59 protein-coding genes, 1 tRNA gene, 1 rRNA gene and 1 pseudogene (1 of these 62 running past the window's edge) are annotated in these 47,637 nt (G+C 42.0%); 5 read left to right on the top strand and 57 right to left on the bottom strand.

Translation table 11 applies throughout. From position 1 onward, the window contains the following. From DW205_RS09540 to DW205_RS09390, 32 genes are all read right to left on the bottom strand, one after another. On the bottom strand, positions 1-5,591 hold a 5,591-nt coding region (locus DW205_RS09540; protein ID WP_147326763.1), incomplete at its 3' end, for a CotH kinase family protein. Positions 5,592-5,605: 14 nt separating this feature from the next. Beyond that, the gene (locus tag DW205_RS09535) at positions 5,606-5,887 is read right to left on the bottom strand and encodes a hypothetical protein (protein ID WP_005862408.1); all 282 of its coding nucleotides are present in this window, start codon (positions 5,885-5,887) and stop codon (positions 5,606-5,608) included. After that, positions 5,865-6,161 carry a hypothetical protein gene (locus DW205_RS09530; RefSeq protein WP_005862411.1) on the bottom strand — a complete coding sequence of 99 codons (297 nt, stop codon included), beginning with the start codon at positions 6,159-6,161 and terminating at the stop codon, positions 5,865-5,867. Before DW205_RS09530 ends, DW205_RS09535 begins: the two co-directional genes overlap by 23 nt. A 23-nt stretch (positions 6,162-6,184) precedes the next feature. Next, positions 6,185-10,588 carry a hypothetical protein gene (locus DW205_RS09525; protein WP_005862413.1) on the bottom strand — a complete coding sequence of 1,468 codons (4,404 nt, stop codon included), beginning with the start codon at positions 10,586-10,588 and terminating at the stop codon, positions 6,185-6,187. 79 nt (positions 10,589-10,667) lie between these two features. Next, entirely contained in the window at positions 10,668-11,087 is a 420-nt protein-coding gene (locus DW205_RS09520) for a hypothetical protein (RefSeq protein ID WP_005862414.1), read from the bottom strand. Between the two features lie 3 nt (positions 11,088-11,090). Beyond that, complete coding sequence (locus DW205_RS09515) at positions 11,091-15,800, bottom strand: tape measure protein (protein ID WP_005862417.1); 4,710 nt, start codon at positions 15,798-15,800, stop codon at positions 11,091-11,093. A gap of 206 nt (positions 15,801-16,006) precedes the next feature. Then, positions 16,007-16,390 carry a hypothetical protein gene (locus DW205_RS09510; RefSeq protein ID WP_005862420.1) on the bottom strand — a complete coding sequence of 128 codons (384 nt, stop codon included), beginning with the start codon at positions 16,388-16,390 and terminating at the stop codon, positions 16,007-16,009. Between the two features lie 70 nt (positions 16,391-16,460). Continuing rightward, the gene (locus DW205_RS09505) at positions 16,461-17,000 is read right to left on the bottom strand and encodes a hypothetical protein (protein ID WP_005862422.1); all 540 of its coding nucleotides are present in this window, start codon (positions 16,998-17,000) and stop codon (positions 16,461-16,463) included. 6 nt (positions 17,001-17,006) lie between these two features. Further along, the gene (locus DW205_RS09500; protein ID WP_005862423.1) at positions 17,007-17,399 is read right to left on the bottom strand and encodes a hypothetical protein; all 393 of its coding nucleotides are present in this window, start codon (positions 17,397-17,399) and stop codon (positions 17,007-17,009) included. Further along, positions 17,396-17,698, bottom strand: coding sequence for a hypothetical protein (locus DW205_RS09495; RefSeq protein WP_005862425.1), 303 nt, complete (start codon positions 17,696-17,698; stop codon positions 17,396-17,398). The genes DW205_RS09500 and DW205_RS09495 overlap by 4 nt, the downstream gene beginning before the upstream one ends. Next, positions 17,686-18,015 (bottom strand): hypothetical protein, encoded by a 330-nt coding sequence (locus DW205_RS09490; protein ID WP_005862427.1) that lies wholly within the window; start codon positions 18,013-18,015, stop codon positions 17,686-17,688. The genes DW205_RS09495 and DW205_RS09490 overlap by 13 nt, the downstream gene beginning before the upstream one ends. Beyond that, on the bottom strand, positions 18,015-18,329 hold the full coding sequence (locus DW205_RS09485) for a DUF6706 family protein (protein ID WP_005862429.1): 315 nt from the start codon (positions 18,327-18,329) through the stop codon (positions 18,015-18,017). The genes DW205_RS09490 and DW205_RS09485 overlap by 1 nt, the downstream gene beginning before the upstream one ends. Further along, on the bottom strand, positions 18,326-18,673 hold the full coding sequence (locus DW205_RS09480; RefSeq protein WP_005862432.1) for a hypothetical protein: 348 nt from the start codon (positions 18,671-18,673) through the stop codon (positions 18,326-18,328). The genes DW205_RS09485 and DW205_RS09480 overlap by 4 nt, the downstream gene beginning before the upstream one ends. A 10-nt stretch (positions 18,674-18,683) precedes the next feature. Continuing rightward, a complete protein-coding gene (locus tag DW205_RS09475; protein ID WP_005862433.1) occupies positions 18,684-19,805 on the bottom strand; it encodes a hypothetical protein in 1,122 nt (373 codons plus the stop codon). 11 nt (positions 19,806-19,816) lie between these two features. Continuing rightward, positions 19,817-20,404: a head fiber protein gene (locus DW205_RS09470; protein WP_005862435.1), complete on the bottom strand. Its 588-nt coding sequence runs from the start codon at positions 20,402-20,404 to the stop codon at positions 19,817-19,819. Positions 20,405-20,406: 2 nt separating this feature from the next. Beyond that, entirely contained in the window at positions 20,407-21,045 is a 639-nt protein-coding gene (locus DW205_RS09465; protein ID WP_005862437.1) for a hypothetical protein, read from the bottom strand. Between the two features lie 237 nt (positions 21,046-21,282). Beyond that, complete coding sequence (locus tag DW205_RS09460) at positions 21,283-22,224, bottom strand: hypothetical protein (RefSeq protein WP_005862439.1); 942 nt, start codon at positions 22,222-22,224, stop codon at positions 21,283-21,285. A 2-nt stretch (positions 22,225-22,226) separates the two neighbouring features. Next, on the bottom strand, positions 22,227-22,619 hold the full coding sequence (locus tag DW205_RS09455; protein ID WP_005862441.1) for a type II toxin-antitoxin system HicB family antitoxin: 393 nt from the start codon (positions 22,617-22,619) through the stop codon (positions 22,227-22,229). A 34-nt stretch (positions 22,620-22,653) separates the two neighbouring features. Then, the gene (locus tag DW205_RS09450; protein WP_004288889.1) at positions 22,654-22,842 is read right to left on the bottom strand and encodes a type II toxin-antitoxin system HicA family toxin; all 189 of its coding nucleotides are present in this window, start codon (positions 22,840-22,842) and stop codon (positions 22,654-22,656) included. A gap of 166 nt (positions 22,843-23,008) precedes the next feature. Continuing rightward, positions 23,009-24,502 (bottom strand): phage portal protein, encoded by a 1,494-nt coding sequence (locus DW205_RS09445; RefSeq protein ID WP_005862443.1) that lies wholly within the window; start codon positions 24,500-24,502, stop codon positions 23,009-23,011. 11 nt (positions 24,503-24,513) lie between these two features. Then, complete coding sequence (locus DW205_RS09440; RefSeq protein ID WP_005862445.1) at positions 24,514-25,782, bottom strand: PBSX family phage terminase large subunit; 1,269 nt, start codon at positions 25,780-25,782, stop codon at positions 24,514-24,516. Next, complete coding sequence (locus DW205_RS09435; RefSeq protein WP_005862447.1) at positions 25,779-26,294, bottom strand: hypothetical protein; 516 nt, start codon at positions 26,292-26,294, stop codon at positions 25,779-25,781. Before DW205_RS09435 ends, DW205_RS09440 begins: the two co-directional genes overlap by 4 nt. Positions 26,295-26,553: 259 nt before the next feature. Then, entirely contained in the window at positions 26,554-27,294 is a 741-nt protein-coding gene (locus DW205_RS09430) for a ParB N-terminal domain-containing protein (protein WP_005862449.1), read from the bottom strand. After that, entirely contained in the window at positions 27,281-27,955 is a 675-nt protein-coding gene (locus tag DW205_RS09425; protein WP_005862451.1) for a phosphoadenosine phosphosulfate reductase family protein, read from the bottom strand. The genes DW205_RS09430 and DW205_RS09425 overlap by 14 nt, the downstream gene beginning before the upstream one ends. Positions 27,956-28,153: 198 nt before the next feature. Beyond that, on the bottom strand, positions 28,154-28,543 hold the full coding sequence (locus DW205_RS09420; RefSeq protein WP_005862452.1) for an ASCH domain-containing protein: 390 nt from the start codon (positions 28,541-28,543) through the stop codon (positions 28,154-28,156). Between the two features lie 31 nt (positions 28,544-28,574). Next, a tRNA-Val gene (locus tag DW205_RS09415) sits at positions 28,575-28,647 on the bottom strand. A gap of 71 nt (positions 28,648-28,718) precedes the next feature. After that, positions 28,719-28,925, bottom strand: a complete 207-nt coding sequence (locus tag DW205_RS09410) for a DUF3873 family protein (RefSeq protein WP_005862454.1) — start codon at positions 28,923-28,925, stop codon at positions 28,719-28,721. Beyond that, the gene (locus tag DW205_RS09405) at positions 28,922-29,509 is read right to left on the bottom strand and encodes a hypothetical protein (protein ID WP_232299915.1); all 588 of its coding nucleotides are present in this window, start codon (positions 29,507-29,509) and stop codon (positions 28,922-28,924) included. Before DW205_RS09405 ends, DW205_RS09410 begins: the two co-directional genes overlap by 4 nt. Before the next feature lie 2 nt (positions 29,510-29,511). Continuing rightward, positions 29,512-29,706, bottom strand: a complete 195-nt coding sequence (locus tag DW205_RS09400; protein ID WP_005862458.1) for a hypothetical protein — start codon at positions 29,704-29,706, stop codon at positions 29,512-29,514. Positions 29,707-29,712: 6 nt separating this feature from the next. Next, complete coding sequence (locus tag DW205_RS09395) at positions 29,713-29,979, bottom strand: hypothetical protein (protein WP_008778363.1); 267 nt, start codon at positions 29,977-29,979, stop codon at positions 29,713-29,715. 36 nt (positions 29,980-30,015) lie between these two features. Then, positions 30,016-30,162, bottom strand: a complete 147-nt coding sequence (locus tag DW205_RS22120; RefSeq protein ID WP_005862462.1) for a hypothetical protein — start codon at positions 30,160-30,162, stop codon at positions 30,016-30,018. Positions 30,163-30,198: 36 nt separating this feature from the next. Then, positions 30,199-30,453: a hypothetical protein gene (locus DW205_RS09390; protein ID WP_005862464.1), complete on the bottom strand. Its 255-nt coding sequence runs from the start codon at positions 30,451-30,453 to the stop codon at positions 30,199-30,201. Positions 30,454-30,650: 197 nt separating this feature from the next. On the opposite strand from DW205_RS09390, the gene DW205_RS09385 reads away from it, so the two are divergent. Next, positions 30,651-30,902, top strand: coding sequence for a helix-turn-helix domain-containing protein (locus DW205_RS09385; protein ID WP_005862466.1), 252 nt, complete (start codon positions 30,651-30,653; stop codon positions 30,900-30,902). A 7-nt stretch (positions 30,903-30,909) separates the two neighbouring features. On the opposite strand, the gene DW205_RS09380 is transcribed toward DW205_RS09385, so the two are convergent. From DW205_RS09380 to DW205_RS22035, 6 genes are all read right to left on the bottom strand, one after another. Next, positions 30,910-31,326: a hypothetical protein gene (locus DW205_RS09380; protein WP_005862468.1), complete on the bottom strand. Its 417-nt coding sequence runs from the start codon at positions 31,324-31,326 to the stop codon at positions 30,910-30,912. 197 nt (positions 31,327-31,523) lie between these two features. Next, positions 31,524-31,862 (bottom strand): hypothetical protein, encoded by a 339-nt coding sequence (locus tag DW205_RS09375; protein ID WP_005862471.1) that lies wholly within the window; start codon positions 31,860-31,862, stop codon positions 31,524-31,526. A 14-nt stretch (positions 31,863-31,876) separates the two neighbouring features. Continuing rightward, on the bottom strand, positions 31,877-32,593 hold the full coding sequence (locus DW205_RS09370; RefSeq protein ID WP_005862473.1) for a hypothetical protein: 717 nt from the start codon (positions 32,591-32,593) through the stop codon (positions 31,877-31,879). A gap of 6 nt (positions 32,594-32,599) precedes the next feature. Continuing rightward, the gene (locus tag DW205_RS09365; RefSeq protein ID WP_034530500.1) at positions 32,600-32,785 is read right to left on the bottom strand and encodes a hypothetical protein; all 186 of its coding nucleotides are present in this window, start codon (positions 32,783-32,785) and stop codon (positions 32,600-32,602) included. Positions 32,786-32,833: 48 nt separating this feature from the next. Beyond that, entirely contained in the window at positions 32,834-33,061 is a 228-nt protein-coding gene (locus DW205_RS09360; RefSeq protein WP_005862475.1) for a DUF551 domain-containing protein, read from the bottom strand. Positions 33,062-33,077: 16 nt separating this feature from the next. Further along, positions 33,078-33,299 carry a hypothetical protein gene (locus DW205_RS22035; protein WP_005862477.1) on the bottom strand — a complete coding sequence of 74 codons (222 nt, stop codon included), beginning with the start codon at positions 33,297-33,299 and terminating at the stop codon, positions 33,078-33,080. A gap of 87 nt (positions 33,300-33,386) precedes the next feature. Between DW205_RS22035 and DW205_RS09355 the strand changes: the two genes are divergently transcribed. After that, complete coding sequence (locus tag DW205_RS09355; RefSeq protein WP_005862479.1) at positions 33,387-33,977, top strand: BglII/BstYI family type II restriction endonuclease; 591 nt, start codon at positions 33,387-33,389, stop codon at positions 33,975-33,977. A gap of 57 nt (positions 33,978-34,034) precedes the next feature. Here the strand turns inward: DW205_RS09355 and DW205_RS09350 are convergent, their stop codons facing one another. The 6 genes from DW205_RS09350 to DW205_RS09325 all read right to left on the bottom strand — a co-directional run bounded on the left by DW205_RS09350 (position 34,035) and on the right by DW205_RS09325 (position 38,839). Next, complete coding sequence (locus DW205_RS09350; RefSeq protein ID WP_005862481.1) at positions 34,035-35,231, bottom strand: DNA adenine methylase; 1,197 nt, start codon at positions 35,229-35,231, stop codon at positions 34,035-34,037. Between the two features lie 312 nt (positions 35,232-35,543). Continuing rightward, on the bottom strand, positions 35,544-36,101 hold the full coding sequence (locus tag DW205_RS09345; protein ID WP_005862483.1) for a DUF6633 family protein: 558 nt from the start codon (positions 36,099-36,101) through the stop codon (positions 35,544-35,546). After that, a complete protein-coding gene (locus DW205_RS09340) occupies positions 36,058-36,993 on the bottom strand; it encodes a hypothetical protein (protein ID WP_005862485.1) in 936 nt (311 codons plus the stop codon). Before DW205_RS09340 ends, DW205_RS09345 begins: the two co-directional genes overlap by 44 nt. A gap of 1 nt (position 36,994) precedes the next feature. After that, a complete protein-coding gene (locus DW205_RS09335; RefSeq protein ID WP_232299916.1) occupies positions 36,995-37,147 on the bottom strand; it encodes a hypothetical protein in 153 nt (50 codons plus the stop codon). Between the two features lie 46 nt (positions 37,148-37,193). After that, positions 37,194-38,366 (bottom strand): DEAD/DEAH box helicase, encoded by a 1,173-nt coding sequence (locus DW205_RS09330; protein ID WP_005862489.1) that lies wholly within the window; start codon positions 38,364-38,366, stop codon positions 37,194-37,196. After that, positions 38,363-38,839, bottom strand: coding sequence for a recombination protein NinG (locus tag DW205_RS09325; protein WP_005862491.1), 477 nt, complete (start codon positions 38,837-38,839; stop codon positions 38,363-38,365). The genes DW205_RS09330 and DW205_RS09325 overlap by 4 nt, the downstream gene beginning before the upstream one ends. Positions 38,840-38,875: 36 nt before the next feature. Between DW205_RS09325 and rrf the strand changes: the two genes are divergently transcribed. After that, a 5S ribosomal RNA gene (gene rrf, locus DW205_RS09320) occupies positions 38,876-38,986 on the top strand. A 933-nt stretch (positions 38,987-39,919) separates the two neighbouring features. Here the strand turns inward: rrf and DW205_RS22830 are convergent. The 13 genes and pseudogenes from DW205_RS22830 to DW205_RS09255 form a co-directional block, all read right to left on the bottom strand. Then, positions 39,920-40,037, bottom strand: a pseudogene (locus DW205_RS22830) (RNA polymerase subunit sigma); the annotation flags it as partial. 65 nt (positions 40,038-40,102) lie between these two features. Continuing rightward, positions 40,103-40,672, bottom strand: coding sequence for an NUMOD4 domain-containing protein (locus DW205_RS09310; protein ID WP_005862495.1), 570 nt, complete (start codon positions 40,670-40,672; stop codon positions 40,103-40,105). Next, positions 40,672-41,085, bottom strand: a complete 414-nt coding sequence (locus tag DW205_RS09305; protein WP_227201700.1) for a hypothetical protein — start codon at positions 41,083-41,085, stop codon at positions 40,672-40,674. The genes DW205_RS09310 and DW205_RS09305 overlap by 1 nt, the downstream gene beginning before the upstream one ends. 30 nt (positions 41,086-41,115) lie before the next feature. Continuing rightward, a complete protein-coding gene (locus DW205_RS09300; protein WP_005862498.1) occupies positions 41,116-41,580 on the bottom strand; it encodes a DUF3127 domain-containing protein in 465 nt (154 codons plus the stop codon). Continuing rightward, positions 41,580-42,338 carry a hypothetical protein gene (locus tag DW205_RS09295; RefSeq protein WP_005862500.1) on the bottom strand — a complete coding sequence of 253 codons (759 nt, stop codon included), beginning with the start codon at positions 42,336-42,338 and terminating at the stop codon, positions 41,580-41,582. Before DW205_RS09295 ends, DW205_RS09300 begins: the two co-directional genes overlap by 1 nt. Next, positions 42,325-43,260, bottom strand: coding sequence for an ATP-binding protein (locus DW205_RS09290; protein ID WP_005862502.1), 936 nt, complete (start codon positions 43,258-43,260; stop codon positions 42,325-42,327). Before DW205_RS09290 ends, DW205_RS09295 begins: the two co-directional genes overlap by 14 nt. A 25-nt stretch (positions 43,261-43,285) precedes the next feature. Further along, entirely contained in the window at positions 43,286-43,675 is a 390-nt protein-coding gene (locus DW205_RS09285; RefSeq protein ID WP_005862504.1) for a hypothetical protein, read from the bottom strand. 3 nt (positions 43,676-43,678) lie between these two features. Continuing rightward, entirely contained in the window at positions 43,679-44,065 is a 387-nt protein-coding gene (locus tag DW205_RS09280) for a hypothetical protein (RefSeq protein ID WP_005862506.1), read from the bottom strand. Beyond that, on the bottom strand, positions 44,044-44,541 hold the full coding sequence (locus DW205_RS09275) for an RNase H family protein (protein WP_005862508.1): 498 nt from the start codon (positions 44,539-44,541) through the stop codon (positions 44,044-44,046). Before DW205_RS09275 ends, DW205_RS09280 begins: the two co-directional genes overlap by 22 nt. Before the next feature lie 18 nt (positions 44,542-44,559). Continuing rightward, a complete protein-coding gene (locus DW205_RS09270) occupies positions 44,560-44,787 on the bottom strand; it encodes a hypothetical protein (protein ID WP_005862510.1) in 228 nt (75 codons plus the stop codon). A gap of 145 nt (positions 44,788-44,932) precedes the next feature. After that, positions 44,933-45,124 carry a hypothetical protein gene (locus DW205_RS09265; RefSeq protein WP_005862512.1) on the bottom strand — a complete coding sequence of 64 codons (192 nt, stop codon included), beginning with the start codon at positions 45,122-45,124 and terminating at the stop codon, positions 44,933-44,935. A gap of 467 nt (positions 45,125-45,591) precedes the next feature. After that, complete coding sequence (locus tag DW205_RS09260; RefSeq protein WP_005862517.1) at positions 45,592-45,909, bottom strand: SH3 beta-barrel fold-containing protein; 318 nt, start codon at positions 45,907-45,909, stop codon at positions 45,592-45,594. A 19-nt stretch (positions 45,910-45,928) separates the two neighbouring features. After that, complete coding sequence (locus tag DW205_RS09255) at positions 45,929-46,144, bottom strand: hypothetical protein (protein WP_005862519.1); 216 nt, start codon at positions 46,142-46,144, stop codon at positions 45,929-45,931. Positions 46,145-46,336: 192 nt separating this feature from the next. Between DW205_RS09255 and DW205_RS09250 the strand changes: the two genes are divergently transcribed. Next, positions 46,337-46,891, top strand: coding sequence for a hypothetical protein (locus tag DW205_RS09250; RefSeq protein WP_121963077.1), 555 nt, complete (start codon positions 46,337-46,339; stop codon positions 46,889-46,891). Between the two features lie 294 nt (positions 46,892-47,185). Next, positions 47,186-47,637 carry the 5' portion of a S24 family peptidase gene (locus DW205_RS09245; protein WP_005862523.1) on the top strand. The gene runs 190 nt beyond the window's last position, so the window shows 452 of its 642 coding nt (coding positions 1-452); its start codon is at positions 47,186-47,188; its stop codon lies beyond the right edge, outside the window.

The raw sequence follows: 47,637 nt of genomic DNA, 5'->3' as shown, positions 1-47,637 counted from the left end.
CCATACAGCAAGTAGATGCAATTCGTAACCTTCACCCACGACGCAAGCGGGGTCAAGTCCACGGAGGTTAACTTGGAGCAGTATCGCAGCAAGTAGTCGCAACTCGTAACGTTCACCCACGACGCAAGCGGGGTCAAGTCAACCGAGGTGAGGCTGGTGCATCCTTGCAGCAAGTAGTCGCAACTCGTAACATTCACCCACGACGCAAGCGAGGTCAAGTCAACCGAGGTGAGGCTGGTGCATTCATACAGCAAGGAGGAAGCATTAGTTCTATTCGTATCATTCTTAAACACATCCTTGCCAAAGTGAATCAACTTGGAGCATCCTCTAAAAGTAATATTATAAACCTTACTCCCACCAATGCTCCAATACGCCACCAAACAAGAGGTAGAGGCCATGCAGGAAGTGACATCCCCGCAGTTCCTTACCTCCACTTGATACAACCCGTTATCCCCATAGGTGTGTGGATAAGACTTGGATCCAGTACCCGAGGCGTTTTCCGTCATGCCGTCACCCCAGTCTATTACGTAATTCGCCGTAGGGGAGTTGACGCTTATCGAGCAGGAGGGCCCCGTTAGCATCATCTGTATGTTGCCGTTCTCCTCTGGATTCATGGCTATGGGGTTGATGTTCATCTTTACGTTCACGCTCATGGCGGACGTGCCAACATTCACCGTTCCCTTGGCATCGTAATGATCCGGATGGGTCACCTCGTAATCGTACGGCCCCTTCGCCAGTTGCAAGATACACTCGCCGTATAAATTGGTCTCCTTCGACTTGCCACCGCAAGTCACGGTAGCCCCCGTAACGATCGCCCCAAACTGCCCCTTCACCACGAACTTCACATCCACCACCGCGTACACCTCCAGCGTATGGCTCGTGTCATTCGTGATAGATGGAAAATCAAACGTGTTGCTTCCGTAGCCCAACGCTGATACGGTTCCTTTCATCGCCTCGCCACCACGGATATAGACGTATCCGTTCGCGTCGCTCGTGTAGCTCTTGGTATCGGTGGTGATCATGGCTCCGGATAGATAGACGGATTGGCCGTAGACCTTTACCCGGATGGTACGCAAGGGGATGTATGTGATCGTATAGTCCTGCGTACGGGTTCCGGATACGAGATAATCGGCGGTGAAATCCTTGTGGTTGTCGCACTTGAAGATGATGGGGACTATGGAATCATCGTCCGCCGTCACCTTGTAGGTGTACTCGTTCACCTTCTCGTACTCATAATCCCCGCATTCGAACACGGCGTTGGTAATCGTCTTGGATTGGGAGGAGCGGAACACGAATGTCGTGATAGTCGGCGGTAAGAGCGTCGTATAGGTGATCTCCAGCTCCGGAAAAGCCGCCCGGCACTTGGCTAGCTTATCGCTGGTAGCGGATATGGCGTGGTATTTTCCCGTTATGACGGCGGTCTGTACGTTATTGCCGTTCTCGTCGATACCACCCACCTTGATCAATTTATAGAGGTCGTTCAGGTTCGGTGCCGAGGCATTGATATTGATAAGGCGGACACGGTTCAACACCGGGTTCTTGATACCCAAGCACCGAGTTATAAGATAGAACACGTTGATCCCCGTATCCTCGCAAACGATCGTCGTAAGCCTCTCCACCCCCGCTATTTCGAAATAAGCGTCCGTAAGCTTGGATTGGTTACGGAGGGTTAAGCCCGTGAGGGTAGCCGGGAGATACAACTTGGACAGGATACCAGCTGCCGGCAATACCACGGAGGTGATGGAAGTGCCTTGGGCGTAGACCTCCTCCATGTTCTCGCATCCGGAGATATCCACCGCCTGCCTCAAGTTCGGGCAGTTACGGATGTCCAGCTTGCGGAGCATGTTGTTCGTGCCGATCGAGAGCACGGTAAGGTTCGTGTTCTGATAGCCCGACACGCCGCTACCGATCAACAACTCAGAGAGGCGGGAAGCCTTGGATACGTCGATCGTACCGGCGTACAACCCCGACATATCCCCCAGTGACTTTACCCGGCTCGCCCCATAGATGATCGTCTCGGTGTCATTAAACACGATGTCGGGGGCCTCGATCAATACCGGCACGTCCTTGTAGGTACGTTGCCCCACCATGTAGGACCCGTACTTGACACGGGTATACTGATCGGCGTACGGGATGATCGTCATGTTGGCCGACGGGGACACGCCCGTCCATTCCCGGGGCGTATAGAGACGTAAGGTCGCGAAATCCGAGAGGAAACTGCCCGCCGTATACTTACTGTCTATATAAAGGAAGCGGTTATACGTCCACCACTTACGGTTCTCGATACGGGAGCCTTGGGCGGCGTACAGGTAAGACCCGTTGCCCTCCTCTATCAGCGGGTCGATATACTTGAAACGGCCGTCGGCGTTGTAGATCGCCTCGCACCATTTGTCCGATTGCTCGCCGTTCAACACGGACATGATCAAGTCGTACGAGAGCAATCCACGGGTACGGATATCCTTGTACATCGCCTCGATCTCGGAAGGGAAACATTTCTCAAGGTTGTTCCACAACACGCTACTCTCACCGTTCCAGACGTTTAGCGTACCTATCTTGTCGTGATACTCTATATTGTATCCGAAAGCGATCAACCCCTCGTTATTCAGGCCGAAACAGGTATCGTTGTCGTAAAAGATAAAGATCCATTTCCCCTCCTCGTGGAAATAGGTAAGGAACATGTTCTTCGCCCGCTGGTCCACCATACCGAACAACTCGGTGATAAGGTAGTAGGCGATCAAGTTATCAAGGTTGAAATGATTCCGAACCTCGTTCTTGAATTTATCCAAGTTGTCCTTGGTGGATACGACCCACGAGGTAACGGCCATGAGCTTCTCCGGCTTGCGGGTACCCGCCTCGTACTCGGCGTTGATAGCGTCATCGTCCGGATAGCGGGACTCGAAGTCGTTCGTCCAGTCCGTCCCGGAGAAATCGGCGGACTTGAAGAGGCAACGATCGGAGGTGTTGTTCGAGAATTCCCAGCTCTCATCACCATCAGAAAACCCAAAGGTCTCGGCGGTGGACTTGTCGTTGTTGAAATTATACTTACCCACGAACTCGAGCGTATCACTGGCCGTCTCACGGTGGAAGATGGCTATCGGGTAGCCGTCTACCGTTGTGCGGACTTCCTTGTTCGTTTTTTGGGGCGGGGTGGTAAGCCCCATCTCGATCAATAGGGAATTGATGACCTTGGCCATACCCGTGTTGTGCGTACCGGATGACTCGGCGAAATCTGCCTTGACACAAAAGGCGTTTACGGGAATGCTATTCGCCCGTAACGCGTATGTGGGCGATGTCCTTCCGCTCTCCGTGTAGGTGATATCTGCCTTGAACTTGAACTTCCAGTTTTTCCTCGGATAATATTGGGAGGAGGTACCTTGCACGTCATTCTGGACGTTCTCGCAAGAGAAAGATCGCCCGGGTTCTTGCAAGTCCGTAAAATAGACCTTGTTTGTTTTCTTATCGCCTTTATAAGTAGGCAACGGCCCCTCGAAGATCAAGCAAGGCAATCGCTCCAACACCTTTTGATAGGTGATATCCCCATAATCATTATATACTTGGTTCCGGTTGTAGATAGCCAGCGCCTTGTCGTAATCGTCCAGATCGCCTATGAAGTTATCGAGCATCTGGTATTGGTTCAAGTCGTTATCGTAGACACGGATGTTATACAGGTCGATCGTACAGCCCTCGCTACCGATCATGATATCCTGCGGAACCTTCTGCTGGAAATTATCCTCCGACGGATATTGCGCCGCCCCGGACATGATACCGTTGATGTAGATGTATATCAAACGGTTTAGCGTGCGTTTCTCAACCACGAAGGAGATGCGAACCCTCTCCTCCTCCTTGAACCGGGTGTCGATCGTGGTCTGCTCGGACGAGAACACCGCTTTCTGGGAAGATATCTGAAGGCCGATTCCCCCGTTCACGCACTCGATAGCGATAGCCTCGTAATCGGTCACGTCGCGGGTGGAGAACTCGAACTCGATGGTCTTACCCGTGGCCCGGAAGTCATCCTTGAATATCTTCAGCGGGATACGCACACGGGCGTCACCCGACACACGGAGGGAGGTGCTATCCCGTTCCGAGATCCAGCCGTTCGTCTTGAAGTTGAAGCCGGTCAGATCCGCGGATATATCCCCGTATTTCCACTCGTTACGGTTATTGTCGTTGTTGCTCCGGTTCTGAGAGGTCAGCCAGAGTTGCAGGTTCGCCTTCTCCGGCTCCACGATCACCTCGGCGGGGGATACGGTGAGCGTAAAGGTACGGGAGGCCGACCCGCTGGATATCTTCAGGGAGAGATCTCCCGACTGGGGAATACGGTAATTCCACTCGTGCAAGGTGCGGTCTACGCTCTGCGTGGATACCGTGGCGTTGTTCGCCGATAGCGTAACCTCCGATAGCGAGGAGTCCGGCGTATAGACCACGAAGGGGATCGTGAGCCGGTCGTATTGCCGCGCGGCGGTCTGGGCGAAAGAAGAGGCCACGATAGGCGTGTTATCCCCCTCCACGATACAGATAAGGTCGTTGGTAAGCGTGTTGCTCCGGATCAGCTCCTCGTTGATAAGGGCCGTCATGTAGACTTGGAGCAAGTGCGCCCCATGCGTCTGCCTAGGGATCACGTAGGTCAATTGCCGGTTCGAGGCGCTGGTCTCCACCGTTCCCAACTCCTTCCCGTCCAGTACAAAATGCACCGTCTTGTTGATAGCCCCCACGGGCGTATAGCGATACACGATCTCCCCGGAATAGACGAGCGCCGGGTCTATGGAGGAGGATATGGACATGGATATCACCTCAATCGTATAGGATAGGGAACGTGACGATCCCGTGCTATCCTTCACGGTTACCCTTACCGTGTTGGAGCCGGTGATCAAGTGTTCCGTCGGATCGAAATAATTATTGCCCTGCGAGATGGATACCATGCCCACCTTCTGGCTGTTCACGGTGTAAGTGGCCGTTCCCGGCCCGGTCTCGGAACCGTCATCCTGATAGACGCTCGTGAAATTGTATCCCACGGTGACGGCTGCCCCCTCTACCGTGGTGATGAGCGTATCGGTGACGCTCATGAGTTTCATGGTCACGCCGCCACCACCACCTCCACCTCCGATCTCGGAGAGGTTCTTCACCGTCCAGAGCGAGCTACCGGCCTCTTGCACCAGCACACGGGACTCGTCCGGATCTTGGTCTACGATATCATCCACGTTGGTAAGCTCGCCCAGCGAGCTAGCCCCGCCGCCGCCCCCGCTTCCGGAGCCTACCGGGATAGCGTCCGATACGACAATACCCCCGGAGGTAAGATACAGATTACCGTCTTTCGAGTAGCCGTTATCCACCTTCTTTTCCAGCAATTTCTTGATCGCCTCCAGCTCCTTGGCATAATCCCCGTCCAATTTACCGAGCAAGTCTTTCAGCCGGACCTTCACGTAAGAGACGTTAAGACCTTTCTCCTCCAAGGCCGGCAAAGAGTTTACGAAATCCATGCTCTCCGCTACACGGAGATCCTCTACGCTAAGGGAACCCGCCTCTATAGCGTTCTTTACGATCGGGGTTAAAGTCTCGACCAGTTCTTTAATTTCTTCGAGAGTATATGCCATGGGATCAAGATTGCTTATAGGGTTACCGTCTCGTTAAATATCCTGTCGAAAGCGTTTTGCACCTTCGTATACGCGCTTATCCATTCCTCTCCGGTAAGGCTGTCCGGGGATTCTTGGAAGAAAGAGAGCCTTTTGTTACGATCAGCGGACGCGTACCCGATACGGGTACCGGCATCGTATATGTAGGCATCTATATGCTGGAATGGCTCGCTTTCCTTACGGGATGCCTCTATCTTTACAAAGCCCGTGGAAGAAAGGGCTTCCGTCAAGGACTTATTGATTGTCGTTGTTTCCATTTTTCTTTGTTTTAGGGGTTAGTAACTCGTTCATGGCATTTTTCAAGGGGGCGATCAAGGAGGATCCCATGATAATCTCCTTGATGGACTCAGCCATAGGTCTCGGAACATCGATAGCTTCCTTGCTGTAGTATATCTTCTTTCCGAAATCAGAGACAGCGATATCCGCCGTACGTCCATAGACCAAGTTTCCTACCTCTTTTGTCAAGTCAATAACTACGGGATCGCCTTCTACCGTAGCGTTAATACTTACTTTACTGAAATCTACTTTCATAATTCTACTGTTTTTAAAAAAATCTATGATCCTAATAAAATATTTCCGTTATCATCGGTCACTCCGACGATTATGCCGCCCATAACACGAAGACGGATATTGTCTAAGTCGAAATCTGCGGGGTTGAAAGAAACTCCGGGATAATGATAGCGGTACATGTCAGAACTCTTATAAATAGAAAATCCGGAACAACGCATTTGGCCCGTAGCAAATACCGACCCACTGAAAAAGCCTGCGTACTTAGATCCATCCGGAGGAAAATTCGATCCCCATCCGTCTGTTGATCCATATATGGCTACGCCAAAAGTGTTGCATATACCAGATATACACGCATGGGTATCAGCGGAATTGCTCCAAGCCCCTACCATGGTTTTACAACTTGTTCCGGTATTGTATGTATATCCTCCCCCTACTGTCAGCCTAAAGGAGGTATTACCGAAATAGTCAGATCCAGTCCAGTTAAGACCATTATAACTATTCAAGGAGAACGCACCGATACTCAAGGTACTGCCTACGACAAGGTCTTTAACGTTTATCAAGTCCGCTTGAATATACCCTCCCGCTATAAGCGTCTGTCCGTTTATTATCACGCTCGCCAATTTGTTCGCTCCCACACTGGCGCTACCTGTAAGTTTCCCTGTTAATTCCGCTTGAAGGGCTTTGGCCAGGTCTTCTTTTGTGATAGACCCACTTTTCGTATAACCTAAAAGAGTGTTGTTTAAGGTAGTCAGATTGACCTTGTTCGATATTTCTTGACTTAATGCCCAAGACAGATCATCGGATGAGACACCATCTTTCCACGCCATCGATCCTAGATCTCCTGAGTTAACCTTGTTCTTGATCGTATTCTGGGTACTTAGGTCAAACATGGAAAATGTCACGAAACCGTTCAAATTGAGTCGGCTAGCGTTTATCTTGATCGTCTCCGCCGTCTGGTTGATGCTCGATATGATACTATCCTTAGATACCTTCAGATTAATATTGTCAGCGTTCACCTTGATAGCCGCCTCCATCTCGGTTTTCAGCCCGGATACGTCGGTCTTCTTGGCGTACAGCGTCAAGCTCTCATCCACACCGTCCAGCTTTAAGCCTAGGCTTGTCACTGTCTGGTTTATGCTGTCAGTCTTCGTCACGTACAAGGATAGGGTCTCGTCGATGTTATTCAGCTCGACACCCATGTCCGTCACCGTGCCGCTCAACGTGTCGATCTTCAGGGCGTACATGCCTATCTTCTCGTCCGTCTGCACGAACTTGGTGGACATTTCCAACCGCAAGTCCTCCACGGGATGCGTGGACATCTGGACGTTGTAGATATATATTTCCCCCGTGAAATTCAAGATGAAATCACCGGTTCCGTTCCATTTGCCGGAAAATTCCTCTTGAACGAAGGTATCCGTAATCGCCAACGGTTTGCTTACGTAAAGGCCCTGTCCGGAGAATCCGGATGTCAAGGAACCAGCGGTCTTTACCATGTACATGAACGATACGTAATAGCTAGGCCATACCTTCGTCCCGTCGGGCATCTCCAGTTGGCCGTCCGGTTTGTTCTTCAGGTAGGAGTTTAATTGCTTTACTCCCGAGTTCTTGATATAAAGGGCCTTGCGGCTGGATACCTCCACGATTCCTGTAACCTTATCCTTCTCAGCGTAGAAGGATTCGTTCACGGCCATGAAACGCTCCTTCACCGTGAATAGCGACACGTCGTTACCGAGTACCCATCCTACCGTATCAGCGGAGAAAGAGGCGTTCGTGAGGCAATTATCCTTCTCCGACAACTCGTAGCGCACGGAAGACATCTCGCTGGAAAGCCTGCCTTCCACGATCTCGAACTTGGTCTTCACGTTCTCGCCCGTATCGAGCATGAACTGCCCACGGGCGTAAAGATTCTCCACGTATATACCATCGCCCTCCAGCCTCCCGAAATAAGGCGTTACCAGACCGTTCATGTTTCCCACCCGTACCTTCACGCAGTTTTCCGGATCGGTCTTCATCCCACGGATCACGTCCATGTAGGGCGTGCCGAACTCATCCACCGTGGTGATCTTCATGATGCCGCTACGGGTGGAGTTATCCGGGTTGTCCACACGGCAAAGGGTATCCCTCTTGGCGATGTCCGACAGATTTCCCACGAAATTCGTGAAACGGAGCCAGTCCAGACGGTTCTCGCCGTCGGAGAGATCCCCTACGGCCACTTCCACCACCTTCAGCTCGTACGACTTGGTCATCTTGTAGTCGTTCTGCAAGGTAGGATCGCCTTGAAACTGCTGTACCATGAGGATATCACCTTCCCGGAACGGGTTGTACAACCTGCCCCCGTCGGTATCCAGGTAGATCCGGCCGGTCTCCGGGTCGTAATGATCCACCTCCATCATTCCGGCGAAGATGCGGTTGTCGTTCTCGCCAAGCAGTTGCGAGACCACGAACGTATATACTTTAAGCTCGTTACGTACCGAGATCGAATCGATCTCCAACTTGTATTTAGTCTCCTCCACACCGGCGGCGTTCGTCACCTTGTAAGGCGCTATCATGAATCCCGTCCCGTTCGGGAAACCGGAGGCGAATGTAGGAGAGGAAAGGGAACCGGCGAACATGGAGTCATGCTTCACCTTCAAGTCCTTTACCCATGCCGTGCCGTCGGCGAACAGGCGGAACCCGTTCTCATGGCCGAAGCCGCCCGCATAACGGTCTGAGTAGATGGAGGATTTCTCGCCGGATAGAATAATATCTTGCTCAAATGTAATATCAAAGCCCGCTACATCCGGTTTGTCCTTGCGTAAGAATGTCGTCAACGAGCGAAGGGCGGAGAACACGTTGCTGTCGCTGGCTGGCGTGGAATCATTCGTTCGTATGATATATACGCCGCTTCCACCACCACCGGTATAGGTCTGTCCTTTATAGGTAAGCGTGTCCACCTTATCCTCCAGCTCACCGATCCGGCTGTATTGTGTACTTTCTCCGATCGTATAGACAGGGGAATCGTAAGGTATATCCAAGTTCATTTCCCAGCCGATCACACGGCTGATCCGTCCATCAGACGGGAAGAAAGCGGGGTTTATCAACCGGATCCTCTGGCCCGTGTCATACGTCCTGTTTATCTGATCCTGATAGACCCACTCGGAGTCCAAGGTAGTTGGGTATGTACCGTCATCGATACTTGTTTTCTTTACATACTCCTGTCCTTTGGCTAATAACTCTTTTTCCGCTTCCGGTATATACTGGTCGGAAACGAGTTGGATATTAAATCCGGAAAGAACATATTCATCTCCATTCTCCGGGCACATTATCTCATCGGGAAGCAAACGCCCATAATCCTCGTTCGCTATGATCTCCCATATCTGGCTGCCTTTGTCCGTCCCTTCAGGCTTGAACGTTACACCGAACACCATCCCGTTCAGTTTGCCGGACTGGAAGGTGATTTTCAGCTCTTCCCCCTCCAATATATAATCTTCTTTGAAATCGAGACCGGGATCTTGGTACTGGTAGGCTTTGAACTGGCCGGTGACTTCACCGTCTGTCTCCGTATCCCTGTCTACGGTAGTCACGTCTGACAACGTGCCGATCCGTTTCGGAAACACATCGTCAAATACCACTACGTCCTCCACCGCTTCGGTGTCGGTCATACCGGGATAAGCATCTATGCAAGGAGTACCCTCCGGAAGCATGAGCCGCTTCTGAACAACTCCATTTACTACTGCCTGCTCATCCACCGGACGATAGTTGGCCGGTATATTTCTTGTACCTCCGAACACATAAACGCGGGTGGCATAAGTACCCTTGCTTTCGCTTCGGGTCATGGCGGCCGCTTCAACGCCTAGTTCAATGTCGACAGCGTCACCGAACTCGCAACGGCCAAAGTGTATGACATTATCGGTTATCCAACAATCACAGTTCCATTTATCTTTCGATGCCATCGAAAAGAGGGCGTCCAACAAATGAATATTATCGTATGTCATCAAAAACGCCTTGTTCTCAACCGTGGAATCTATGTCGAAAATGTAATCAACCCCGTTGTATGTATATCCGTTCGCTTTCAGATTACGTAGGAACAGGCCTAGGTGAATATCGAGGGGGGCTGTAAGATTCCAGCCAGCTTCCTGACCGTGACTTTCCGGAGTGAATTTGAAGATTTTCGTATTCCACTCGTAATAATAAGCGTCAAACCTTAGCTCGTAACTGTATTTACCCGGAATAACGGATGGATTCTGAAGAGTGAGGTATTTATATACTTTCGCCAGTTTCCCGCCCAAGGCATCATCAAACACTCCTCTGAGATCCACGTAATCGCCACGCTTGAGATCAACAGGTATGTCCGTGCTGAAAGGGATGGTTATATAATCCTCCTTCATCAGCATGAACCGGCCTTTCGCCCCCACATTGATCGGTGTGCTAAACTTGACCTTGCCTGATATGTCCTTTATCTCGATCATTCTTCAAAGATCGAAGATAAAAAAAGGGTATCCAATTTATGAATATTCCTATATACGACAATAGGCCCAATGTCGTGAATTAAGTACGAATAGACGGATTCGGTTCCGAAAACTTACTCGAAATTTTACCAAATGTCCGGTCTAAACTCTGCGCATAGGTAATACTCTTCCCAAGATAAATCAAATGATAAATCTCGCTACTGTTAGCAGGAATTTGAATATCTACTGCCCCTTTATATAATTCATCGAAGAATGCCTTTCTTTTTGTCTGATAATCTGATTGAGAATTACCTTCTATAGTGAAAGATAGTGTTATTTCTCGTTCATCTACTTTAGGATTATTGGTTATAACCCGTTTCCCATGTTCCAATCGGGATTTGTTTTCAATAAATTCTTTCATAGGCGCGGGTGCACCGATTGTATCAAGGAAACCATCACCCATTCTTATACCCCATTGCCGGTAGGCATCAAGGCCGTTAATTTTTAAGTCATTTGTCATAATTTATAATTTAGATGTGTTCTTCTTTACTTCCGCTATATCTTTCTGAATCTGCTGAATAGGCTTCACGATAGCTCCTGTATTCTCTGATATCTGTACAAGTTCAAGATAGGAATTTGCTATCAAGTCCCGTGTATCATCTGCAATGTTTCTCGTTTCTGTATTTACCGAGAGAATGGCATCCGCTTTCATCGTTAGAATATTCAAAGACTGAGATTGAAGGGCGTTCTGACTCTTTATCTCTTCACCTGCCATCTGCAAGGCGGTAAAGCGTCCATTCAATTCGCTTCCGGTATCTTGCGACATAGCCTGAAATCCTCCTTTAGAGGATGATTGAGAATATTTACCGGAGTTCCAACCAAAAGCATTGGCCATCGCATCCCTTTCGGCCATCATTTGCTCCGCCAAGGCTCGTTGGGCAGCTTTTAATTGTTCGGATTTCTCTGCGGTAAGATCAAATATGCCGTCATCATCCGAATCGGATTTACTAGCCCAATCATTATACAACGCTTCAATCTTATCACGATATTTATTCGCTACCAGGTTGGAGAGGATTGCAGTTTTAAGATATTCCCCGAAATCATCCGCCATATCCTTGCTGCTCTTATCCATATCTGAAAGAGTGGATATAAAACTATCATAGAAAGAATCAAAAGAGACACCGGTCATGGTTTCGTTCAGTTTGTCCTTCATGCTTTCTATCTCCGTATTGCAGTCAATGACATTTTGAAGGTATTCCTGAACATCACCGTCCAATTTTGCCCAAAATGTAGGAGCTTCATCCTGCAATTCGGATAACTGATCGGCGGTAAGGTCAAACAGTCCGGTCATACGACCATCGGCAACCGAATTGTAGTCGAACCCTATGGATTGCGCTGCCTTACGAAGTTCATCCCATCCCTCTTTAGACATTCCCTTCCGCTGACGAACGCCAATAGAATGAGAGCCGATACTTGCACCGGCATTAAGCCTTTCTAGACCAAGTGTAACATTGCTTTTTGCCTTCTTATCCAGTAGATCCAATGTTTCTTGCCCGACTTTGCGCGCTTCATCACCATAGGATATATCAATATACTGCTGTTTTTTACTAATAAGCGTATCCCATACATCAACAAGGGTGTCATATTCTTCTTTCATCTTGTTGTAACGGGAGTAATCGGCACCTCCGAATCCTGGAATAAGACCGCCCAAAGAAACTACACTCGTTAATGCCCCTTTTATCGTCTGCAAACCACCTGTGACAATCGACATCGGCTTAGTGAGATCCATCTTTTCAAGACCGTTCAGCATCTCACCAAAGCCAGACATCGCGCCCTCCAACCATTCTGGTGTCTTTACCCCAAGTGTTTCCATAATGCCGATAACCTGATTGCCAGCTTCGACATACCGACCGATTTCATCCACGCCTTTATGCAATGCAGTGGTAGCCTCCGACAGGGCTTTCTGCTTGTTGTTTTTAGCACTTTCAAGGGTGGCTTTAGCGTTCTTCTTCTCTTCGTCTGTGTCTTCTTTAAGAGCCTTGTTGTATGCTTCCTGCGCTTCGCGTTCCGCATCGGTGGCCGTCTTTAGCGACTTGAAAGAAGTGCTCATCGCTTCGAAGGGGTTACGCTCTGAAACTTTATCATCTATCCTCTCAATAGCATCGACAAGCTCTTTCAGGTTCTCGGGAGAAAGGTCTTTTTGAGCTGAAATAAAGTCTTTAAGATTGGACTTCAACTTTTTCAATGTATCGGTAGAAACCTTATCTAGGTTGCCAAAAACTTGCTCCCAATTCATGCTTTTTTTGAATTGTTCGGCATCGAGTTTGAAAACGTCTTCATTCTTTGTTTCTGTACGCTTACCAATACTGCGGTCTATCTTTGCTACCTCATCCGTATCGCCTTTTGCTTCATCTCTTTTACGGGCTTCTTGCAACAAAGCAACATCATCATTGAACTTCTTTTCTATTGCAAGACGTTGGTCTGTATATGAAAGATATTGGTTTGCGAGTTCGGAATATGCCTTTTCATTATTGGCGATGGCAGCTTTATAAAGCTCGTCAAAGTATTTGTTCTCATCATCCGACAATTCGATTCCGGTAGCATCAAACGACTTTCCCTTGTTTTTAGGATTAGACTCAAAAGCAGAGCGGGCATCTTCTATTTTCTTACGTAAAGCATCCTCTTTTTGCCGATCAATAGCTTGCATCTCTTTCTCAAAGTTGAGTTCCATCTGGGCAATGGTTTTCTTTGAGCCTTCATTCATTGCTTTGATTCGGGATTCATCGACTTTCATTTGTAAGTCTTCGGCAAAACGTTGTTGCTCTAATGCTTGTTTGTTAAGGAGAAGATTGTATTTCTCCGTTTGCTGGCGGAGTTTTTCGGATTGATTCTCTTGTTTGCTTAATGAACTACCTGTAATACCGCCCAAATCTTTATATGCCTTTTCAGCAGTATCTTTCCGTTTCTTAGCTTCTTCATATTGCTTTGAGGTAAACTTAGATTTATCCTTTTCTATTTCAGATAGGTCTTTTTGGGCATCCTCCCAATCTTTCTTAGCTTCCTCGTAATCTTGCTTATAGGTATTAGGAGATTTCTTTTCTGACAACGCGCCATTTATAGATGAGATAATACTTTCTAAATCCCCACCTTTGACCATCATTCCATCAACATTAAAACCATTACGCTTTGATGCAGAAGATTGGGCCATTTTTAATTCAGCCTCTAATCTTTCTTTAGAATAGTTTTTAAGATTGGCTTTATAAGCGGAGATATTATCATCCAATACATCTTTCTGATACTTCTTTAGTAGTTCGGAGTTTTTCCCCATCTGTTCACGTACCTGCACGTAGGACTGTTTACCTGCAAACATTTTCCATATTTGCATATCGGCATCAGACATATTTTTGCGAAGCTCTGGATTGTCAAACAGCTGTAAATATCTCCGTTGGTTAGCAACCATTTGTTTTAGAGAAGTATAATCATCTTTTCTACCTTGAACAGAGCGGTTTGAATCCTCTTCGTTTATCTGTTGTTTCAATTTCAGAATATCTTCCAACTTTAACTTCTCAATATCATATTGTCCAAAGATTTTCGGATATTCCTTTCGGAGTTCCTCCAAAGATTTTTGACGGGTGAGAGTTGCCAAACTTTCATCGCGTGCAGCTGTAAGAAGTTCCTCTATCTTTTGTTTATGTTTCTGTTCTTTTTTAGATGCTGTATCTTTAATGTCGTTATATTCCTTTTGGGCACGTGCAGCAGCAGTTGTACTATCAGACATTGCCCACATTGCTGTAGCAAGCCCTCCTACAGCAACAGCCAATAACACGTAAGGATTAGTGAGCATGGCAGCATTCAATGCAAGTTGTGCTTTTCGTGCCAATATCCGGGCATTAGTAAGCCCAATCTCCACAAGAGTATGTTTACTATCGGCAGCAGTAACCAACATTACGGCAGTCCTATACGTTCCATAAGTAGCAACAAGCCCAACCAATATTTTGCCGATAGTCTCATAGTTCTCGATCAAAAAAGTGGTAACGCGATACGAACCTGCTATAATCTTCTCATTTGCTTCGCCTATTTCATTCAATTTCTCCTTAATTACTGCGCTCTGTCTGTTTTTCTCGCCTCTAATTCCAGTGTTTTGCTTTTCGAGCATATTATAAAAACGACCTCCTTCGGCAGTGGCAGTGGCAAAAGCATCCGCTACCATTTCAGATGAAATAGCACCTTGCTCCATTTCTTTCTTTAAAACAGCAATGGACTTACCCGTCTTTTCAGAAATAACCTGCAAAGGATTGAAACCCGCATTAATCATCTGATTAAGGTCTTGCCCCATCAGTCTGCCAGCGGCAGACATCTGAGCAAAGGCAAGTGTCATTGAGGAAAACTTCTCATTATTCCCCATTGTTATATCTCCTATGCTTTTCAATGTTGGAAGTATCTTCTCTGCATCAACATTAAAGCCGAGAAGTGTTTGAGCTGTTCCATAGGTATTTAATCCGCTTTTGATTGAAAGTTCTTTTAAACCTCCAATCATCTCCTTTGCTTTGTCTTCTGATTTTAATAAAGCTGCAAAAGATTTTTCCACCGAATCTATTTCCATCCTTACATGAGTAATATCAGAAACAAGGGATTTTAGCATAGCAGCACCACCGATAACACCTAATGCTTGCTTCCATGAAATAGTAATCCCATTATTAACCTCTGTTATACCTTTTGCATCATCCTTGTAAAGAGAATACTCGTCACGAAGTTTCTTCACAGATAGTCGGGCATTCGCTTGCTCCTGTGTCAATCCGAACAAAGCGGACTTTTCTTCATCAAGAGCCTTTTTTGCAGATGTATATTCAGCTAATTTACTGTTTGCACACAATGGATTACGTTTCAATGCAGTGCGATAAGCATCACCGAGACGCTTAACATCGGCTTCCACATCCTTAACTACTGCCTTTTGAGCGATAATCTTTTCAGTAAACCCATTAACAGACTGTGAAGCAGCGAATATCTTCCTCTTGAAGCCAGTTTCCATCTCCGCACCAGCTTTAGCAGCATTCGTTACCAACTCATCCATTCGTTGCGTGGATGCAGCAAGCTGGGTATTGAGTGTTTTAAAATCGGCAGGAGACTGTGTGCTATCCATACCCTTCAACTCTTGCTTTAACTTAGCTATCTCATTTCTTAATTTTACGACTTCCTCCCAATCGGAAGCCACACGGAATACGAGCTTCGGCATATATTATTGTTTTAATGGGTTCTTACCCTTGGTTTTGAAAAATTCTTCTTCTGATACTTCCTCCATAACTTCTCCGTACACAGTATGGAGCTTGTCCTTTTGCATAATAACCATGTTTCTATATGGTATCTTGTACACGACTTCATCATAAGACAGATGCAGATTTTCCATGAACGTTGCTATCTGTCCCAGTAAACAGTTGTTTCCTACGACCGTTGCTTTGCTGTCAGTAGAGCAACGTTCTTGGCTAAAACTGACAGCTTGTAAAAATTTTCAGCAGAAATCATTGAAAGACCTGTTGCTAAAGCCTCTATCACTTCATCGAATGTTCCATGAGACAATTCTTCATGCAGAGTTTCATCGCCTTGTATGAGCCACGAGAGCGCACGAGAAGCCGTATCAACATCCTTTAATGATCGAAGCATATCCATTACCGTAATCCCATCTTTCAAATCGGAGAGGTAATATCCGGCACCGGCTATCTTATGAATAGTTGGAGGATGGATTACGTAGGCTTTACCATTCACAAACACCGTTTCAAAGTCTTTTCCTAAAACGGCTGCACTTACTATTTTTGAAGCTTTTTCCATGTATTGAAATTAAAAAAGCGGTGAGCAATCACCCACCGCCATCCTGAAAACATTATTTTTCACCTTAAATTTATGCTGCAGGAGCATCCACTTTTTCACCATCAAGCCAGTACTCACCAGCTACACTAGCAGTTGGATTTTCCATTGCGACAGCAGAAACACCCAGTCCGATATTCTTCTCAACGAAGTTACCTTTACCGATTATAGAGGCATTGGTAAACACAATGTAATTACCGGTTTTAGTCTGACCGACAATCGCCTTGTTGATAACCTCTGCGACATCCGGTTCATGCCAGCCAACAACAGCCTGACCGTCTTTTACAAGCTCACCGCCTTGCAACTCCTTCTTGTCTTCAAAGGAATATTCTCCCATAGTAAATGCCATAGTTCTTGCACCTTTAGCGGTAACGTCCTTGTAGTAAACCTTTCCGGTCAACTCATTGATGTAATCAGTCGTAGTCGGGTCATCTTCTGTGTATCCCCAAGTGTCCTGATGGGAGTTCTTCACTTCTGTGGCAGTTCCTAACCACGTTTTTAAGGAAGCAGGTGTAACGGCAGCAGTTATAACCGCACCGTACCAAATCTTTTTAATTCCAATAAATGGTTTCATATTTTCTCATTTTACGTTTAATACTTCAAACAAAATTCTCACATTCACATAATGACACTTTAAATCCGTGTCCACTTCTGTGCCAATTGAATCAATCGAGTAACGATAGGTTGTGCCGTCATAGGTACTTACTACATCATCAAACAGCTTGTTGGCTCTTCGTTCGAGTTCACCCAAACGAATGGAATTAGCGGAGTTTTCTCCTAAATCAGGAACGCAAAGATTCACTTCCGCAAAAGACTTCTTCCAATAAGTTCCCGGCTGTTGCTTCTTTGCGTGGATAGCAATCCTTTCAGACTTCAATTCACCCGTCAGCGTTTCACCGTCCGGTACTATGTCTATCCCGAAAGCCTTGCAATCCCGGTAGAGAATGTTTCCTATGTCGGTAGTTACTATCATCGTTCAAATCTTCTTTTACATCGTTCTAATGTTCTTAACGCTGCACTTCCTGCAACTTCAAAATCTTTGGATTCCACGAATGAAGCATAATCAGCTTCGTTTTTCAGAGTCAAGCCATCTTCGTCAACCTCATAATCATTCGATTCTCTCAAATGTTTTGTGTGGTCTTGATAGCTCCCGGTAGCTTTTGCATCTTCAACAAATGACTCTCCCTCTTCTTTCATACCAGCAACAACTTCGCTTGTTCCGTCCTCAAAGAACTGGTCAACATCCGAAAAGTCTGCATCTATTCCAACCATATTACTCTGTAGGAAAAATAGTTTGTCTCCAAAGGACTTTTAGCAATCCCCTCCCCTCTTATGCTTCCATCAAGATTCAAACAACGGACTTCTACTCCTGCTTCAACCTTTGTCGGCTTGTCAAAGACTACCTTATATTTGAAATCATACAGAACACCATTGATGGAAACTTTCTTTTCCGCACTCACATCATCACAACGACATTTACATACCTCCTGCCAGCTTTCACCACCGGTACCGGGAATCGGTCGACCGAAATCATCCTTATCCATCGGCTTAGTCACTTTAACCTGTAATATGTGTGGAGCGAATATCATCACCAGAAAGAAACTTTAGGTTTGTTACTCAGTTCATCCTTTAGTCCGTATTGTTTACAGAGGAAAGAATAGTACTGTTTAATCCCTTCGATATTCCAAGACATAGAAAAACCGCTTTCACTGATTGAGGTAGCACGAAGTAAAAGAGAGGGGATGAACTTCGCAATCGCCACCGACACCCGCGTTTGGCAATCCTCGCTCATCTCATCCTCTCCGCTTATCTTCGAGGCAAGACACATATCCAAAAGGTCAGCCTCCGACAACTGAATGCCGAAAGTCTGAAACTTCTGTGATATGTATTCATTTACTGTCATGCGTTTAATGCTTCTTTCAGTTTGGCAGTTGTTTCTTCATCCAATTCTGCAACCTTAGCCAAAAGAGTTTCCTCTTTCATGTTACCGGATGCCTGTATGCCGATGGCTTTCAAAGCATCAACCAAAGCCTTTTTCTCAAACTCCTTTTCAAAGAGGGAGATTTTCACCTCTTTCTTTTCTTCTGGTGCTTTCACTTCAGTGGTTTTCGCTTCAACCCGCTCGGCAAGTCTGCGGCTCTCCATATCCAGCACACGGGATTCCTCACTGACTTCAATCACTTCACCGGGAGTATAATACTTCCCTGTAAACTTGTCACGGAAAACAGATATAACCTTTACTTTCATAGCTTCCTCCTTATGCTGATTGAATTGATGCAATCTCGGTTAAGTCGAAATTAGTAATCAAGTTCGGGTTGGTAATCTGAGGAATCCACTCTGCCGTGTATTCCATGTAACGACCATTCTTGTCACGGTAGTTGGAAATAAGCATCTGACCATCTGCCGGGACATAAGTACGTCCTTGTACGGGATCGGTAGATTCATATGGAGTATGGTGGCGCATATATCCAATTTGGTCGGAAGGTAACAGAGTAATACGGTTATCCGCATAAATCTGTACATTCTTACCCGTCTGATCTTTTACATAATCTTCCTTGATTTCGATACGCGGAAGCCCAATGCCGGTAAATACTTCAGAAGCCAAAGCAGAAGAAACCAAACCAGTACTCAATTTCATCTCGTTTGTTCCGAGAATCATCTTGTACTGCTCGCCAAATTCAGAAGAACCGAGCACGTGTTTGTTGAAAGTCGCACGTGTCATTATCATCTTCTGATATACACCGTAGTCGGGAGCCAACTTGTGTAATTCTTCTCTCAAGTAAGAGATAAACTTATTCTTCGAATCGACAATTACATCAGCCTTTGCTGACTTAATAATGTTGAACGGAAGACTGATCTCCAGTAACTTGTTATTGGTCTGTCCGGAAGAAACAGCGGTATCCTTGTTGTAAACAGTGGCTTCGGCTGTCATAAGCAAAGCACCCAACACAATATCCATACGCTTATGGGCGGCAAGAGTAATCTGTCGATAATCGTCTGAAACGAAGTTTACAATCTCATTCAAAGCCGCCATTTGGTCGGAACTCTTAGCTTGGTTGAACTTGTCAATCAAATCCTGTAATTCAGAAAGACGGTCAATGGACATCTGATAAGCATCACCCAAATAGGCAATCTCACCGTATCCAGAACCGATATTCCTACGTTCACGGATAGGTTTCTCTCCGAAACGAGAATTGATAGAACCAGCCATTACCCCGGTAACATTACCGATGTAATCCTTAAACACACGAGTAGTAACCCTGCGGAAAGTAAGATACTGTTGCCAATAGATAGTATCTTTGCGCGTTTGGTTAACGCGGTTGATGATAGCACTTACAATGCCAGCATCACTAAATAAAGTTTCAATAGTCAAAAACATATCCCACCTCCTTATTCGTTAAATTCAAACCAACCTTTCAAATTCGCCTTGTCATTCTCGGAGAATGGAATAGCCAATTTAGAAGGCTCAATCTCTGCGGCTGTACGAAGCAACGCGACCAAAACGATACCGTCATCTACTTTTGTTCTTTCATAGAGGGCGGAGTTAGCGACATACTTTTGTTTTGTACCGTCTACTGCGGCCGCTTCAAAAAGTACAGCATCCTTTGCGACATTCTCACCGAAAGCAGCTTCAATAGTCAATACATCGTATTTTTCGTTAGACTTGTCGATAGCGGTCACTTTAGCCCCTTTAGAGCCATTTCCGATAAACATACCAACATAGGCTAACGGAGTCTTTGCGATTTTAATACTTGTGCCGGAAGCATAGGCTTCGGCAACTCTTATATTTCTCACCGTATGGGCAAACTTGTTTTTCAAATCTGCATAGACCGGAATAAAAGACGGGAGGATAGTGCCTACCGCCAAGTTCGTTGTATCGAGCTTATAAGGTCCACGTCTGCGAATACCCGTTTGGACATCGTAGCGTTCCTCTTGCTCGACAGGTGGAACCAAGTCATACTTAAATCCTGCTGACATAATTAATTTTTGTTTTGTTCAACATCTTTTTTTGTTTCCTCATTAATCATCTTGGCGATAGATTCAGCTTCTTTCTCAATCTTCGTTTCCGCTGATTCGGGAGGGGTAACACCGCTAAAGCCGACATTAGCAAGTTCCTGCTTTGCATCCTTGAAATAAGTATCTAAATCTGCATCTTCAGGAATTGCATAACGCTTTGCGAATGTTTCGGGAATACCGTACTCCTTTGCCTTTGCCAAAACCTGCTCTTGACGGGTAACCTGCGCTTTCTCTGTCTCAAACTGAGTAAGTTTGTCCGAAAGCGGCTTAACGGCTGCACTCACTGCATTGGCGATGATAGTTGCCATATCATCAGTAGGTTTCTCAACAGGCTTTTCTACCGGTTTCTCGATTTCAATTGGTTTACCGTCCTTCAAACCGTGTTTCTTCTCGTAGTTGGATACTGCGGAAGTAACGGCTGTATTAGCCCGGAAATCACCATAGGAATTTAACACGTCCTGAAAGCCTACTCCATCCGCGATTGTCTGTAATTGGCTTTCGTCCGTAACACCGACCGCTTTCTTTTCAGCGATCCGGCTTAAAGTAGCTTCATCAACCCCAGGGAATTTGGTTTTGAGTAATGCTAAAATCTTTTCTTTCATACCGTATGAATTTTCGTTTAAAATCTTTGGTATAAAAGTAGATAGGTTATGTATAGATAAGAAATTTCAGAATACGGAATACATGACAATAGAGCTATTGTCGTAAAATCAGCATAAAAGTAAATGGATGGGAATAGAAGGGGAAATTTTGAAGGGAGAAGAAAAGCACATTAAGAGGCAATGTGCTGAATATATATAAAAAGGCGTGAAACCGGGTAGGAATCACGCCTAACGATTTTATTTTTTCTTTTTTTCAAGCCAATTCTTAATATCATCTAAGGTTTGTTCATATGTTTCTGACATAGAAGGAAAATCTTTTATATTCCAATAGAAAGCCCATAGTTTAAAAAATTGTACTATCAATCCTGCGTAATTAGCACAATCGTCTCGCACTATGTCAAATATTTCAAATACTCTTTTGTCTTCGTCAGGATGTTGTTCATCTCCATTTAAATCCTTTGAAAAAAACAGTAATGAAAAAAGAGCTGAAATAACCCCAAGAGTCGCAGTAATCTTATCTGTATCTAGAACGTCATAATAAATATCCCAAAAGGCCAAACTATCTGCATCTTTCTCATCTTCTTTAGTAGGACAAATATGCCCAAATCGGAAATGAGCTAATTCATGCAAAAGAATAAAAATTATACCATAACAATAGACTGAATTAGTTTTACTTCCATAATCACTGGTCATATCCAAACAATTAAAACGGCAAACATCCTCCTTTGTGAATTTAGTTGTTATCAATTGTTCTGCTAGTCCAAATTCAGAAAAAGCCTTCTCAAAAACAGCCTGATGATCTATAATTTCGTTTAACACATCAATTTCTTTTGTTCTTTTTTGAGACAGTTTTACCATTTTAATTAAAGCGTCTTTTATTTCCTCTGTTTCTTTTGCCAATTCCAATTCTAAAACATTAGCATCATAAGTTTTAATTGCTATATCACATATGATCCATAAGAACTGGCAATATGCAGAAGATAACTTGACTCTATTAAGAGAATCTAACTCAGCGACCGTAGTAATCTTCCCTAAGAGATCAACCCACATAATTTCATTTTGCAATCCTTTTTGAATTTGTTCTGGAATTTGCGATGATCGAATTTTTGAAATTTTCTCTGTTATTTCACTATTCAATTTATGTACAGGAAAATTTAAAACAATTTCTGTATTTTCCATTATCACAATAAATTTATAACCGACAATTCCTTACTCAAAGACTGAATACCTTTCTGAATCTTCTCCAGTTGTTGTTTGCGGGGTTTATGCACTCCGGCAGCATAATGCCACAACTGACGTTCATTGATGCCGGTTATCCGGCTTAATGCCGCTTTCGTGAAGATGCTGCTGTAGTAATTGATAAAAGTGGCAGCATCGATCTTAAACTTTAGCTCAAATTCTCCGGTCAAAATCTCTACTGGATTAGGATTGTCTTCTAAGTACAATTCGATAGCCTCTTTCATATTATCCTCAATCTCTTTCATGTCGTTACCAACAGTAATGACCGGAGCACCTTCGATGTACGCACTTAGATTCTTTCCCGCATGTTCTACAATAACTTCTACTGTTTTCATATTACCTCCTTTTTTAATTAAGAGAACAAGGGGGCTACTTTAGCCCCGCTTGTCTCAAAATGCTGTAATAAGTGCCTTTCTCAACGCCTTTGCTGTTATGATTCGGTACAATAACCACTTTGCCGTCTTTCTCAAACTTCATGTGACTACCTTTCTGACTCTTTAGAACAAAACCGTTTTCTTGCAACATAGTTACAACGTCTTTAACTGATTTGTAACTCATAACGCTTTGGACTTAATTACAATACAAATATAGTAATAATATGAATACTATCAAATTATTTATTCATTATTTTACTATAAATTAAAAATAGTGGCAACTGCGAAGAATTACCGCTAAATGTTCTATTTTTCATATATTCAAATTATAACCCTCGCAATTTTTCTGACTAAGGAGCATTTTTTTGTTCCATTTTTCTTACACCTTCATTCTTTGCCGTCTGTTCCTCTTCGATTTCCTTCAGCTCTTCATCAATGCGATCCGCGTTCCCAGCAAACATAATGCCCTCACGCCTTGACCATACACCACCACTGACAGCGGAGACGGCAGTAGTCACCTTATCGTTCAAGTCATCAATCATAAACGGAGCCAAGTCTGTCTCAATATCAATAGTCTGTGATGCCTTGTTGAACTCAGTGGGATTAATCGCCCCTAAAGCAGAAACAAGGAAATTAACCCTTCGTTGTAAAAACTCTCCTATAACCTCCGCATGATTACTTACGCTCATATGGGCACCCATGAACATAAAACGGAAAGCTGTACCGGAAGCCTTACCTACACCTTTCAATGTTTCAAAGGATATTCTCGGAGTATTCGACATATCGTAAGCCATGTTAGTAAGCGTTTCAGCTTCAAATTTAACCGTATCAGGGACCTGATTCCACGTCAGATATTGGGCATCTGCACCTTCCCCTGTGAGTTTAACCATCCTATCCTTAATCTTACCCATGAAGCCTTCTACATCGCCAATCAGTTTCAGCAAAGGGAAAAAGTGATAGTCGATACAATCAGCGTAGTTAGATAACAGCTTCTCCAACCGGACCCGGAAGGTCTTTATCTTCTTGCAATAAGGTTCAGGACGATAAGCGTAGAGAACCGGTAACTTAGGGAAGCCATGAGCGAATGAAGTTCTTTCCTCATACCCCTTAGCCAAATCCCACTGATAGACCATCTTATCGGTGATAGTCATAAAGCAAGTTATCTCCGAATCATCCATGAGCTTCTTCTTGTACTCACGTGAGAAAGCAATCATCTTACCTTCATCATTGAAGAACGGATAAAGCTTATCCCCATGGAACGGAGACCATAATACGCTTTTCAGCTTCTTGGTAGGTTTTACCTTGCCTCCGAATGTAGTCTTAACTTTCTTCCAGAACTTCGCCCAGAACGAATCATCATCGGTTACGTACCAATATTCCGCTACTTCCTGCTCGGATAACCAGGCACGAACTATCTTCTTATTCTGGTATTTGATTTTATTGGACTTGAATACAGCTTTGACCGCATCCAACAGTTTCTTTTCGTCATCGTCGGTCGGAGTACAATCCATAGACGGTTCTGTGCCGACCGTAAAAGCTGTTTGAATGTTCACTATATCTTGCTCCAAAGGAATGGAGATACGGTTCACTGGTTCGGTCTTGTATTTCGCTTCGATTTCGTAGGTCTTGCCTGTCTTTTCATCGAAGACCTTTTCCGCTTCTTTTTCAAGAACCTTTCTGTCCGGGTACTTTTCTTTATCCACCATGATTTCATGGCGTTCTGGATTCCAATCGTCCCACAATTTACAACGGTCGGGAAGTTCGGTCTTTCTACCTTTCTTCAGGTAACTTATTTTCTGCCCAATGTCTAATAGGGCTAATATTTCTTCTAAACTCAATGGCATAGCTTATATTTTTAGTGTGTGAATATTCCAGTTAAATCTTTCGGCTTCAAAATGCGTCCAAGCAAACAACCCAATACATAATATCTAATGGCATCCATCAAATGATTATATTCATCTACTGGCTCATTGATGTAGTTTCCATCCTTATCTTTGTCCCAAACATATTTCCGAAGTTCAGTAATAAGATTGTAAGAGCGTTCTGTTACAAAGAACTCCATGTCTTTAATCTTATCAATACCCGCTTTGATTGAGCCGGGAAACTTATCTACCGGATAGATATTCACGCCTCTGTTCTTTATCTCTTGAATCAATCGAGGGTCTTGCGAATCGGCAAAAACTTTCATAGAGAAAGGTTTTAATCTGTTGGCAATAGCCGACGAAAGCATATCCGTTTCATAGAAAAGTTCATCAACATACAAACGGTTATCAATGATGCCACATCTTACAGCAGCGGAAGGATCATTAGTAAATCCAAAGTCCTGCCCTATTCCTACCTTTTTGCATTCCCGTGGGAACTCCTTCACAATACCCCACTTCTTGAATACCGCACCTTCCGCCACGTCAGCCCACTGACCGATAACCACATGAGCATATTTTTCAGGGTTGTTTACCTTCATATCCCCCACTTCTTTCAAGAACTCAGGTGAAAGATTCTCCAAGTTATCAAAATACGTAGTATGGATATGAAGTACATTCGGATGAGTGGAAATCTGTACCTGTACACCGTCAATCTCCACAAGCTTGTGAGTTTTCTCAATATACTTCTGGTAGATGAAGTGATTGGAATCGCACGGATTCATTATAATGATAATCCGGTTCTGAATCCCTTTCTTACGGATAGAGAGCATTATCTTGTCGAATTCTTCTTCATTTGTCCACTCTTCCGCTTCATCGCAGACGAAAGTAGTGATACCCTGGATGGATTTTAGTTTCGCTGTTTGGTTTCCTGATGAAGTTTTGATACCTCGGAACATGATACGGCTCTTAGTCATTTTGTTGACTATATCCGTCTTGGTGGTCTTGAAATACTTTGTTGTTCCGTCTAGGTCAATCTTCTCCATCATTTCGGGGATGATAGACATACCAGCGGAAACCATCGTGTAGCGGGTGTAGAGAATCTGATGAACAATCTTCTCGGCTTCCGTCATTTCAAAGGTCAATCGTTCGATGAAGGTGGAAGCATTGAAGGACTTGCCGGAGCCACGTCCCCCAGTGATAAGGATGATGAATTTTTCCTTATCCTCGTATAATGGATGGTAATTTTCTTGGGGTACTATCATTTCAGTTTGTCTTTAATCCAAGAATCAATAGAAATACCGTGGTCAATATCGGTAGGGATGTCGGCATCTTCATCCTGTTTGCGTTCAACTTTTCTCCAATCTTCATCATGGTGGTACAACCAAACGGACATCGCTTGCAGATTCGGAGCCAGCTCACTTTCGCTGACTTGCAATTCTTCTTCACCGGTCAGATTACCTTCCATGTCTTTCAGTTTCCTAACTACAGTACTTTTTGTCTTGATACCACCAAGAGCCATAGCAAGGAACTTAGCCCGTACTGTGGATGTTACGAGCGCACGCCCACGCGCTAATACTTGAGATAATTGCGAATATTCATTCTTCTTGATGCAAAAAGTTTCGGGTGAAATTCCAATAGCGAAAGCTATTTCCTTGTCAGTGAATCCCTTCTTGGCATACGATTCCACGAGAGAAAGAAAGTCCTCGCTTGTATAGTCAAACTTGGGCTTTCTTCCTCCTTTACCTTTTCTGCTTTTAGATTCACTATTGTTCATAATCAATTATCCGTTATTATTACCCATATATATGCGGCGAGAGACCGGCTTATTTCCATAGACATCAATTCCTCTTTTTGAGAAATAGCTATCTATTTTCTCAGCATATCTTCCCATTATGGATTTCGTTCTATCCCTTATGTTTCTTTGTCTTGCAGAACCTAACCCGTATTGCCTTCCAGCGTTGTACATTATTCGTCTGGACTGTTGATATAACTGGCTATATGTTTTCTTTCTAACTCAGCTTTCCTCCCAATAATTAATCTATTCTTTCTACTTGTTCATCAAATGCTTCTCCCTTTATGAACTTCATATCAGGGTCATACCCGAACCTTTCGCAGAAAGCGGCTTTAGCTTCATAGGTATCGAAGGACAACATCACATAGGCATCCATGTTCTCGGCTTGCTTCTGCGCATTCTCCTTTACCTGTTGTTTGACTTCTTTCATGTGGGCTACTTTTTCGGCACGTTCCAATTGCTTGGCGGCTTTCTCGGCTTCCTTTTGCTCGGTAACTGGTACCATCATATCAGAAAGGGCATCAGCAATGGAGCTTTCCTCTTCTGTCTGTAATAGGTAGTCAACACCAATCATGTTCAAATCAGCATCCGTCAGACCAGCATCTTTCCAATCAATATCGGGGACGATACGGGCAAGAGCATCAAAATCCCAAGTACCTTGCGCATTAGGGTTATTCATCAAGATGTTCAGCTCCTTCTCCTGCTTTTCGTCCACATCAATGACATCGACACGGATACGATAGTCGTTATCAGGAAACTTTTGCAGTTCGTCCATAACAGACAAACGCTGGTGTCCGCTGACTACTGTAAGACCAGTACGCTTATTCACAACTATTCCACCTACCAATCCGAATTTCTTGATACCACGTTTCAATGTCTTACGTGATTCATCGGATAGCTTTCTCGGATTATAATTGGCAAAGTGAATGGCAGAACGATTAAGCTCTACTGAATCACTCTTTATATACTTACTTAGTTCCATTATCATACTCAAATAAAATTCTTCCACTCATTGGAAACGCCTTGATTATCTTCTGTAAGTCTACTGGATAGTTACTACGAAGCCAAAGAAAGCAATCAATATTGAAACCAATACCATTACTTGCCTTATTGCCATATCTTACCGGTTCAGGCAGGTTATTTTGTTTCATATAAGCAAGAATATCCTTTTGCGTCCAATCTGCTAAAGGATAACACATACCATTATTCTCATACCCCTTTTCTTCGTAACCATTCAACATTAATCTACGATTCATGCCATCGGCTTTTTTCATACCCAAGAAGGTATAATAAACTCCATGTTTTAATTGCATGGCTTTCACGACATCGGCTAACTTCAACAGCCTTACTTCGGGATTAGGCACGCAATACATGCCACCTCTAAGAATATATGTAAGGTTCCAGTGTGGTACTTGAACAAACTCTATCTTCGGGTATCTGGCTTTAGTCCAGTTTATCCAACGGTTGATATGTTCTAAGTCTTTGACGAAGTACATGAACACGCAGACAATACGATCAAACTTTGGATAGAGTAAATCAAGCAGAACAAGCGAATCTTTACCCAAGGATAAAAACAGTAAAGCCTCACTCGATCTTTCTCGAATGAGGTCTATATACCGGTTCGCTTGCTCTACTTTATTCATAGCTAACCACCAGATAATCCAAATGAAACACGAAGGTCACTGTAACGTTGTCTACGTGAACCTAACTGGGTGGCACTTGCCGTCCCCCTACGATTAGCAACTAATCTACCGCCAGCACCTGCACCATTCATATTTCTGCGCGGTCCGGCTACTCTGTTTACTCTTCTTGCGACTCAGCAATAATTTTAAATTAAACAATCAATCTATATGTTTCTCTAATACCTTGCCTAAAGTATAGTCCATCTGGGCAGCGAGGTATTCTTCACCTTGATACTCATAAACAATATCATCCCCATTATCGTCCGTGAGAATAACTGCTTCTGCACTCTTTACCTCTATAATCATATACGGGCGTTTGCCCTTGTATTCGCCTGTAAGTAGTTTGATGGCATCGTACTTGATAGGCTTCAACTCGATTTCGCCCTCTTCGGGAAGTTCTTCGTCAGCCTTATATTCTTTACCACCACATAAATAAGTTATATACTTCTTTGCGTTGGTAGGTCTAATTTCGCGGTATTCATGAGTTTTTTTACCTGCTAGAATCTCATCAAAATACTTTTGCTTAATTGAAAGTGTTAATACATTCATAATCGTGTCCTTTAAAAATTAATAATCATAGTTGCGGGGGGCTGAATCGAACAACCGACCTCTACCAAGTCAAAGTAGCAAGCTAACCACTGCTCTACCCCGCGATAGCACCACTAAGGTACTACCATAACCAAAGATATAGAAATATACTCAATCGATATACACGACAATCGACTTATTGTCGTGAACTTAGCCAAATATCTCGTTTTTCTCTGCACGCTTCTAAGGTAGGCGCACAACAGGCGAATAATTCACCACTTTCAGTACGGTAGTCATACTGGTACATTCTCACTCTTTTACCCTTCAACTTGGTAGTGTAGGTACAATAATTTTCTTTACCGGGTTGGCATATGCTGCAACCGTTTTTGTTTATTGAGTTCATCTTGATAATGGATTTAATTGATTAAAAGTCCAGCCGGCTTGTTTTAGCTTCTCTAAACCATCGGGTGATATTGCGTAATCAATTGGATGCGCAAAACTATCACCAAAACCGCCCGTATAGAAAGTATCTTTATGAAGAACACCAAGCGATTGAATTTCTTTCACTTTAGATATAGTGTTACGCCAAAGCCATTCTCTATATTTAGAATCACCTTCTTTATCAATGCTAACATAATATCCCTGTACGCCATAGTAATCAAATTCAGAAATATGAATATACCTTGCTTTCTCAACTTTCTGTTTTTGCAGCCATTCCTCGGTTCTGAAATTATCTTCGGGTAAAATATAAACCTCTTCTATGCCTAAGCCTAAGTTTTTATTAGGCGCAACTTTTTGAGAACGTAGCATCACTTTGTATGTCCACTGGTTATCCGTATGAAATAGTTTCGGATTGTCAAGAATAAATTGCATTAAATCGGTCTTGCTCACTTTCAGTTCTTTTGCCAGTTCGGGTATAAGGCAATATTTCTTGTTGTTCGCCATTTTAAGCAAATCAACTCTTCTTTTGATTTCTGCTATATCCATAATCATTCAGTTCTATAAGTTTTACCACCAAATTTTTCATCGCCATCTACCAATATATGATAATTGATATAAGGCTTGTTCTCTTTATCATTATGCTCTTTGCATTTAATTCTCGCTTCTTCGATTGTTTCACATTTACACATAGTGTATTCGGGATAGCCATCGAAGTATCTTACAACTCTATAAACTTTGTTCATAATCATTTACTTTACTATTATATCAATAGGCTTATTAGCAAACCAATAGCAATCCCAATCTAAGTAGACACATCTACCAAATTCGTTAGGATCACAGAATCCCAATATCTCGAACGGGCCAACTATACAACCGTAACCATTAACAACATCAACGACCTGTCCTTTTACCAGCTCTTTATCTGTATTAGGCATTACGTCTGAAAGGTTATCATAGACTTTTAACTGTTGTGCATCAACCATATTTTCAAAATCTGCTTTATGGGATCGTCTCATAATCGTGTGTATTGTGGTAGCCCAAAGGCTACCGAATTAAAAATAAACTTTTACTTTACGATACAAATTAGTGATTGATTGCTTTGCATACATATCACCATTGGCAAACTCTATTCTATTGCCGTTATCGTTGATAATAGGGTTCTCAACTGTTGCCAATTTATAGACTTCTTCTTTTGTCATAATCTTCTATATTGTGCAGGGCTTTCGCCCTGCTGGTTAAACATTTAATATTTGAATCTCTTTGTTGCCTATCTCTGTATCGACATTCAGGACCTCATACTTTTGAGCCTTATAGTTATAAACGACCTCACAAGTATTAAACCCTCTACCGTCTTCTCTTTGGTCATAGACAGTGTTTATGTGCTGATACATCTTATTACCTAACATAAAGTTTATCTTACCTGATGTACAGAAGTAGAATGCTACTGCATATTTCAATGTTTTCTTTTCATCAATCTTCTTTGTTGCCATGATCGTATATCTTTTAATTGTTATTACTTTATTTCTTTCTGATGATGCAAAGATAAAGCAAACTTTATCACAAACAATAGTTTTGATATAGTTCCCTTTATCATTTAAGAATATTTAATAAATCACACTTTATCAATATTAGGTTATATGATAAAGTTTGCATTACTTTGCGGAGTAATCAAAATAAAGTATAGTTTATGGATTTACGAATAAAAGAATTTATGAACGAGCGCAATATTACTTCTGCCTGGTTAGCTAAACAAGTTGGCATTTCAAAAGTAGCTGTTAGCAACATTGTCACCGGAAAGTCTTCGCCTTCTTTGGATAATATTATCAAGATTGCCAGCGTTCTCAATGTGTCTATCACTGAATTGATAGGAGAAGAAAAAGAGGATAATGCTATCACCTGCCCTCACTGTGGAAAGAAGATTAAAATAGAGAAAGGGTAAAGCCAGCCTAATCCCCCGGCTTTACCCTTTTCATCATCTCCCCATATATCCAATCCACATCCTGCCGAAAATACTTATACAACTGATAAGAGAAAACAAGATTATTACGGTTATCGGATATGGCCGTCTGCGCGCTAACGCCTAAGACCTCCGCTAATTTATTCCGAAGACCGTTCATCATCTTCCCGCCGGCGAGAGTACTTGGAGAGTACAAAAACAGGATGATAAAGATGAATTTCTTTCTTTGGGTAACATTCCCCAACCTAAACGTCTCCTTTTGAGAAATAATTTCTTGGAACCACCTATATAACGTTCCTATCATATCAAGATCAGTCAATATAGGTTCTGTTAGCTCTTTTTCCCTCTCCGATAACTTTGATTTCTGCTCTCTGATGGATTTTATTTCCGCAATTTCTGAAAACATGGCACGATTATTTAAAAGTAAATATTTATATTTGCACTAAATAATCGTGTGGAGAGGTGACGTTACTGGTGGTTCGGGGCGTTGCCTCTTGTGTTTATGCAAAGTTCACAGAACCTTTCGGTTCTGTATATCCATAACATCCCGGGATATAACCGGAAGTTTTTCATTATCTTCTTGGCTTGTCTTAATCTCATAATTTATTGTTTTAAATACTTATCTATATAATATTCACGAGGTTTGCATTTTACAATGTGATAATCTATCTGATATGTATTGCATACTAAAGAGTTATTGAAAGCAATTTCTTTGTTTTGATACACCATATCAATACATGTTTTGGGGAATGGATGTCCTTTTATCCACTCTTCAATGTCATCATACCGAATTGGTATGAGGGCATGAGGATCAAAGCTGTTCTTGCTTATTCCTATGAGTTTATTTCTCCTCTTATTGAGGATGTCAATTCTATTATGGCAATAACTAATTTGCTGGTCAATATCTCTCCTAATACGTTCTATTCGGTCTGTTTTATTCATATTCTTCTTAGTCGTTATACATTATACATTTGTTCAACCTTCAATCGAGCATACAGCTTGTTGACATCACCTTGAGCCTCGTCAATAGCCTGTTTCCCGAAAGCATTCTTCAACATGCGCATATCATCCTCGCTATCCAGCTTAAAGGATATCGGATTGGGGATTTTCTCTATACCCATAATATCCAAGAGAAGATTATAATTTCCTTCCTCAAACTCAGACAACAGCCAAGCATATTGAGCCTCCATTTTAGGAAGATGTTTTATATTTCTTTCTCTCGCGGTCTTTACGTAGATGCGCTGTTCTACGGACATTGCGGATTCAAGGATTTCAGCAAGCTCATTCGTGGTAGACCCTTTAATTGTGTATTGCCTAATATCCTCAATATTCTTTTTGAAGATATCAAGCTTTTCCTGTATCTTCCGTTTCCGTTGTTCAAGGACTCGTTCGGCTTCCAGTCTTTTTTCCTCCTCCCCATGATTCATTAGATATCTGGCACGGGCTATCTGGCATTCACGTCTTCCAAAGACGATCAGATACCCTTTGTCATCACGAAGATACCCGTCGCTTGTGTGTACCCAATAACCCGTAGAGCATTCCATGATATCAACCGGTTCATCCCCAGCCTTAAACATGACGGGGGAGCATTTTTTTCGAAGGTCAACCTTATTGACAAGGTCAAGAGTTAGACCTTCGGCTTTTTCTTCTTTCGTTAGTTTCTTTATTTCCATACTCAGTTATTTTTTAGTTATTAAAGTTGCTGTAATAAGTACTTTCTTACATCTCCATCCATATTTTCGAGCTTCTACCCAATATTCATACCTAAAGAAAGCATTAATACTATCTTTCTTGCAATATCTTAAAGTAAGATAATTAGGCCCCCCTTGAGGGTCAAAAAGCATCCACATTTTTTGAGGTTTCATGGCTCAACTATTCTTAATTATGAGCCTTCATGGTAGGCTCGGTTAATACTATTCCTCTAGATCGGGAATATGGCACCAATGGGTAATCTCCCCGAATACCTTATAAGCGTCCTCCCCGTAAACGATAAAGCCGCTATCCTTGCCATATAGATAAGCGGTGGCTTTACCCCCGTACTCACCTCTAACCAAGACTATGTCTTGATTTTCCGGTAGACGTTCCTTCACGCTTACCCACGGGGCTTGCTTTGCCGCCCTTTCAATATCTTCTCTTTCCATATTTTTCCTTTTTAAATTAATATTTTTCGTGATTGAAACTTTTCATATACTCACAATCTCTATCACAAGAACTATTATCATCATAGCAACTATCGTTGTGACTGTTCCAACAAGGACAGTGTTTATGATATGCTTCTAATCTGGCTTTATCTCTAGCTGCTTTCATTTTAGCCTTAATATGATTCGGCAATGCTTCCCGCACTACCGGGTGGAAAGTGATACATTTTGTTTTATTCATGATTCAGTTCTTTTTAATTCATATTTGATTTTGTATAAAGAATTTTATTTATTTTCTTTGTAGAAAATTGATATCAAAATAACCATTATGAGTACAGAAAATCTTCCTCATGAAATCATTGATAGATATGAGGTACACGAATATAGACATGCCATTGCAATTCTGAATATTGACTTCACAGTAGAATACAATGAAGTTATAGAAATGTTAAATGCTTTTACTTTAAGAAAAAGTGCAATAATAACTCCGGGTGGTCGAAAAAGTCCTATTTCAGGAGCACTTGATTCCTATTTATATGAAAAGGGATGGACTGAAAAAATGTTTGAAACCCAGCTAATTATTGATGGAGAGAAACATGACACTCCAACACACAAAATAGACTGTTACAAAAATCGTATAGCTCTTGACATTGAGTGGAATAACAAAGATCCTTTTTACGATAGAGATTTGAACAATTACAGGCTCTTACATGAAAGAGGAGCTATAAGTGTTGCAATTATTATTACACGTTGTTCAAAATTACAAGATATTTTTAATAAATTAGGGAAAGGAGATTCCTACGGAGCCTCTACCACCCATATGGACAAATTAATCCCGCGCATTGAAGGTGGTAGCGGAGGAGGTTGCCCTATTTTAGTATTTGGTATATCTGATAAATTATATGATGAAAATTCATAAATCCTAAATACCTTATTCCTGATTTTAAGTGATATAACAGGGATAAGGTATTTTATGTTATTTATTATTCTTGACCAGTAAAAGCATTTCTTGTACATCTCTTTTTCGATCATTCTTTCGGCCCATAGTCATATGGCTATAATCCATAGCCCAAAGTTTAATTTGCGACCTTGAGAAATATTTCAATGCAGTTTGTTCCAAATCATAAACAGATATCATTCCTGTATCACTATAGCTAAGAACCAACGAATTGTTTTTTCGCTTCACTACAGAAAACATATCATCAAAAGCCTTTTGAACTTGAGTTCGGATACAAAATGGAGACTGATGTCGATCAACTCGATACCTTCCTTTAACATACATTCCATTTTTTGTTTGGATTTCAGGATAATCATAAAGAACCATAGTTTCTAAAATATGGTAAAAACGACTATAATGTACAAAACAATATGGAGGATCAGCATATACAGTCGTTCTCTCTTCTAAATTGTTCAAACAACTTATATAATCTTCCACAATTATTTTATGATTAAGATGATTAGGTTCAGTCCTTAACTTTCCGAATACATCTTCTACTTTTCGTACAAAATATTCCAGAATACTTTTTGACCTATATATTTTGATATCAGCCATTGCAGATTCCGTCTTTGCATCTCGATACTGAGCATAATGTCCTGTTCCTTGACTATTATAAGCAGCAGCATACATAAGACAACTTAAAAGAGTATTATATACAGATGAATTACGATAATCTTCAATAGCCATTCGCAAAGAGTCTATCCAAGTACATTGTTCAACGCTCCACCATGTTCCTGAATAGTATTTTGTAAATAGATGCCAATCGTTATTAAACTGGGAATTAATTAGTTGTTGGCTTCTTGTTTCAACATTATTAAAATCTTCTAATGTCATATCAGATGCATACAAATAATCCAAAACTAATGTTTGGTAATGTTTTTGATGATATTCTTTGGCTTTTAACAGAATATCTTCTAACAAAACATCTTGATGATTCCAATCTGTAAGATAAGCCTTTGCTATAACAGAAGAATAATACTGAATATCATTTGAAATAATAGGAAGCTGACTTCCTAATGCACCCGAAAGCGAACATGAACCTGCAAATAGATCACATATTGCTCCTCCTTGATAAACACTTTCAATTCCTTGTATAACGAATGGCAAAATTTTAGTCTTTGATCCCATATACTTAATATAATGGGGAAAAGCATCACTATGTAGTTTATATTTCATTTTTCTTATTTTAATGCAAATATACGATTAATACTTGGTTCTACCGATGAAAAAGGAGCACACAAATTAAACACTTTACTATATTTGTAGATGCAAACCATTAATTTACGTGGATTTAGCCTATATATTTAAATGAACGTAGCCTCTGCTTGAATCTAACAAATTTAGCCAGTGCTTATTTTGTTAAGTGTATTCCTCTAATAGTTTAAATAAAAGACTTCATGTACTCGCAGTGCCCGATCTACAATGCTTACAATCGTGCCAATAGGCGCTATTCTTAATTTTTCTACTGTTTTCATTTTTTTAGCTTGATTATTCTGATTCCATAATCTTTTTCAGAAACTCCAAATGATCCGGAAACGGGACGGAGTTCTTACCTTGCTTCTCGTATCTTTCTTCTCGTTGTCTTTCCTGTCCTTCCCGGTCGTATTTCTCCAGTTGCCTTTTTCTGTATGCTTTGAACTCTATTAGAGCAGACATGATTACCATAGGATCCACAACACCGTAAAAGGTGCCATATTCGCCAGCTTTCAACTTGAAGAAAAAAAGCAACAATTCGGAAGCTTTCAAGTAATAGTATTCCACACGTATCATCACGGAAAGCTCCAAGACCTGTTGGAATGTAGGCTTCTCCTTTACACCGGCAAACTTGTACAAGTCCATCAGTTGAGCAATTATCCAAGTATTCACTTGTTCATCCGGATAGGTTTCTCCGAGCAAAGCCAATGAAGGCGCATTACCTCTGAACGAACGTTCCACATTTTGAGCACATACAACCTGTAATGAAGGATTGAACTTTTTAGCGAAACTTTCACCGTCCCCGTACCTATTTACTACTAACCATGCCCTTTCCGAAAGCTTTTGCGGCATATTCGAAGATTTCACGGTCTGTTTGTTCTTCTCGTGATTTTGCCCTGTTTGGAATTGCCGGATCGTTTCTGCTATTCTTGTTGTCATAATTACCTGATATTACTTTCTCAAAATTCGTTGGTTTGATAAGCCAATCGAAAGATGCTGTCCAGCCTTTTTTGTTCTGCCCTTTCAGGAAATCGCTTTGGTATGCCTTACGAATCATGTCGGCAAACGTCTTTTTGCCGTAAGATTTTATACGTGCGTTAATCATCCCTTTACGGCTATCAGAAAGCGGAGTCCTGACCGTACCAAATACACCTTTTGTTTCTTCATTGAAGAATTTGACAAGTTCGGAGTAATCGATATGTTCGGTGTGGGGCTGCGAAGCCCCACATACAAGAGATTCGTCAGAATCTCCTATATTTTTCTCTTTATTTTCTTTATTCTTCTTTGTGTTATCGCTGTGTTGTAGTTGTGTTATTTGCTGTGTTACAGCCTGTGTTACAAACTCTTTTATTCTATTATAATCCAATACGTTAGATGTGTTATCTTGTGTGTTATTTACTGTGTTATTGATATTATAATCATCATATTTCACTAATGTTATAACGGTCATGCCCTGTGAGTTATCAGTAGTGACCATTCCCTTTTTTATCAACTTTTCAATAAAGCTCCTAACTTTTTGTTCTCCCCACCTCCAACGTTTAGACAGGAAGCGTACAGATGCCGGATATTGTCCTCTTCCGTATGTTATTTCTCTACCTCCGATACTGGCTGTAAGCCGCGTTGCATCAAATCGTGCACTCTGAATCAAATCGAGCCACGCTTCGCACTCGCTAAAAGTCCGGGCTGCTTCCCACATTTCATTAGAGAAAAACTTACGTGAGAGCATTATGAATCCTTTATCCATATCACTCCTTTATATAAATAGCCTTTGAATTTAACGTCTTAGTAATTCCAATCTTACCAGAAACAAAAAGCTCATTAAGTTCTTTTCTCGCCTCTGCATGGATTGTGTTCATTAACTCCACTTCCGGCACATGATCCGGTGTTATCTTTTCCAATCGTCTCTTTTCTTGAAGGCGATTAATTATGCTTAGTATGTCCATATCAAAAATATACGTTAGTTAATTGTCTGCTTTTTGAATATACCGCCCATTTACCATTACCTCCATCAACCAACTTTAGGTCTTTCACTTCCCCAAATCGTTTGATATTTCCACATAGGTCAACAATCCAACCTGATTCTTTAGACGAATGCGGACGAATTGCCCGGCCGACTATTTGGTACCACATCGCCAATGACATCGTAGGACGCGCCATAACGACCGTATCAAGTTCTGGATAATCGAAACCGGTCGTGAGTACCCCAACATTAGCGACAACTGGTATCCGGCCAGACTTGAAAGCCTCAAGTATTTGTTCTCGTTCTTTCTTTGGAGTTTCGCCCGAAACGATAGCACAGCCAGGAATTGACCAAGTCAACTTCTCTGCCTCTTTCAAGAACCGGGTAAAAACAAGAATGCCTTTCCGTTTTCCACCTTGTTTCGGATTAAGTAGTCGTTGGACAATATGGACAACATAACTGTAGAAGTCTATTCGCTCATACTCTCTTTGTACTGATTTATCGGTATAGTCGGCACCGGTAGTATTTACTTTCAAGTTAAGTTCGTTCCATCCTACCGGATTCATTGAATAGTAATTTAGTTTTGTCAGATATCCCATATCAAGTAAGGTAGAAACCTGCACATGATAGATTACATCCTTGAATATAGCCGGACGTGTTCGGGTAATGAATTTCAGCATAGAACCAAACTCTTGCGAACTACTTAATCGATATGGCGTTGCCGTTAAACCAAGAACCTTGCATTTGAGAAGTTCTAAGAATGTCTTATACATCCCTTCTTTAGGATTTACCAAGTGACACTCATCTATAATGATAGACTGGAAATGAGAAAACAAATCCGGATGATTTATTACACTACCGATCGTGGCGAATGTGATCCTTGATATTTCTTTTCTTCCAAAAGAAGCTGAATATATCGAACAATCTAAGATGCCGTAAGAACATAGCTTCTTGAAATTTTGCTCGAGTATTTCCTTGCTGGGCTGAAACACTAAGGTGTGCCCGTCAAGCCTTGCGGCTATATCCGCTATGATAAGGCTCTTTCCCGACCCTGTGGGTAACACCATAATGGCGTTTGTTTTCTTCGCCTTGTTGTTGAAGAAAGAAACGGCAGCATCAGAGGCTTTCTGTTGGTAATCTCGTAATACATAACTCATAGCCCTTTCTCCTTTCGTAACTTCTTATTAAGTGTTTTGTAATACTTGATTAGCTGCTCATATTCAAAATCTGACATCTTAGAAGTACTGGCAGCTTTCACTTTCAGTAAGTCAAATTTCTGTTGCCCGATTTTAGCTATCAGATTTACCCGATAGCCTTCCAGATGGTCAGCTTTGAACCTATTGCAGTGGCGGCATTCGGCATGGCAATTATTCTCATCAAAGCGGGTAGCTATATGCGTGCGGCTGAAATAGTGACCACAATCAGCTTGCTCGAAGGGCTTTATTTGCCCACATGAAATACATCTGAAATACCCGTTTGGCATACAATCACGAAGCCGGATGAAAAGGGAAAACTCTTTGTCAAGCTTAGCTTTCAAATCCGGCTTCTTCTTTACTGTTACCCCTGCTTTATCAAACAAGGGTAAAGGCTTGTCTTTCTTTTTTTTCTTTTGTTTTATGTAGTATGGCATAAATGTATTATTTTTGCACGCCTCTTTACGAAAGGGGCAAGTGATTATAGCACGAGGGTTCCACCTCTTCCCATTCCGAACAGAGAAGTTAAGCCTCGTCACGCCGATGGTACTGCGTAACAGTGGAAGAGTAGGTAGTCGCTGGTTAAAAGATTATTTTATATGCCTATAGATTAGGGAGAAATCCCACCAGTAAATAGATATGTTATTATTTAATATAAAAAAACTATCTAATGATAAATACAATTATTTGTACGTTCATTGCTGGAGTTGCTGTAATCTATGCGGTTCGCCTAATAGATTATATTGTTTCACGGCTTTAAAATTATAAGATGATTGCTAATAATGGCACCCTTCGTTTGTTCGTGAACAAACGAAGGGCTTTTTTTATTCCATATAAGCCACCGAAAACTCTTTCGGAATGAACCGCCCAACTGGGATAGGTTTAGCAGATTCAATGGCCGCATGGATTTCTCTTTTGTTGAACTCATGTCCCTTTTCTTTGGCTTGCTTCTCACATTCTTCCTCTTTATTTTTTGAGGTAGTGGGTAATAAGCATCATCGCTCTGTCAACGTTGAAGGTGTTCACGACAAAAGTCTGAACCCTTTCGTCTTCATTTTCCCCATCCGTGAATGTGATTTTCGTCTCAATCTGGTAGAATTTCTTTTCATTCGGTTTAGATTCTTCGTCGCTATCTTCCGTCTCATCGTCCATCTTATCAACGTATTTTGCCATAGTGATTTCATTTTTGAGATAGGCAAGCGAAGCATCATCAACCTTGCGTTCTTTCAAATTGTCAGTAAGAATCACGCAAGAATCGAACTCCTTTATCATTGTCAGGGTGAATCCGAACTGATAATTGAGTTCGATGTAGTCTTTCAAGATAAGGCAAGCATTCTCTAGCCCGGTGGCATACAACAAGAATTTATACTTCTTGTCGCTTATTTGCGCTTGTGCAAGATAAGGATATAAGAACTTGTTCTCATTCTCGAACGCCAAGCGGTTCTGGTTGCTGACTTCCACTTCCTTGATGCCGTCAGCTTCCATACTGAAACGAATTTTCGCCAAAGTGTCTTGGTCTATCAGCGTGCCACGGTCAAAAAGAATTTCATTCCGTTCGATGGTTACTGTTTCACCTGTATCTTCATCAATGAAAGATTCCTCCCATGTTTTGAGGACACGTTTTGCAAGGTACATGTTGAGCATCTTTTTCGGGTCAGATGTCACATACCTGATTTCTGTTTTTCTTGTTTCTATCATAACTAAATAAATTCTTGATTTCTTTGTATTTCCTGCTGTTCCTCAAATTTCCAACAATATCCACCTGCTGTTTTTCTTTTGTTGTTACAACATTGTGAGATATTTTGAAAATTTATGCCGGTATCTCTACAAGCGTCCATTAATGTCAAATGTCGCTTTATAAAAGCTCCATTCTTATCTAATTGAATAACTACTTTACCTTGAAATACGGCCCTTCTTCTTTGGGCAGTACCATAACTCAAATTATAAGCGTGAGTACACCATTCCAAATTAGACAAGCTGTTATTGCTTTTGTTTTCATCTTTATGATTTACAACTGAATACCTATGAGGATTGGGTAAAAAAGCCTCTGCTACTAAACGATGAATGTTAAGTGTATGTGAGCGTCCGCCTTTGAATAGGTTTACACATTTATATCCACATCTATCTTGTAGTTTAAGGATATGCGGCTTTTTCTTCATTAATTCACCATTTTGTAGTCTTACGTAACTGCATATAGATTTAATTCTACCCCTGTCTGATACTTGATATAAACCTTCATATCCGACAACATCTTTCCATATTTCTGCCATTATAAATAATCTTTATTTCGTCCAATCTCTATTTCCATTAGTTGAATCAATCTATCTTCATCAGCAGAAGGTAAATATATTCCGCATTCAGCACTTGCCCAATTACGAAAACGGGTAATACTTGTACTCATTTCTGCACTATCTAAATCAGCAGAGCTGCGCAATATCTTTATCCGTCCCAAATACTTGTCGTCTCTCTCACGAATGAAAATGGATGGATTAACAAGCTTTTTATAATACTGTTGCTTCACCCACTCCAACGTGTTTCCGGTCTCACACGCAAAGTAACCTAAAATCACATGCAAATATTTATTGCTTTGCAGGCTTCTTTTAGGCTTTTTCTCTGTGAGTTCTACAACCTTACCGCTTTCTGCGAGCTTTGCAGAACGAGCCTTAAATTGCTCTTTCTGCAAAGGGTTTGAAGTATCGTAAAGGGACATACATTAAAAAGGTAAATCGTCCTTTGCATTACCATTCGCATCAACCGGAGGTGGGAAATTCTGCGGCTGTTGCTGATAAGTCGGTTGCGGTGTAGGTTGTTGAATTGGTTGCTGTGCCAGTGTAGCTTGTGAGGATTGCGACACACCGCCACGCGCATCTATTTTGTAACACCGAATAGACGCCATACGTTTGAATTCTCCGTCCTGATTCGTCCAAGAACGCCCTTGTAAGACAAATGATACAGTAACAACATCACCCTGATTAAAGCGGTCGAGTTCTGCACACTTATCGCCTGAAAACTCTAAGGGAATAACATTCTCATACTCGCTACGCTCTCCCGTATAAGGATCGTAAGTGGTAGCATCCAAGATAAACTCCCGTTTTGTAAATGAGGAACCACCGTTTTTGGATGGTATTTGAACGGTTTGTCCGATTTCGATTATCCGTCCGGTTATTTGGTTTGCCATTAATTTTCTCCTCCAAAAATCTTTTTATCGGTTATAAGTTCTCTGTTTTCTTCCAAAAACCGGATAAATTCCTCACAATGATTAGTGAGAATAGGAATATCACGTTCTGGATTGAAAACGTATGTTTCTGTATAGGTATCTACCACAAAACCGCCTTTATTGAACTCTACAATGTTGTACTCAAATGTCCGTACATCCGAACCGTTCTTCATCAAAGCGTAAGGATAAACCAAATGTTGATGGTGGTCTTTGAACTTCCCTACGGTATAGCTTCCGGTTGTTTTGATGTCGTGGACGCTGGCTGACATCAGTTCGTCAATTACCCCATAAACCAAAACATTGCCGTATGCGGTTGGAAGAATCGCTTCTACTCTTTGTTGGGTTAATGCGCCTTTGTAGTAATTGGCAAATTCTCGGCAAAGAGAAATGGGAAAAACAAATGTGCGGTCATTGTAAACAACCGTATAGCAAGTATTCTCGGCATTTCTCTCTACGTTCATCTTATTAGGTTTCCTATTTTCTATAAGAGCATCCACCAATTCGTTAAACGCTGTCCCTTTATCCGCAGCTTCGCTATCGAAAGGTTTACGATTAATGCGATCAATGAGTTCTTGAAACTGCAACTCGTGAAACTGTTCGGGTGTGTGGGGTGGATTTTCAGACCACCCCCAGTATTTTTCCCAAACCACATCACTATTCAAATACCCCCAAAAGGAGTCAAGAATAGTGGCGTAAAATTTATATTTAAGCTGCTGCATCGTTATACATTTTAGTATTCTTGTCAAAGACCAATCCAAGTTCTTTAGCCTTAGCCGCCAACATCATAGACGCTTTCATTTTTGAACTTCCAACATGGTTGAAATCGTCAATATGTGCGATGAAGTCATTCGCGGATGCTGCATCCCCAACCAATTCTAAACACCCTGTTATATCTGATAAAACCTTATTATATGCTTCTTGTTCTGCCTTTTTAGCTTGTAGCATACCAAGATAAGGGGCAATAATCCGAGTAGCGATGAAATCGTTCTTTGCCGTGGGTTTCCCTTGTACGTCTATAATAGTCGGAACCTCCATAACAGATGGCAGATTACAGGTATTCTTTCCGTCATTTCTATTTGTCGGATCGAATGTGATCGTTCTTCTTACCCGGCCATTCTCATTCCGCATTTCCATATACCCTAACAAATCCAATTCTGTAACGATCGAATTGTAAGACTTTTCCCTTAACGCAGGGACAAAAACCGTATCATCACCCTCTTTTCGTGTATCCCTGTGAGCGACAAAAATGACGTTTTTATTCAAATCCGACAGACAGCGAACAAACCATGAAAATTCTTGATTGATACCGCCCCAATCTCTAATAGAAGGCTGTCGGGTTCCACATTTGTAAGAAATAATGAAATCCATCATCTTACCGATAGTATCAATAACTATTGATTGATAAGCTGACAGATTTTCACTCATTAGCACCTTCATGTCATTCCAAGAAGTGACTTGCACGATGTCCACACTTTGCAGATGGGAATCATTCACTCTTTTAACCCCGTTGTCGAAGTCAAGTAATAACGGCATTGGAGCACTCAATGCAACTGTACTCTTGCCAAAACCAGCTTGGCCGTAAAGCATCATCTTTACATTTGTCGGAATATTCAATTCCGTTGATTTTTTAATTAAACTCATGATCGTAATATTTTAATCGTTAATACTATATCGTTCCTCTTCGTGTACCTTTTAGGATATTCCCATCCTCAATAGCTTTTTCTATTTCCGCTATCCGGTAATAAATTACCCCTTTAGCCTTAATGATAGGATTACCTTCCCTATCCACGGCCTCACGGGTGTCAAACTTGTATTGCTGGAGAAAACCACGTTTTACCAAGGCATTGATAACCGATTTACCGTATGTGTCTTGTGCTTCCTTTTGAGTGAAAAGCACGCGGTTATAGATTTTTTTCCTTTCCTCGGCTACTGTCCTTACCGCAGCTTTCGTAATGGCATCGTAATCTATTACTACAGGAATGCTCATTTTGGGGGAGATCAGTTCCATGGCCTGTTGAAGAAGGGCCATAGCCGGATTTGATTGAGTTGCTTCCATAATTCAAATAATTATATTTCGCCCTCTCGTTCTTACACGAATACGGGCGGTAAGTTCTACATTGGCGTTAGAACGGGTTCGGATTCGTTGCCGTCTCATGTCAAAATGACTATCTAAACAAAGGATTATCAAAAGAACACTAGCAACCGCCGATTTCGTGGCAGGCGAAAAGTCCAGTGTCAACCGGATACCCGATATCCTTTCAGCCAATTTTAGTGCTAGCTCTCTCCCATTCCGAACGCCCAAAATCAAAAATGCCGTCTGGAGCTGGTTATTTATCGTGCTTACCGCACGATGCTTCAAACTGGCAATCTCCTTCTTCTCGTACCCGGAGGCGTACATCTGCGCTGTCAGGTCGCATTCAGGTGTTAGTTCGGTGAAGACTTCCATGACATTTCTTGTTTTAGGATTTCTACAGCCGACCTCATAGCTTTCTTAGCTTCATTATCGCACCAATCATTCACCCAGCTTCTCGACTTGGTGAGATTGTTCGTATGCGCCTTTACGTGCCTAAACGATATACGGCCATATATACAGCCGTCCGTATTCTGACGTAAGATATCATTTAGGGTCTCCGCAATGTATTTCCCCGGGACACTGGTACTTTTAATGCTTATCTTCGGGAACATCATCTTGCAATCGCTATTCACATAGATATGTTCTATTGATCCATTATTAAACTCTGAGTTCAAAAGGACATAAACAGCGTTCGCCAACGCTTTCAGTTCAGCGTCCTGCGCATCCGATGTCTCTTTTAGCGTACCCGATTGCCTGATCCGGCCTAATTCTGACGTGATCCAGAAAGCGTAACCCCCAACCTTATGATGATGATTGAAGGACGCATCAGTATTAATCGTGACATTCATAATCGTGCGTGTTGATTTTTAAGGCTTCTCTATATTATTGACTATATAGAGAAAGCCGACCCTGCTATTTCTGGAAATCGTGTAAGGTGGCCTACCGTCTTTCGTCACAATACCGTCTTTTCTCAACTCGTTATTAATGCGAAGTGCCTCGGAGCGATACCCCATTACATCCGACACCTCTGATAATGGGATCGCCTTGGGCTCACCGGGCTTTGTTTTCAAAATTGTTTCTCTGATTGTTGCCATATAACTATAAATTTAAATTGATTGTGGACGGAACCGGTAACGATCCGGCATACGCACTTCCGGCTGTGCGCAGAGCGTTCCAATACGCCCGCCCAATTGCCGGGGCTTTCACCCGGCCGCTTTTGACAACCTAAACACAAACGAATCAAACAACTTCAAAGAAGGCTTTTGCAGCTAATAGCTTCTTCTCTGCCAGAATACGAGCCGATTCTTCCCTGTCTTTCCAAGCTCGATAAAGATCCAGATCCTTTTTCGCTCCATCCAATTCTTTGTTTAGAGAATCTACCAAATCAATAAGCTCTTCTTTAGTCATTTCTTCTATACCTTTTGTTTCCATGTCTTATCATTTTAAAGCTGTTATTAAATCAAGTTTGTATGCTGAATAAGTGAATACTACGACACCCACAAGATTAGGAATGAACGTAGCTGATTCTGATGCCATAAGGATGAAGCCAACGAACAAGGCTATCCCGTAAATTATATTTTTCATAAGCGTTAGAATTTAATTTGTGCCCGGCAACCGATTCGATCGACAGCTCTCGCTTCAGAACCGGGCCATATTTTGAAAAGGGGCGGCGGTTAACCAATGTCTGACCATAACACCGCAAGGAAACACGCCCCTTTGATAATTTCTTTTTTATAATGTACCCCAGCAGGTCACGGCAAAAGCTATCTGCGCTTATACATTATTATATGTTATCCTTTCGTTTCAACCCCATTTCTGCGGGTACTAAGGTGTAAGTACGAGAAAGAACTAACAGAAGTGACCGGGTGAGATATTCTCTACGCCCACCCGACCTAGCTTTAATAAACCGTTATGAAGTTTTCTACTTTAAATGATCTGAATCCGTTCGCATCTACATCGAAGTAGCGAACCGTTTTGTAGTTTTCTGATCCAGTGCCTTTGATTAGGGACTGAACGTCTTTAAGAGTACCTTTTGCTTTGCGAAGTGAACCGTCAGCCTTTTCGTAAGCGAATGTTACAATACCTTTGTGCATCTGTCTTGTTAGCCGATAGAGTGCCCAAGCACGGGAAAGACATACTGCGAACGCTTTACCTGTCACTTTCATTAGCTCGTAAGCCATGCAAAATACTTTGTGTCTGAAATTTGAAGTTTTCATAATCGTGTGTGTTTATATGTTAGTAATCGTATTCAGGTTCATAAATCTTAGGAGTGAGATATTCTACTTCTCTTTCGAGAGCTTCTATATCTTCAGAGATAATTTTCACGATTTCAGACTTGCTGTCTACATTATATATATAGCAAGCTTCTTCTTCGCCGATCATGTTCAATGCTTCTAACTCTACTCTTGCGTTTTCGAGTTCTGCGAGTGCTGTTTCATAAGATCGTGCCATAATCGTGCATTTTAATATGTTTATACTATTGTATCATCAATTGAGTTTGCTAACTTTGCCTGTGATAGCGTTATCAATTGTTTGATGATGCAAATATACTACCATAATTCAGTAAAGCAAAATATTTACTGTATTTATTCAGTATATAAATATTATTTAACCTTTGTGCGACTTTGCGTACATTATATAGTTATGAAGAAAGAGAGTTGGTATGCAAGAATAGCCATAATCGTGTCATTAGGGGTTTTGGCGTATATTGCTCTGGATATTAAGCCTTTTACATTTGAGAACACAGAATTTCTCGGATGGGTTGTTGCTGCACTATCTGCCAGTACAGCAATATTGCTATGGTGGAATATACAGAACTATTTTTTATTTAAAAGGACGATCGAAGAGGATACAAAAAGGATCGTTCAAAAAGTGATTGAAGACAAAAGTAGCAACCTTGAAGGGCTTATCACATTTGTTAGATACATCGATTTCTACAACAGGCATATCGATGAAAAAGCAATAGATGGATTCATACAAGCTATTGGAAAAATAAACAATAGCACTGAAAAGGAAGGTCTAAACGATATTTTGTTCTGCCTTATTGAAATAACAAAGAGATATAACGAGAAGGGAAATACCTGTCATATATACAGAGGTAAAAGAAGTGATTACTTAGATGTGCTATCTAAGGTCGATCTAGAAGGTATTGAGAAAGTAAAGAAATTCATTTCAGACGCAAATGAGTTATCGTATTAACATACTCATTACTTCTTTGATCTTACTAGAAAGATACTCTATGACATATTCAGTTATTGGCTTATAATTTGTAAAAGAAATATCCAAAGCTATAAAGAATATGGCGACAACGAAGAAAGCGGCATACGCAGCAGGTATTTCCATAGCAATAAAGCAAAGACGACAACCTCAAGGTTGCGGTTTGAGGAAGTCGCCTATATAGTCCCTTACGGGAACAGTTAAACAATTTAGTCGGTATCATCCGCAACTTGATACAGATGCAAATATACTGAATTATATCAGTAAAATAAAAAAATGACAACAAAAGAAAGATTCGTTGAATATTTAAAGTTTAAGGGCTTTGGTCAAACAGCCTTTGAAGAGTCAGCTGGTCTATCACGTGGAGCCATTGCTAAGAAAACTGGGTTCAACGCAGACTCCATAGAAAAAATAGCTATGGCCTGTCCTGATTTAAATATAAACTGGCTTGTAACAGGTTTAGGAGGAATGTTGAGTCATAGCAACAATGAGGAAGACGAACCTAAAATAAGCTACACAAAGGGAGTACCCTATTATAATGTGGATTTTATTGGAGGTTTTGATTTAGTTTTGAACGACCAGACTATAAATCCTGAATATCTAATAGACTTCAAGAAGTATAACGATGCTACTTGTTGGTGTAATGTAACCGGCCACTCAATGGAGCCAGAGATTAATCATGGTGATATGATAGCATTGAAAAAGATAGAAGACCGATCATTTCTTCC

Source organism: Parabacteroides sp. AM17-47 (genome assembly GCF_003434625.1).
GTDB lineage: Bacteria > Bacteroidota > Bacteroidia > Bacteroidales > Tannerellaceae > Parabacteroides > Parabacteroides distasonis.
The sequence above is the reverse complement of the archived record's forward strand: the minus strand, read 5'-3'. Positions and strand labels throughout refer to the sequence as shown.

What these genes read in the sequence shown, in the direction of transcription:
- DW205_RS09535 (WP_005862408.1), bottom strand. Translation starts at nt 5,887, where the DNA reads ATGGAAACAACGACAATCAATAAGTCCTTGACGGAAGCCCTTTCTTCC.
- DW205_RS09530 (WP_005862411.1), bottom strand. Translation starts at nt 6,161, where the DNA reads ATGAAAGTAGATTTCAGTAAAGTAAGTATTAACGCTACGGTAGAAGGC.
- DW205_RS09525 (WP_005862413.1), bottom strand. Translation starts at nt 10,588, where the DNA reads ATGATCGAGATAAAGGACATATCAGGCAAGGTCAAGTTTAGCACACCG.
- DW205_RS09520 (WP_005862414.1), bottom strand. Translation starts at nt 11,087, where the DNA reads ATGACAAATGACTTAAAAATTAACGGCCTTGATGCCTACCGGCAATGG.
- DW205_RS09515 (WP_005862417.1), bottom strand. Translation starts at nt 15,800, where the DNA reads ATGCCGAAGCTCGTATTCCGTGTGGCTTCCGATTGGGAGGAAGTCGTA.
- DW205_RS09510 (WP_005862420.1), bottom strand. Translation starts at nt 16,390, where the DNA reads ATGGAAAAAGCTTCAAAAATAGTAAGTGCAGCCGTTTTAGGAAAAGAC.
- DW205_RS09505 (WP_005862422.1), bottom strand. Translation starts at nt 17,000, where the DNA reads ATGAAACCATTTATTGGAATTAAAAAGATTTGGTACGGTGCGGTTATA.
- DW205_RS09500 (WP_005862423.1), bottom strand. Translation starts at nt 17,399, where the DNA reads ATGATAGTAACTACCGACATAGGAAACATTCTCTACCGGGATTGCAAG.
- DW205_RS09495 (WP_005862425.1), bottom strand. Translation starts at nt 17,698, where the DNA reads ATGGTTGGAATAGATGCAGACTTTTCGGATGTTGACCAGTTCTTTGAG.
- DW205_RS09490 (WP_005862427.1), bottom strand. Translation starts at nt 18,015, where the DNA reads ATGATATTCGCTCCACACATATTACAGGTTAAAGTGACTAAGCCGATG.
- DW205_RS09485 (WP_005862429.1), bottom strand. Translation starts at nt 18,329, where the DNA reads ATGACAGTAAATGAATACATATCACAGAAGTTTCAGACTTTCGGCATT.
- DW205_RS09480 (WP_005862432.1), bottom strand. Translation starts at nt 18,673, where the DNA reads ATGAAAGTAAAGGTTATATCTGTTTTCCGTGACAAGTTTACAGGGAAG.
- DW205_RS09475 (WP_005862433.1), bottom strand. Translation starts at nt 19,805, where the DNA reads ATGTTTTTGACTATTGAAACTTTATTTAGTGATGCTGGCATTGTAAGT.
- DW205_RS09470 (WP_005862435.1), bottom strand. Translation starts at nt 20,404, where the DNA reads ATGTCAGCAGGATTTAAGTATGACTTGGTTCCACCTGTCGAGCAAGAG.
- DW205_RS09465 (WP_005862437.1), bottom strand. Translation starts at nt 21,045, where the DNA reads ATGAAAGAAAAGATTTTAGCATTACTCAAAACCAAATTCCCTGGGGTT.
- DW205_RS09460 (WP_005862439.1), bottom strand. Translation starts at nt 22,224, where the DNA reads ATGGAAAATACAGAAATTGTTTTAAATTTTCCTGTACATAAATTGAAT.
- DW205_RS09455 (WP_005862441.1), bottom strand. Translation starts at nt 22,619, where the DNA reads ATGAAAACAGTAGAAGTTATTGTAGAACATGCGGGAAAGAATCTAAGT.
- DW205_RS09450 (WP_004288889.1), bottom strand. Translation starts at nt 22,842, where the DNA reads ATGAGTTACAAATCAGTTAAAGACGTTGTAACTATGTTGCAAGAAAAC.
- DW205_RS09445 (WP_005862443.1), bottom strand. Translation starts at nt 24,502, where the DNA reads ATGCCATTGAGTTTAGAAGAAATATTAGCCCTATTAGACATTGGGCAG.
- DW205_RS09440 (WP_005862445.1), bottom strand. Translation starts at nt 25,782, where the DNA reads ATGATAGTACCCCAAGAAAATTACCATCCATTATACGAGGATAAGGAA.
- DW205_RS09435 (WP_005862447.1), bottom strand. Translation starts at nt 26,294, where the DNA reads ATGAACAATAGTGAATCTAAAAGCAGAAAAGGTAAAGGAGGAAGAAAG.
- DW205_RS09430 (WP_005862449.1), bottom strand. Translation starts at nt 27,294, where the DNA reads ATGGAACTAAGTAAGTATATAAAGAGTGATTCAGTAGAGCTTAATCGT.
- DW205_RS09425 (WP_005862451.1), bottom strand. Translation starts at nt 27,955, where the DNA reads ATGAATAAAGTAGAGCAAGCGAACCGGTATATAGACCTCATTCGAGAA.
- DW205_RS09420 (WP_005862452.1), bottom strand. Translation starts at nt 28,543, where the DNA reads ATGAATGTATTAACACTTTCAATTAAGCAAAAGTATTTTGATGAGATT.
- DW205_RS09410 (WP_005862454.1), bottom strand. Translation starts at nt 28,925, where the DNA reads ATGAACTCAATAAACAAAAACGGTTGCAGCATATGCCAACCCGGTAAA.
- DW205_RS09405 (WP_232299915.1), bottom strand. Translation starts at nt 29,509, where the DNA reads ATGGATATAGCAGAAATCAAAAGAAGAGTTGATTTGCTTAAAATGGCG.
- DW205_RS09400 (WP_005862458.1), bottom strand. Translation starts at nt 29,706, where the DNA reads ATGAACAAAGTTTATAGAGTTGTAAGATACTTCGATGGCTATCCCGAA.
- DW205_RS09395 (WP_008778363.1), bottom strand. Translation starts at nt 29,979, where the DNA reads ATGAGACGATCCCATAAAGCAGATTTTGAAAATATGGTTGATGCACAA.
- DW205_RS22120 (WP_005862462.1), bottom strand. Translation starts at nt 30,162, where the DNA reads ATGACAAAAGAAGAAGTCTATAAATTGGCAACAGTTGAGAACCCTATT.
- DW205_RS09390 (WP_005862464.1), bottom strand. Translation starts at nt 30,453, where the DNA reads ATGGCAACAAAGAAGATTGATGAAAAGAAAACATTGAAATATGCAGTA.
- DW205_RS09385 (WP_005862466.1), top strand. Translation starts at nt 30,651, where the DNA reads ATGGATTTACGAATAAAAGAATTTATGAACGAGCGCAATATTACTTCT.
- DW205_RS09380 (WP_005862468.1), bottom strand. Translation starts at nt 31,326, where the DNA reads ATGTTTTCAGAAATTGCGGAAATAAAATCCATCAGAGAGCAGAAATCA.
- DW205_RS09375 (WP_005862471.1), bottom strand. Translation starts at nt 31,862, where the DNA reads ATGAATAAAACAGACCGAATAGAACGTATTAGGAGAGATATTGACCAG.
- DW205_RS09370 (WP_005862473.1), bottom strand. Translation starts at nt 32,593, where the DNA reads ATGGAAATAAAGAAACTAACGAAAGAAGAAAAAGCCGAAGGTCTAACT.
- DW205_RS09365 (WP_034530500.1), bottom strand. Translation starts at nt 32,785, where the DNA reads ATGAAACCTCAAAAAATGTGGATGCTTTTTGACCCTCAAGGGGGGCCT.
- DW205_RS09360 (WP_005862475.1), bottom strand. Translation starts at nt 33,061, where the DNA reads ATGGAAAGAGAAGATATTGAAAGGGCGGCAAAGCAAGCCCCGTGGGTA.
- DW205_RS22035 (WP_005862477.1), bottom strand. Translation starts at nt 33,299, where the DNA reads ATGAATAAAACAAAATGTATCACTTTCCACCCGGTAGTGCGGGAAGCA.
- DW205_RS09355 (WP_005862479.1), top strand. Translation starts at nt 33,387, where the DNA reads ATGAGTACAGAAAATCTTCCTCATGAAATCATTGATAGATATGAGGTA.
- DW205_RS09350 (WP_005862481.1), bottom strand. Translation starts at nt 35,231, where the DNA reads ATGAAATATAAACTACATAGTGATGCTTTTCCCCATTATATTAAGTAT.
- DW205_RS09345 (WP_005862483.1), bottom strand. Translation starts at nt 36,101, where the DNA reads ATGCCGCAAAAGCTTTCGGAAAGGGCATGGTTAGTAGTAAATAGGTAC.
- DW205_RS09340 (WP_005862485.1), bottom strand. Translation starts at nt 36,993, where the DNA reads ATGGATAAAGGATTCATAATGCTCTCACGTAAGTTTTTCTCTAATGAA.
- DW205_RS09330 (WP_005862489.1), bottom strand. Translation starts at nt 38,366, where the DNA reads ATGAGTTATGTATTACGAGATTACCAACAGAAAGCCTCTGATGCTGCC.
- DW205_RS09325 (WP_005862491.1), bottom strand. Translation starts at nt 38,839, where the DNA reads ATGCCATACTACATAAAACAAAAGAAAAAAAAGAAAGACAAGCCTTTA.
- DW205_RS09310 (WP_005862495.1), bottom strand. Translation starts at nt 40,672, where the DNA reads ATGGCAGAAATATGGAAAGATGTTGTCGGATATGAAGGTTTATATCAA.
- DW205_RS09300 (WP_005862498.1), bottom strand. Translation starts at nt 41,580, where the DNA reads ATGGCAAACCAAATAACCGGACGGATAATCGAAATCGGACAAACCGTT.
- DW205_RS09295 (WP_005862500.1), bottom strand. Translation starts at nt 42,338, where the DNA reads ATGCAGCAGCTTAAATATAAATTTTACGCCACTATTCTTGACTCCTTT.
- DW205_RS09290 (WP_005862502.1), bottom strand. Translation starts at nt 43,260, where the DNA reads ATGAGTTTAATTAAAAAATCAACGGAATTGAATATTCCGACAAATGTA.
- DW205_RS09285 (WP_005862504.1), bottom strand. Translation starts at nt 43,675, where the DNA reads ATGGAAGCAACTCAATCAAATCCGGCTATGGCCCTTCTTCAACAGGCC.
- DW205_RS09280 (WP_005862506.1), bottom strand. Translation starts at nt 44,065, where the DNA reads ATGGAAGTCTTCACCGAACTAACACCTGAATGCGACCTGACAGCGCAG.
- DW205_RS09275 (WP_005862508.1), bottom strand. Translation starts at nt 44,541, where the DNA reads ATGAATGTCACGATTAATACTGATGCGTCCTTCAATCATCATCATAAG.
- DW205_RS09270 (WP_005862510.1), bottom strand. Translation starts at nt 44,787, where the DNA reads ATGGCAACAATCAGAGAAACAATTTTGAAAACAAAGCCCGGTGAGCCC.
- DW205_RS09265 (WP_005862512.1), bottom strand. Translation starts at nt 45,124, where the DNA reads ATGGAAACAAAAGGTATAGAAGAAATGACTAAAGAAGAGCTTATTGAT.
- DW205_RS09260 (WP_005862517.1), bottom strand. Translation starts at nt 45,909, where the DNA reads ATGAAAACTTCAAATTTCAGACACAAAGTATTTTGCATGGCTTACGAG.
- DW205_RS09255 (WP_005862519.1), bottom strand. Translation starts at nt 46,144, where the DNA reads ATGGCACGATCTTATGAAACAGCACTCGCAGAACTCGAAAACGCAAGA.
- DW205_RS09250 (WP_121963077.1), top strand. Translation starts at nt 46,337, where the DNA reads ATGAAGAAAGAGAGTTGGTATGCAAGAATAGCCATAATCGTGTCATTA.